The sequence below is a fragment of the Paenibacillus sp. 3LSP genome (assembly GCF_032465655.1).
Lineage (GTDB): Bacteria > Bacillota > Bacilli > Paenibacillales > Paenibacillaceae > Fontibacillus > Fontibacillus barengoltzii.
In genome coordinates, this window is record NZ_JAWDJI010000192.1 from 1 (window position 1) to 45,504 (window position 45,504).

The 45,504-nt window shown below is 52.1% G+C and carries 39 protein-coding genes; 3 read left to right on the forward strand and 36 right to left on the reverse strand.

Annotation, left to right across the window (positions count from 1 at the left end; all coding sequences use genetic code 11):
- Positions 1-112 precede the first annotated feature (112 nt).
- The 14 genes from RW092_RS16325 to RW092_RS16390 all read right to left on the reverse strand — a co-directional run bounded on the left by RW092_RS16325 (position 113) and on the right by RW092_RS16390 (position 16,429).
- A complete protein-coding gene (locus RW092_RS16325) occupies positions 113-1,021 on the reverse strand; it encodes a hypothetical protein (protein WP_316010697.1) in 909 nt (302 codons plus the stop codon).
- Positions 1,022-1,158: 137 nt separating this feature from the next.
- Entirely contained in the window at positions 1,159-1,605 is a 447-nt protein-coding gene (locus RW092_RS16330; RefSeq protein ID WP_028538902.1) for a disulfide oxidoreductase, read from the reverse strand.
- Between the two features lie 44 nt (positions 1,606-1,649).
- The gene (locus RW092_RS16335; RefSeq protein WP_316010698.1) at positions 1,650-2,363 is read right to left on the reverse strand and encodes a DsbA family protein; all 714 of its coding nucleotides are present in this window, start codon (positions 2,361-2,363) and stop codon (positions 1,650-1,652) included.
- Positions 2,364-2,558: 195 nt separating this feature from the next.
- On the reverse strand, positions 2,559-3,197 hold the full coding sequence (locus tag RW092_RS16340; protein ID WP_028538903.1) for a 50S ribosomal protein L25: 639 nt from the start codon (positions 3,195-3,197) through the stop codon (positions 2,559-2,561).
- Positions 3,198-3,570: 373 nt separating this feature from the next.
- On the reverse strand, positions 3,571-5,283 hold the full coding sequence (ptsP, locus tag RW092_RS16345; RefSeq protein WP_028538904.1) for a phosphoenolpyruvate--protein phosphotransferase: 1,713 nt from the start codon (positions 5,281-5,283) through the stop codon (positions 3,571-3,573).
- Entirely contained in the window at positions 5,276-5,551 is a 276-nt protein-coding gene (locus tag RW092_RS16350) for an HPr family phosphocarrier protein (RefSeq protein WP_009224359.1), read from the reverse strand. The genes ptsP and RW092_RS16350 overlap by 8 nt, the downstream gene beginning before the upstream one ends.
- Before the next feature lie 131 nt (positions 5,552-5,682).
- Positions 5,683-7,758 carry a glucose-specific PTS transporter subunit IIBC gene (gene ptsG / locus RW092_RS16355; RefSeq protein ID WP_316010699.1) on the reverse strand — a complete coding sequence of 692 codons (2,076 nt, stop codon included), beginning with the start codon at positions 7,756-7,758 and terminating at the stop codon, positions 5,683-5,685.
- A gap of 235 nt (positions 7,759-7,993) precedes the next feature.
- Positions 7,994-8,839 carry a glucose PTS transporter transcription antiterminator GlcT gene (gene glcT, locus RW092_RS16360; protein WP_016311212.1) on the reverse strand — a complete coding sequence of 282 codons (846 nt, stop codon included), beginning with the start codon at positions 8,837-8,839 and terminating at the stop codon, positions 7,994-7,996.
- Between the two features lie 190 nt (positions 8,840-9,029).
- Positions 9,030-10,616 (reverse strand): flotillin lipid rafts scaffold protein FloT, encoded by a 1,587-nt coding sequence (gene floT, locus RW092_RS16365; RefSeq protein ID WP_316010700.1) that lies wholly within the window; start codon positions 10,614-10,616, stop codon positions 9,030-9,032.
- A complete protein-coding gene (locus RW092_RS16370; RefSeq protein ID WP_316010701.1) occupies positions 10,591-11,172 on the reverse strand; it encodes an NfeD family protein in 582 nt (193 codons plus the stop codon). The genes floT and RW092_RS16370 overlap by 26 nt, the downstream gene beginning before the upstream one ends.
- A gap of 144 nt (positions 11,173-11,316) precedes the next feature.
- Positions 11,317-12,480 carry an iron-containing alcohol dehydrogenase gene (locus RW092_RS16375; RefSeq protein ID WP_016311209.1) on the reverse strand — a complete coding sequence of 388 codons (1,164 nt, stop codon included), beginning with the start codon at positions 12,478-12,480 and terminating at the stop codon, positions 11,317-11,319.
- A 191-nt stretch (positions 12,481-12,671) separates the two neighbouring features.
- Positions 12,672-14,249 (reverse strand): UDP-glucose--hexose-1-phosphate uridylyltransferase, encoded by a 1,578-nt coding sequence (locus tag RW092_RS16380; RefSeq protein ID WP_085170218.1) that lies wholly within the window; start codon positions 14,247-14,249, stop codon positions 12,672-12,674.
- Between the two features lie 12 nt (positions 14,250-14,261).
- On the reverse strand, positions 14,262-15,248 hold the full coding sequence (gene galE / locus RW092_RS16385) for a UDP-glucose 4-epimerase GalE (protein WP_016311207.1): 987 nt from the start codon (positions 15,246-15,248) through the stop codon (positions 14,262-14,264).
- A gap of 5 nt (positions 15,249-15,253) precedes the next feature.
- The gene (locus tag RW092_RS16390) at positions 15,254-16,429 is read right to left on the reverse strand and encodes a galactokinase (protein ID WP_316010702.1); all 1,176 of its coding nucleotides are present in this window, start codon (positions 16,427-16,429) and stop codon (positions 15,254-15,256) included.
- A 177-nt stretch (positions 16,430-16,606) separates the two neighbouring features.
- Between RW092_RS16390 and RW092_RS16395 the strand changes: the two genes are divergently transcribed.
- A complete protein-coding gene (locus tag RW092_RS16395) occupies positions 16,607-17,470 on the forward strand; it encodes an AraC family transcriptional regulator (RefSeq protein ID WP_016311205.1) in 864 nt (287 codons plus the stop codon).
- A gap of 30 nt (positions 17,471-17,500) precedes the next feature.
- Here RW092_RS16395 and RW092_RS16400 read toward each other — a convergent pair whose 3' ends face one another.
- Entirely contained in the window at positions 17,501-18,250 is a 750-nt protein-coding gene (locus RW092_RS16400) for an NAD-dependent protein deacylase (protein WP_085170217.1), read from the reverse strand.
- A gap of 14 nt (positions 18,251-18,264) precedes the next feature.
- Complete coding sequence (locus tag RW092_RS16405; protein ID WP_316010703.1) at positions 18,265-19,047, reverse strand: HAD family hydrolase; 783 nt, start codon at positions 19,045-19,047, stop codon at positions 18,265-18,267.
- Between the two features lie 209 nt (positions 19,048-19,256).
- On the opposite strand from RW092_RS16405, the gene RW092_RS16410 reads away from it, so the two are divergent.
- The gene (locus RW092_RS16410) at positions 19,257-19,523 is read left to right on the forward strand and encodes a KGG domain-containing protein (RefSeq protein ID WP_016311202.1); all 267 of its coding nucleotides are present in this window, start codon (positions 19,257-19,259) and stop codon (positions 19,521-19,523) included.
- A 187-nt stretch (positions 19,524-19,710) separates the two neighbouring features.
- A complete protein-coding gene (gene ilvD, locus RW092_RS16415) occupies positions 19,711-21,396 on the forward strand; it encodes a dihydroxy-acid dehydratase (protein WP_016311201.1) in 1,686 nt (561 codons plus the stop codon).
- 85 nt (positions 21,397-21,481) lie between these two features.
- On the opposite strand, the gene RW092_RS16420 is transcribed toward ilvD, so the two are convergent.
- The 20 genes from RW092_RS16420 to cymR all read right to left on the reverse strand — a co-directional run bounded on the left by RW092_RS16420 (position 21,482) and on the right by cymR (position 45,328).
- Positions 21,482-22,903, reverse strand: coding sequence for a polysaccharide deacetylase family protein (locus RW092_RS16420; protein WP_176222437.1), 1,422 nt, complete (start codon positions 22,901-22,903; stop codon positions 21,482-21,484).
- A gap of 127 nt (positions 22,904-23,030) precedes the next feature.
- Positions 23,031-24,815, reverse strand: a complete 1,785-nt coding sequence (locus RW092_RS16425; protein ID WP_316010704.1) for a peptidoglycan D,D-transpeptidase FtsI family protein — start codon at positions 24,813-24,815, stop codon at positions 23,031-23,033.
- Between the two features lie 388 nt (positions 24,816-25,203).
- Positions 25,204-27,378 carry a methyl-accepting chemotaxis protein gene (locus tag RW092_RS16430; RefSeq protein ID WP_316010705.1) on the reverse strand — a complete coding sequence of 725 codons (2,175 nt, stop codon included), beginning with the start codon at positions 27,376-27,378 and terminating at the stop codon, positions 25,204-25,206.
- Between the two features lie 239 nt (positions 27,379-27,617).
- A complete protein-coding gene (locus RW092_RS16435) occupies positions 27,618-28,952 on the reverse strand; it encodes a peptidase U32 family protein (RefSeq protein ID WP_028539905.1) in 1,335 nt (444 codons plus the stop codon).
- A gap of 79 nt (positions 28,953-29,031) precedes the next feature.
- Positions 29,032-29,967, reverse strand: coding sequence for a peptidase U32 family protein (locus RW092_RS16440; RefSeq protein WP_316010706.1), 936 nt, complete (start codon positions 29,965-29,967; stop codon positions 29,032-29,034).
- Positions 29,968-30,031: 64 nt separating this feature from the next.
- Positions 30,032-31,087, reverse strand: coding sequence for an endolytic transglycosylase MltG (mltG, locus tag RW092_RS16445; RefSeq protein WP_316010707.1), 1,056 nt, complete (start codon positions 31,085-31,087; stop codon positions 30,032-30,034).
- A gap of 87 nt (positions 31,088-31,174) precedes the next feature.
- Positions 31,175-31,474 (reverse strand): DUF1292 domain-containing protein, encoded by a 300-nt coding sequence (locus tag RW092_RS16450; protein ID WP_016311194.1) that lies wholly within the window; start codon positions 31,472-31,474, stop codon positions 31,175-31,177.
- Positions 31,471-31,785: a DUF1292 domain-containing protein gene (locus RW092_RS16455; RefSeq protein ID WP_016311193.1), complete on the reverse strand. Its 315-nt coding sequence runs from the start codon at positions 31,783-31,785 to the stop codon at positions 31,471-31,473. Before RW092_RS16455 ends, RW092_RS16450 begins: the two co-directional genes overlap by 4 nt.
- Before the next feature lie 12 nt (positions 31,786-31,797).
- The gene (gene ruvX / locus RW092_RS16460; protein ID WP_016311192.1) at positions 31,798-32,214 is read right to left on the reverse strand and encodes a Holliday junction resolvase RuvX; all 417 of its coding nucleotides are present in this window, start codon (positions 32,212-32,214) and stop codon (positions 31,798-31,800) included.
- A 60-nt stretch (positions 32,215-32,274) separates the two neighbouring features.
- Positions 32,275-32,535, reverse strand: coding sequence for an IreB family regulatory phosphoprotein (locus RW092_RS16465; RefSeq protein ID WP_016311191.1), 261 nt, complete (start codon positions 32,533-32,535; stop codon positions 32,275-32,277).
- A 134-nt stretch (positions 32,536-32,669) separates the two neighbouring features.
- A complete protein-coding gene (alaS, locus tag RW092_RS16470; protein ID WP_316010708.1) occupies positions 32,670-35,294 on the reverse strand; it encodes an alanine--tRNA ligase in 2,625 nt (874 codons plus the stop codon).
- A gap of 396 nt (positions 35,295-35,690) precedes the next feature.
- Positions 35,691-36,860 (reverse strand): AI-2E family transporter, encoded by a 1,170-nt coding sequence (locus RW092_RS16475; RefSeq protein WP_374700826.1) that lies wholly within the window; start codon positions 36,858-36,860, stop codon positions 35,691-35,693.
- A 411-nt stretch (positions 36,861-37,271) separates the two neighbouring features.
- Positions 37,272-38,426 carry a mannitol-1-phosphate 5-dehydrogenase gene (locus RW092_RS16480; RefSeq protein ID WP_085170339.1) on the reverse strand — a complete coding sequence of 385 codons (1,155 nt, stop codon included), beginning with the start codon at positions 38,424-38,426 and terminating at the stop codon, positions 37,272-37,274.
- Positions 38,423-38,860 carry a PTS mannitol transporter subunit IIA gene (locus RW092_RS16485; RefSeq protein ID WP_085170340.1) on the reverse strand — a complete coding sequence of 146 codons (438 nt, stop codon included), beginning with the start codon at positions 38,858-38,860 and terminating at the stop codon, positions 38,423-38,425. The genes RW092_RS16480 and RW092_RS16485 overlap by 4 nt, the downstream gene beginning before the upstream one ends.
- A gap of 43 nt (positions 38,861-38,903) precedes the next feature.
- Positions 38,904-41,024: a BglG family transcription antiterminator gene (locus RW092_RS16490; protein WP_316010709.1), complete on the reverse strand. Its 2,121-nt coding sequence runs from the start codon at positions 41,022-41,024 to the stop codon at positions 38,904-38,906.
- 81 nt (positions 41,025-41,105) lie between these two features.
- A complete protein-coding gene (locus RW092_RS16495) occupies positions 41,106-42,545 on the reverse strand; it encodes a PTS mannitol transporter subunit IIBC (protein WP_085170342.1) in 1,440 nt (479 codons plus the stop codon).
- A gap of 240 nt (positions 42,546-42,785) precedes the next feature.
- On the reverse strand, positions 42,786-42,995 hold the full coding sequence (locus RW092_RS16500) for a hypothetical protein (protein ID WP_028539913.1): 210 nt from the start codon (positions 42,993-42,995) through the stop codon (positions 42,786-42,788).
- Positions 42,996-43,029: 34 nt separating this feature from the next.
- The gene (locus tag RW092_RS16505) at positions 43,030-43,533 is read right to left on the reverse strand and encodes a PRC-barrel domain-containing protein (protein WP_028539914.1); all 504 of its coding nucleotides are present in this window, start codon (positions 43,531-43,533) and stop codon (positions 43,030-43,032) included.
- A gap of 98 nt (positions 43,534-43,631) precedes the next feature.
- Positions 43,632-44,783: a cysteine desulfurase family protein gene (locus tag RW092_RS16510; RefSeq protein WP_085170343.1), complete on the reverse strand. Its 1,152-nt coding sequence runs from the start codon at positions 44,781-44,783 to the stop codon at positions 43,632-43,634.
- A 125-nt stretch (positions 44,784-44,908) separates the two neighbouring features.
- Positions 44,909-45,328, reverse strand: coding sequence for a cysteine metabolism transcriptional regulator CymR (gene cymR, locus RW092_RS16515; protein WP_016311180.1), 420 nt, complete (start codon positions 45,326-45,328; stop codon positions 44,909-44,911).
- Positions 45,329-45,504 lie beyond the last annotated feature (176 nt).

Sequence of the window (45,504 nt, forward strand, 5' to 3'; positions counted from 1 at the left end):
GTTTGGGTTACCCAGAAACCTAAAAATTCTACTTGACATAGTACGCTGATATCTTAAAAAACAAAAAAACCGCCCATTGCATAAAGCCCAGCGCGGACGGTTTCATTCATAATTAATTTGTTGCCACAACGGTGTTGATCGATGCGAACGCATGCGGACCAAAGCCTTCCGATGCCTCGCCAACCGGTTGATTCAGCAGAAAGGCAAATCCCTGCCCGTCGATGTTCTTGACGATATACTGCTGGGTCAGCCCCTTGCCTTGGGCGATCAAGAACAGCTCCGCATCACGCATCGTTTCGTAGATCTGATCGCCGCTGCGCTGCTCCACGTTACCGATTTTCGACATCTCCCTCTTGGCTGCTTTGGCCAGTTCCTCGATGTTGTAATCGGCAGACAGCTTGGAAATGATCACATGATAATCCGGGTCGTAATTCATCATGAGCTTGTTGGTTTTGGCATCAAAGGAGAAGATGTCGAACATATAAAATGCGTAGCCGTCGCCCTTTTGCAAAGTGGCCGTTTTCGTCTCTTTCATGCCTTCCAGCTCAAGCTCAATCGATTTCTCCGCCGGCAGATCCGATGTTGCACCGGAGTCCGTAGCCTCTTTGGCAGGAGCCGTTTCCAGCTTCATTAAGACGAGTTGCTTCAGCGCAGCATCGCCTTCCACTGCCCGCTCCACATACTCGAATGACACCGGTGTGCCTTGCACCAGACTCTGAGCCGACGCGCTTATAGTTTCATCCATTTGAAAAGCCGTTGGCGTCCCCTCCACCTCAATCTCCGCAGAGTGGTTGTCAATCAAACCAACAAACGTTCCCGTCCCCTGCTTCGTTTCGGCTGCGACGTCATCGGGTGAGTTGTTGCCTGTCTCCGTCTGGTTCTCATTCGTTTCACCGCCAGCATTCATTCCAGGCTCAGCACTGTTCCCGGCACAAGCGGTCAACGAAATCACAAGCAGGATCATTCCCAGCCAGCCGGCGGTCTTCTTCCATCTATGTTTCTTTAAACTCATGTTTGTCATGATAAGCACCCCCACATACACAGACGGCTTAACTCTTTAAAAGGTTGCCATCGCAAGGCAATTTACGCGAACGCTTCGCAAAAGCGCAAAAAAGAGGCAGCCTCCTTAAGACGGAGAGCTTGCCTCTTCCTAATTCCTTACTGTTCCTCAACTTCTTTGCCCTCGCGAGCGGCCAATAAGAACAGGACGATCAGCACGAAGGCAACCAGCGCCATGAACGGAATCGTAATAAATCCGAGCCAGCCTTGCCCAAGATAATCGACGTTGCAAGGAACGCCAATTTTGCAGGGAAGCAGCTTGGCTAACGCCGGGATTTTTTGCTCGCTGTAATGATAAATGGAGATCATGCCGCCAATGATGCTGAGCGGGAGCACATACGGAATGATGTGCCGATCGTTCTTATACGCAGCAATCCCCAGCAAAATGACCTGCGGGTACATGAAGATCCGCTGGAACCAGCACAGCCGGCACGGCTCATAATGCAGCACTTCGCTTAGATACAAGCTGCCCGCCGTCGCGACCATCGCAACCAGCCAGGCGAGGTAGATGCCATAGTCCCTCAAAAACCCCCGCATCGTCCTCATTCCTCCTCTTTACTCCTTTTTCAACCTCGGTTGACTAGAAGGTCTTACTCTCCGGCCAGTTCGTTGTCGATGGTCTTCTTCAGCGTTTCATAATCGCCAAGGTTGCCGGCATACTCGATCCCATTGATGAAGAACGTCGGTGTGCTGTCTACACCCAGCTTGTCTCCTCGAGCCAAATGCGCTGACACCTCGTCCTGATACGTGGCCTCTGCGATATCTTTCTGCAACAGGTCGAAATCGATGGGTAACTCCAGCTCCTTAGCCAGGTTGACCAAAAATTCAGGCGAAGCCCAACCGCTGTTCTCCTCCCCCTGGCGTTCAAAAATCGCATCGAAATATGTCCAGAATGCCTCATTGCTTTGATGATACACCGATTGAGCGGCCAGCGCGGCCGTAAACGAATCGGAACCGATAAACGGCAAATTCATGAAATAAAAAGCAACTTTACCTTGATCTATATAATCCTTCGCCAACTCTGGCTTAATCAGTTCATTAACATGTTTACAAGACGGACATTGATAATCCCCAAACTCCACAATCTTAACAGGGGCATCAGCTTGTCCCAACACAGGCAGCGCAGCATAATCAAATTCGACGGGCTTCGGTTTCGGCTGAATCGTCAAGACAACGATGATCAGAATCAGAAGCAACCCCACGGTCGAAAACCAGATCAGACGTCTCCTCTTTAATTGCTGTTGCTGCTTTTGTTGTTCGGCTTTGCGCTTGGCCAAAGCGTTCTTTGTTGTTTTCGGCGGCATGCGATCCCTTCTTTCCATATAATAGTTCATTTTCAATATACGTTTTATCCTGCAACCATTCTAGTTACAAAAGCAAGATTCGTCAAGTTGAGCCTAGAACTTCGCTGGAACTTTCCCATAATAAAAGGCTGCCCTAACGCCCAAGGCATTAGTAACAGCCCTTCAAAGAAACTCCTATCCAGCGATCGTCTTAGGTTATTCCTTCGCTTCGTCCGCGCCTACCGTTCCTTCAGGTTCGCCGTCAGCCGAGGCTTCCTTCGCCAAATCCGCATCAGCCACCCGTGGCAGCACGATGGAAGCTAGCAATTCCTCTGGCTGAGCATGCATCGTCACGCCTTCCGGCAGCTTCACATCTCCGGCCATCAGCTTGTCCCCCGCATCCAGCGAAGAAATATCGACCTCCAAGGATGCCGGCAAAACATCCGGTAAACCCTCCACTTCCAGCTCCGTCTCCTGAATCTGCAATACACCGCCTACCTTCGCTCCCGCAGCCGTACCTGTGTAATGCAGCGGTATTTTTACGCGAATCGGTTTGTTTTTGGACACTTGTTGAAAATCGACATGCAAAATCTTCCCTTGCTGTTGCTGAACATCTTTAATCAGCGCCGGGACGGTTGGCCCCCCTTCGACATTCAGATCAAAAAACTCCGATCTGCCTGTCCGTACAACCTTCAACAGCTCCTTCTCGTCCACATAAACTGCAAGGTTCTCGGTTTCCGCTCCATACACAACCGCAGGAACACGTCCATGTTGTCTCAGCTTGCGCAGCGTGGAACGATGGAAATCCGTTCTTGGCGTAGCATTTAGTTGAAACGTGTGATGGTTCGTACTCATCTTGCAACAACCTCCTTGAAATTGTGCCTATTGCATCACTGACATGATTGCCATGGCATAAGCTCCATAAACGTATAGTGCCCATTTTTACCACCACTAAACTTCTCAATGTTCTATGCTCTTCTGGCCTCTTTTGCACCATTATCCCTTTGCTTCAGAATTAGAGTTCGATCAAAGGCTGATCCTCCTAGTTCCGAGCTATGCGGTGTTCCCTACACCCCCTGATGCAACGGGATAATCATCGAAAAGAGGGCCAGACACCCCCAACAGTCCGCAAAGGAGCATCACATGAATCGCCTCGCCAAAGGAAAAAACCGGCGCCTTAACGGCACCGGTTCAAGAGGAAACCCTATTATTTATCAATTGGAAAAGATTATGCTTCGATCGAGCGAACCAGCTCTACGACCTGTTCAGCCGTCTGCATTTGCAGCGCCTTCGCTGCCAACTGCTCCATATCTGCTTTGGACAGCTTGGAGATTTGCGAACGAGCCGGCAGGATCGAAGTTGCGCTCATGCTGAATTCATCCAGTCCAAGCCCCAGCAACAACGGAATTGCCGTTGCATCGCCAGCCATCTCGCCGCACATTCCAGCCCATTTGCCTTCTTTGTGCGCTGCATCGATGACCATTTTGACCAAGCGTAAAATCGATGGGTTATATGGCTGATACAAGTAAGATACACGTTCGTTCATGCGATCGGCTGCCATCGTATATTGAATAAGGTCGTTGGTACCAATACTGAAGAAGTCCACTTCTTTGGCGAACTGATCGGCCAAGACCGCAGTCGAAGGAATCTCCACCATAATGCCGAGCTGGATCTCGTCGGAGACTTGAACGCCTTCGGCTTGCAGCTTCTCCTTCTCTTCCAGAAGCAGCGCCTTCGCCGCGCGGAACTCATCTAACGTTGCGATCATCGGGAACATGATGCGCAAGGTGCCGTATACGCTGGCGCGAAGCAAAGCGCGCAGCTGCGTGCGGAACAAATCCTTCTGCTCCAGGCACAGGCGAATCGCACGGAAGCCCAGGAACGGGTTCATTTCCTTCGGCAGATTCAAATAAGGCAGTTCTTTGTCGCCGCCGATATCCAACGTGCGGACAACGACCGGTTTGCCTTCCATTTTTTCCAGCACGGTCTTGTAGGCGTTGAATTGAACTTCCTCTGAAGGCAGCTCTGTGCGTCCCATGTACAGGAATTCTGTCCGGTACAAGCCCACTCCTTCACCGCCGTTCTCCAGCACGCCCGTCACGTCGTTAGGCGTACCGATGTTCGCAGCCAATTCCACGTGAACGCCGTCTTTCGACGTCGTCTGCACCTCGCGCAGCTTCTTCCATTCTTCGATCTGCACCAGGTACTTATCGCGTTTGGCTTTGTACTCGTTCAGAACATCCTCGGTCGGATTGATAATGACACTGCCGTCCAATCCGTCCACGATCACCAGATCGCCGCTGTTTACCTTATCCAGCACCTCTTTGGTACCAACAACCGCCGGGATTTCCAGCGAGCGGGCCATGATTGCCGAGTGCGACGTCCGTCCGCCGATATTCGTTGTAAAGCCTTTAACGTAATTGCGATTCAACTGTGCCGTATCCGACGGCGTCAAGTCTTCCGCAATCACGATGACTTCCTCGTTGATGTCAGCCGGGTTGACGTAGTTCAGTCCGAGCAAATGCGTAAGCACACGCTTGGTAACGTCTCGCATATCTGCTGCGCGTTCCTTGAGGTAGGCGCTTTTCATATTTTCAAACATCGAGATGAATTCATTAGCGGTTTCATTCAGAGCGTACTCCGCACTTACGTTCTCAGCCGTGATTTTATCGCGAACCGGCGTCAACAGCTCAGGGTCGTTCAAAATCAACAAATGGGATTCAAAAATCTCCGCTTTCTTCTCACCAAGCTCTTGAAGCGTGCGCTCTTTGATCGCTTCGAGCTCCTGTTGAGATTTGGCCAGAGCTTCGTCCAGGCGTGCTAATTCCGCAGCGGAATCGGAAGCATCCCGACGATGAATCGTATAGTCGGGATGTTCCAACTTGAAAGCTTTGGCGATGGCCACGCCAGCCGAAGCGGCAATGCCTTCAATCTTAAGCATTCACTTCTCCAAGCCCTTCGTTAACCATCACTTCGGTGAGCGCTTGAAGTGCTGCTTCTGCTTCTTCGCCTTCAACGATCAGCTTCAGCGAATCGCCTTGTTCCAGACCCAAGGACAGTACGCCGAGGATCGATTTCAGCGTTACTTTCTTGCCGCCGGCTTCAGCGAAGGATTCGGCCCCCTTGAATTTGTTAGCAGTGTTCACCAGAGCCGTTGCCGGGCGTGCATGAATTCCGTCTTCATCCGTAATTTTGAACATTCTTTCCATGAGTAATCCTCTCGCTTTCTGAATTATAATTTTAGAAAAAAATATATAATACGCTCCTTACCCTATTGTAAGGGAACGTGAGAACCAATGCCAAATGCACCGCCGCGATCAAACGACAGCGCATTGGAGCTTTACTTAATAGTGACGATGTCGGCTTCGCCTTTGGATAGCTTGCCGGTTTTGTTCAGCTTCACGGACGCGCCTTCCGGCAAGTTCGAGAAGACGATTGGCGAAATAATGGATGGAGCATGTTCTTTCACATAATCCAGATCGACTTCCAGGATCGGTTGTCCAGCAGCGACCAGATCCCCTTCCTTCACCAGTACATTAAAGCCTTGGCCTTTCAGTTTAACGGTATTTACACCGATGTGCACCAGCACTTCCTTCCCGCCGTCCGACATAATGCCGATGGCATGCTTGCTTGGGAAGACGTTAAATACTTTCCCGTAAACCGGGGAACCAATCACCCCGTCGTGCGGAAGCACGGCAAATCCGTCGCCGGTCATTCTTTCCGAGAAGACAGGATCCGGTACATTGGAAATATCCATCAGCTCACCATTTACCGGCATGACGATATCTTCGTTGATAATCGCATCGCCGTCTTGGGCTGCTTGTTGTTCCACTTCAGCAGGTTTAACCTCTTCCGTCTTGACCGCTTCCGATTTCGCCGCAGGCCGCGGCGTCTTGCCGCTCATAATATCGGCAATTTGCGACTTGATCGTGTCGGAACGTGTTCCGAAGATCGCTTGAATATTGTTACCTACTTCAAGCACACCGGATGCGCCCAGTTTCTTGAGCTGATCCTTGCTGACATTTGCTTTATCCTTCACTTCCACCCGCAGCCGAGTGATGCAGGCATCCAAGTGAACGATGTTCTCTTGACCGCCCAGCGCGGACAAGATGTTATGCGGCAAATCGTCTTGCGAAGTTGCTCCACCAGCTCCCGCGCCTTCCTCATCGGAAACTTGATCTTCGCGGCCCGGCGTTTTCAAGTTAAACTTGCGAATCACGTAACGGAAACCGAAGTAGTAAATGACCGCCAGAATCAGACCAACGATGATGACGTTCCACCAAGGCGTCCGGTTTGGAATCACCCCGAAAATCAGGAAGTCGATCAAACCGCCGGAGAAGGTCATCCCGATCTTCGTCCCCAGGATATGCATCGTCATAAAAGACAAACCTGCAAAGATCGTATGAACGGCAAACAACGCCGGTGCAACGAACAGGAACGAGAACTCCAGCGGTTCCGTAATCCCCGTCAAGAAGGAAGTTAATGCTGCCGAGCCCATAATCCCGGCCACATATTTCTTATGCTCTGGACGAGCTTCGTGATAAATTGCCAGCGCAGCGGCAGGCAAACCAAACATCATGAACGGGAATTTACCGGTCATAAATGTACCGGCTGTAAACGGTACACCATCGCGCAGTTGTGCCATGAAGATCGATTGGTCCCCACGCACAAGCTGACCTGCGCTATTGATGTATTCGCCAAATTCGAACCAGAACGGCGAGTAGAAGATATGGTGCAGACCAAACGGAATTAACGCCCGTTCGACTACCCCGAAGATAAACGCGGACAACGTCCGGTTTTGCTCCAGCATAAAGTGGGAAGCCGTGTTCAATCCGGTTTGGATCGGCGGCCAAATGATAACCATCAGCAATCCAAGCAGAACCGAAGTAGCCGCTGTCATAATCGGCACAAACCGTTTCCCGGCGAAGAAGCCAAGGTAAGACGGAAGCTCGATCCGGAAGAACCGGTTATACATTGCGGCAGCTAGGATACCCACGATAATACCGCCGAATACCCCCGTTGCCAACGTTGGGATCCCCAGTACATTGGCATAGGCTGGATCGGTTCCGATCATCGACGGTACTACTCCAATAACCGTTCCCATCGTCACGTTCATGACGAGGTACCCGATAATGGCCGCCAGACCGGCAACCCCCTCGCCCCCAGCCAGACCCACGGCGACGCCTACTGCAAACAGCAAGGCCAGGTTCGTAAAGACGATTTGGCCGGCGTTCATCATGACTGTAGCTACAGCATGAACTCCATGGTTATCCAAAGCTGGAACCAAGTTTAAGAACTCGGGGCTGACCAGCATATTGCCGATCCCGAGCAGCAAGCCTGCCGCCGGAAGAAGAGCTATTGGAAGCATCAGCGCTTTACCTACCCGTTGCAATACCCCAAACAAACGCTTAAACATAAATACCCTCCTGTAATTACTATGGTGGACTAACAAAAACAGGCATGGGCCAATATAGGTCTTTTGTGTTGTACCGTGATCGCTTACGGATATAATGCCCCGTAACCGTCCAATACAATCCAAAAAAACCTCTATCAACTCATGCCTGATCGAATCAGTCACACATTGTGATTATGAAGTTGTTGTTTTAATGCATTAGGAATTATAGCAGACCTTCTTTTTTCGCGCAAGCAAGCTATTGAAGATTTGCCGGCGCCACCCGGTGTAAATGCATGGTTAAATAACTAACCTCTGCCTTATAAACCGGCTGTTTCAGGCGCTGTTCCATAACTTTTGTCAATTTATAGGCAAGCGAATACAAAACAGGATATTCCTCTTTCAGTAGCCGTTCCAGCTTGTGGACTTCCCCCACTTGTTCGCCCCGCCGTATCCGTTCGATCGCAAATCGCAAATGGGTGAGCAGACGCGAATAGTCCAGCGAGTTGCGAAGGATGGAGAAGCGAAGCTCCTTCTCAATGATGCCTACCAAATCTGCGATCAACTGGGCATGTCCGCGGACCTCGCTGATATGACGGTTGGTGATGGCGCTGTTAATATGAAGCGCCACAAAGCCGATTTCGTCTTCACCAAGATCAATCCCCAGCCTGTCCTTAATCAAACGTATGGCGTATTCCGCTAATTCATATTCCAGTGGATAAATTTCCTTTGTTTCGAACAAAAATGGATTATGAAACGCGATGTCCTGCTCCGCCCGCTTAATCGCAAACGCCAAGTGATCTGTCAACGCGATATGAATATGCTCATTCAGTTCGGTTTGGGTTTTTGAGGAAATATACATAATAATTTCGCCGATGATCTCGATCAGTTGCTCATCCACTTGGTGCACGAGTTGCTTGTATTGCTCCTGCTCTTGCTGGTTCGTAAGGATGAACATCTTCTCTACCGCTTCCAGCGAAATGGAATCTCCCGTTTTTCGGTTAAATCCGATGCCTTTGCCGATGACAACGACCTCGCCATGCTCCGGATGATTCGCGATGATGACATTGTTATTCAACACTTTGGCCACGCGCAGGCTGTTCACAACAGTAGCACCTCTTTTCCTATATTCCGAAAACGGTTAAGCCCATTATAATGGATTTTGGGGACGCCGTCAGCCGATTCCCAGGCATTTCAAAGGCGTCCTCACTCTCATGAGGAGCGGGACGCCGAGTTTCTTCATATCCTAGGACAAGATACACGGATGGAGGGCAGTTGTCAAGCCAACTTAGGCCCTACTTTTGGTCTAGGTCCGCCGCCTTTGAGGCCGCAGTTTCCAGTACAACCGAATCTGGAACTTTTGCGCCTGCTGCAGACTTGACGGAAGCCGTCTCGAGCTCCGGTTTTGCAGCGACAACTTTGCCTTTGGTCAGACTTTGGATTAACCGATCGAGCTCGATCCCGGAAACGCTCTTCAGCATATCAGGCGCTGTAGCCATCAGCTCGGTCACGTAATTGCTGACGCGAGCAGCTCCCTCGCCCTTGCCCGTATCGACCACGGTCAGCTTGTCGATGGAGGACAGTGGTGCAGCGATCTTGCTTGCCAGCTCCGGCAGCATTTTCGTTACGATATCGAGAATTGCCGCCTCGCCGAATTTCTGGAACGCTTCGGCCAGCTTCTCCTTCGCTTCGGCCTCTGCCAAGCCGCGCAGACGAATGATTTCGGCCTCTGCCGTCCCTTTCGCCCGTTCGGCATCCGCAATCGCCAGACCTTCTAACCGCTTCTGTTCAGCAGATGCTTTAGCTTGCTTTTCAATCGAGTATTGCAACGCATCAGCTTCCCGCATCTTCCGGGCTTTTTCTGCTTCTGCTGCTTGCTCGACGGCATAGCGGTCCGCCTCAGCCTTTTTCTTCACTTCGGCTTCAAGTTGCTTCTGACGGACGATAATTTCTTTCTCCTGCAGATCGATTTCCCGTTCCTTCCGTACCAGCTCAACCTTCATCTGCTCTTCAACCATTACTTGCTTCGCCCGAGCTTCCTGAATGTTATAAGCTTGGTCGGCTTCGGCTTTGGCAGTATCCTGCTCTTTCTTAAAGGACGCAACCTTCAGCTCCTTCTCCTTCTCTGCCTCGGCGATGTTCGTATCGCGGACCAGCTCAGCCTTCTGCCCAGCTTCCTCCGCCAACGCCTTCTGGATTCGTGCATCCCGTTGAGCTTCCGCCTCAGCAATGTCGGCATCCCGCTTCACTGCAGCGATCCGCGGTTTCCCTAGCGCCTCCAGGTAACCGTGCTTATCTCGAACGTCCTTGATCGTGAACGAGACGATCTGCAGCCCCATTTTCTTCAGATCACGTGCTGCAACGCTTTGCACTTCCTGAGCGAACTTATCGCGGTTACGATACACTTCCTCAACGGTCATCGAACCCAAGATGGAGCGCAAATGACCTTCCAGCACTTCCTGTGCCTCGCCCTTCAACGACTCAATCGGCTTGCCCATAAATTGTTCTGCTGCTGTTGCGACGTCTTCAACCGAGCTGCCTACCTTAATAATGGCCACGCCGTCCGCAGATACCGGGACCCCCTGCTCGGTGTAGACCTCCGGCGTCATCACGTCAAGCTTATGAGACAGCAACGACAGAAACTCGGCTTTCTGAAAGATCGGCCAGATAAACGCCCCGCCGCCGCGCACGATCTTGATTTTGCGGCCGGATTGGTCGTCGGAAATGTTTTTGTTCCCTAGAAAAGACCCCGTCACGATCATTGCTTCATCGGGACCCACCGTTTTGTATCTTGCCCAAAATGCCAGCCCAAGCACGATGATGACTGCAATCACGATCCCGGGGATGAGTAGGAAATCAGCAACACCTTCGAACAATGACATCAGCTCCCTCTTCTTTAATTGGTACTACATCGGGTGGGGGGTAAAGCTCGGAAACCTGGACGGTCCCGTCCTTCGCCGTCTCGATCACGACAACGGCGGTTCCGGCGGGAATCTCCTTCCGATCCCAGCTGGAAGCGATATGCAGCGAATTGCCGCCTGCCTGTTTCACCATCACTTCGCCAAATCCTTGCGCTGGAATAGGCACCGTGACTTCACCAATTTTACCGGGCAGCTCCGATTCGGAGAATCCCGTGGAATTCTCGCTGTTCTCCATCGGCTTCACATAGACGAAATAGACGAGAACAGACAGCAGGACGGCAATCACAATGGCTAACATCACTACAGCAGCTGTGCCAAGCCCGGAATATCGGTCCAGCAAAATGCCGGCTCCGCCAAAGGACGTGATCGCCGAGGCCGTGATGATCGGCTTGAGAAAATCGGCGGACAAGAAATCAAAGATGCCATCCAGCCAGCTTCCAATCAAGTCACCAAGCACAGCGCTGATAACGGCAAACAAAGCACCGCCGATAAAACAACCCCAAAACAGCGCTTCCATCCCGTTCCTCCCTTTACCCAAAATATTGTTGAACTCTACAATTAAATACGTAAATTGGTGAATTATGTTTCAAAAAAAGAAAAACCGGCCCACGACGCAAATCGGAAGACCGGTTATGTGGAGTAACTATTTCGGAAAAGGCGATTACAGCGACATCCGATAAATTTCGAGCACGTCCTGTTTATCCAGCACGGCAAAGTTACCAAATGGACCAAAGCGGACCGCCTTATCGGCCATCACTTCCAACTGGCTGTCGTCAATGTCGTAATCCGCCAAGCGGCTTGGTGCGCCAATGGAGTTCCAGAAGGAACGCAACGCTTCAATCCCCTCAAGCGCCACTGCCTCATCACTCTTGCCCGCAGGGTCAACATGGAAGACGTTGACCGCCAGACGCTTAAAGCGGGTAACATCGTGCTTTAAGTTATATTTCATCCAGTTCGGGAACAGGATCGCCAGACCGCCGCCATGCGGAATATCGTAAACCGCCGACACGGCATGCTCAATGTTGTGAGTCGCCCAATCTCCCGACAAGCCCATGTTCAGCACGCCGTTCAGCGCGAGCGTACCGCACAGCAGGATCGTCTCCCGAAGGTCGTAGTTTTCCAAATCCTGTACCAGCTTCGGTGCCGTTTCAATCACGGTCCGCAGCAGCCCTTCACAGAACTCATCCTGCAGCAACGTGTTTGGCGTCGGATGGAAGTAATGCTCGAATACATGAGACATGATATCCACCATGCCATATACCGTTTGATCTTTCGGCAACGTCACCGTAAACTGCGGATCAAGGATGGAGAATGCCGGATAAGCCAGCTTGCTGCCCCAGCCCAGCTTTTCCTTGGTCACTTCGTTGGAGATCACGGAGTTCCCGTTCATTTCGGAGCCGGTTGCAGCCATGGTCAGCACCGTACCAAGCGGCAGAGCGTCCTTCGGCACAGCTTTGCGCTCTGCGAAGTCCCACATATCCCCGTCGTATTTCGCCCCGACGGCAATTGCCTTCGCGCAGTCCAGCACGCTGCCGCCACCAACGGCAAGAATCAGCTCGATGCCATTGGATTTGCACAGCTCAACCCCGCGATGCACCGTCGACAGACGCGGGTTCGGTTCAACGCCTGCAAGCTCCGTCACTTCGGCGCCAATTTCGCGCAGAATGGACGTTACTTGATCATACAGCCCGCTGCGTTTAATACTGCCGCCGCCGTAGACTAGCAGCACTTTTTTGCCGTAAGCCGGCACCTCGTTCCGAAGCGCCTCCAGCTGGCCTTTACCGAAGATCAGCTTCGTTGGATTATGAAATACGAAATTGTCCATCCTGTAACTCCTCCTTAAATTTAGGTTATATCATTGTAGTGTTTCTACTAAGCAATAGTGTTATTACTAACCTCTTCGAACTCCCAAACTATTATACTTCTAACTGTAACAACAAGCCAAACAGAAAAAGAAAGGATCACCCAAACCTTTACAGCTTGGAATGACCCTTCTCCTTTGTTCCGATCCATGCCTTAACGTTTGCGGTACCCGATCGATTCCACAAAGCGTTCGAACGCCTCATGGCCTTCCGGCGTCGCTTTGAATACGCCGGCATGTCCAAGGATTTCCGCAAACTTCTTGCCCACCTCATCACGCAGCAGCGCTTCGGCCTCTTTACGCCCCAGCGACATGCCCACGCGTGCCACCAGTTCCTTCACCCAGTCCGCATGCACGGCCAAGCGGGCATTCGGTTCCGATACGGTTTGCTGATACAGCGCCTGATCACCGCTCAGAATGTCAGCAACCGCCGCCAGCTCTTCCTTCAACCGGCCCGGCAGGATGGCAACGCCCATGACTTCAATCAGGCCGATGTTCTCCTTCTTGATATGATGCATCTCGCGGTGCGGATGGAAGATGCCTTCGGGATGCTGCTCATTCGTCCGGTTATTGCGCAGGACGATGTCCGCTTCATACCCGCCGTCCGCGCTGCGGCGGACAATCGGCGTCACCGTGTTATGCGGCACGGATTCCCCCTCCTGCTTGGAGAATGCGAGGACGCCAACAGACGGGTCGCTGTAGTGCTTCCATTTCTCGTACAGATGATCTACCGCTTCCAACACGGCTTCCCGGTTCTGACCGTTTACCCGCAGCACCGACATTGGCCACTTCACCCTGCCGACGGTAACACCGGCGAAGTCCGGATGCGCATAGACGACTTCGACTGGTGCTTTTTCCAATGGGAATGTGTGGCGTCCCCCCTGGAAATGATCATGCGTCAGAATCGACCCGCCGACGATCGGCAGATCCGCGTTGGAACCGATGAAGTAATGCGGGAACAACGTCGTGAATTCCAGCAACCGCTTAAACGTATCGCGGGTCAGCTTCATCGGAACATGATCGTGGTGGAACACGATGCAATGCTCATTGTAATAGACGTAAGGCGAGTATTGGAAAAACCACGGCTCTCCGTTTAACGTCAGCGGAATGACTCGCAAGTTCTGGCGGGCGGGATGATTCAACCGTCCAGCATACCCCACGTTCTCGCGGCACAGCTGACATTTTGGATATACCGGAGGGGGCAGCAGCTTCGCCATCGCGATTTCCTTCGGATTTTTCTCCGGTTTGGACAGATTGATCGTGATTTCCATGTCTCCAAACGGTGTGGGCTGCTCCCAATAGATGTTCTGGCGCACCCGGTCCATCCGAATGTAATTGCTGGCTACCGACAGTTTGTAGAAGGCGTCGGTCGCGGCGGCAATTCCCTGCTCGCTTTCTGTTTTGCGAAAGGCAGCGATCGTTTCCGACGGGCGCGGCATGAGCAGGCCCATGATTTTCGCATCCAGCAAATCGCGGTACGTAGCGGTGTTTTCCGGTATCAAACCGATGGCAAGCCCGTAATCGATTAGAATCTCAAGCGGTTCCTGGGGTCCAGTCAGCGCCTCTGTCGCCACTTCACCGGCGTACGGCTCATCGAAGGCGAACAACTCTAGGAGACGATTACGCGAATAGTCCACGTCCCACCAATCGATCAAGCCTTGTTCGAGCGCATAATTCACCAGCCGTTCAATCGCATGAAGCGCGTCTTGACGACTTTTCTCTTCGACTCCCATCCATAACACCCCTTAGTCGTTATAGCCGTTCGGATGGCTGTTATGCCATTGCCATGCACTTTCAATGATGCTGGACAACTTGTTGCGGGTCGGATTCCAGCCCAGCACGCGGCGGGCTTTGTCCGAGGAAGCAATGAGCACCGCCGGATCGCCAGCACGGCGCGGACTGATGACAACCGGGAAGTCACGGCCGGTGACCTGCTTCACGGTTTCGATAACTTCCTTCACCGAGAAACCTTGCCCATTGCCAAGGTTAAATACATCGCTCTCCCCGCCGCTAAGCAAATGATCCACCGCGCGCAGATGGGCATCGGCCAAGTCGCTGACGTGGATATAGTCACGGATGCAGGTACCGTCCCCCGTGTTGTAGTCATCACCAAACACCTGAATGGATGGACGTTGTCCCAATGCCGCTTGAATGATCAATGGGATCAGATGGCTTTCCGGGCGATGGTCCTCGCCGATTTTGCCGCTCTCATGGGCACCAGCGGCGTTGAAGTAACGCAAGGACACGTATTTGATCCCCAGCACCTGATCGAACCAAGCCATCATCCGTTCCATCGTCAGCTTGGTTTCCCCATAGACATTCGTTGGCCGGGTTGGATCACTCTCTTCAATTGGCACCTTTTCAGGTTCACCATAGGTTGCCGCCGTGGAAGAGAACACGATTTTACGTACATTCGCCTGATCCATCGCATCCAGCAAACAAAGCGTCCCGTACACGTTGTTGTCAAAATATTTCACCGGATCCTTCATACTCTCCCCAACCAGAGAGTTCGCGGCAAAATGAATAACCGCTTCAATCTCGTTCTCGGCGAACAACTTGGCCAGCAGCGGCTTATCACGCAGATCTCCTTCGTACAGCTTACCGCCGAGCAACGCCTCGCGATGTCCAGTCTGCAGGTTGTCGATCACCACAACCTCTCTGCCTTGCTCCAGCAACGCTGCTACCGTATGCGAACCGATATAACCGGCTCCTCCCGTTACCAATATCGCCATGCGGATTACTCCCCTTTCATCTCATGCACGCCGTCGCCTACGCCGCACACGTAAAATTCGCCTTCCAGCCCGGTCCGCTCTTGATAAGCCCGGCCAACCTCGGACACGAACTTTTCTACCGAATCTTCATGTACCAGCGATACCGTGCAGCCGCCAAATCCGGCACCGGTCATCCGAGCACCCAAGGTGCCTTCAATCTTACGGGCTTCCTCTACCATCACGTCCAGCTCCAGGCAGCTCACCTCGTACAAATCCCGCAGCGAATCATGCGAGGCATTCATCAGCTCGCCAAAAGCCTTCAGATCGTTGGCGCTCAGCGCATCCACCGATTTCAACACGCGCGCGTTCTCTTCCACTACGTGTTTGGCCCGTTTGTACAGCACTTCGTTCGTAAAATCTCCCCGCCACTGCTCCAACTGCTCCGGTTTCAGATGAGCCAGGAACTGCAAGCCCGGCTCACGCTTCTGCAAAATCTCCAGCGCTGCATCGCATTCCGACCGCCGTTCATTGTATTTCGAGTCAACCAGCCCGCGGCGTTTCTTCGTATTGCCGATGACCAGCTTATACGCACCTGTCCGGAACGGAACCAGCTTGTATTCCAAAGTGTCACACATCAGCAGGATCGCATGGTCCTTCGCCCCGTTCGCCACTGCAAATTGGTCCATAATGCCGCTGTTTACGCCGACGTATTGATTCTCAGCCCGCTGCGATAACCGAGCGATTTCCACCTTATCGAGCTCTTTCCCTTCCATGCTCACAAATGCCAAAGCCGTGACCACTTCAATCGAGGCGGAGGAGGACAGGCCCGAACCGTTCGGAATTTCGCCGTGGAACAAGAGATCATACCCGCTGGTAAGCGAGATCCCCAGCTTTTTCAGCTCCACGTAAACGCCGATCGGATAGTCGATCCATTCTCCGGTTTTGCTTGTGCCCAGCTCTTCCAATGCCAGCTCTGCCGTGTACGGAAGGTTACTGGAAGCAAAAGCGACTTTGCCGTCGGAGCGCTTGCGGACCGCCAGCGTCGTCCCAAATTCTAATGCAGCCGGGAAGACATACCCCCCGTTGTAGTCAATATGCTCACCGATCAAGTTCACCCGTCCCGGGGCGTTAAATACGCGAATCGGCTCAGCGCTTTCCCCGTATTTGGATATAAACAATTGTTCCATTTCCTGCTTTTTCATCAACGTACACCCCATCGTCATGGAATCTTTAATCCTTGTATCCAGTATAATGAAATCGCTTTGCGTTGATAATGCAACTTTGCGAGATCAATATAGATAAATGTGACTTTTCAGAGTAAAATGGGAGCGAAGTCTTATGGGGCGTTACCCGTCCCTTTATCCAAAGGAGACCCTCCCATGCTTAAAGAAACTTACAGCGCGGCCGCCAACCCGGATTTGATCGAGACCGATGAGCTGCATGTTCTGTTCGCCGGCGAAAGTCAAACTCTCCCCGATCACCGATTGGGCCCGAAAATTTATGATTATTACCTCCTGCACTTCGTAGAGCAAGGCAAGGGCACGTTCCGAACCGAATCCGCTTCCTATGAGCTGAGTAAAGGGAATGGCTTCCTGATTCTCCCCGATCAGCTCGTCAGTTATGCTTCCGATGTGACCGAGCCTTGGCGTTACCGTTGGATCGCCTTCACCGGTGTGAAGGCGGCCGAACTCGTGAAACGAGCTGGCTTCACACCGCAGCAGCCAGTGTTCCGGCAAGACGGGGACAGCCCGATCCCTGCCTTGCTCAGCAGCGTGTTACAAGCTTTCCAAGCGAAAAAAAACAGCTCCCATCTGCTATCGCTGGGGCTGCTGCACCAAATTATGGCCGAAGCCCAAGAGACGCTTGGCATGGCCTCGGCGCTGCCGTCAGGTGAATCGGGTGTTCAGCGAATCGTGAAGCAAATGATTCATTATATGGCCAGCCAATACGCGCATCCGGTCTCCATCGAGCAGATGTGCGCATCCTTGGGCTATAATCGAGCTTATCTATCACGGATATTCAAAAAAGAAACGGGCTTCACCCCCGTCACCTACCTGTTGAAGCTGAGAATTGATAAGTCCCGCCAGCTGCTGCGCGAACGTCCCGAGCTGTCGATCGAACAGATTGCCGCTTCGGTCGGCCTTACCGATCCGCTCTACTTCTCACGGCAGTTCCGCCGGTTCCATAACGAATCGCCAAGCGAGTATCGCCGTGCGGTTACGCGGAATCCCGCGAAGGAGTGAGGGCTCGTCGCTTAACTCGCGAGTCCTGTCTCACTCCGATAGGCCCAGCTTCCGGGCAACGGCCCCCAGCACCTCGCCAATCGGCTCGGTGATCAAGAGGTCAGCCCGGTTATCATACGCAGTGGACGAGGCGTTGATCAGCACCGTCCGTTCGCCGCGGAAATAGGTGACCAGATGCGCTGCGGGCTGCACAGTCAGCGAAGTCCCGCCGATCACCAGCAAATCGGCACGGGCAATCGCCGTTACTGTGTCCTGGATGACCTGATCATCCAGGCTCTCTCCATACAGCACCACATCCGGCTTGATGATACCGCCGCAGTTGCAGTACGGCACGACGTCTTCGCTGTCCATGACATCCTTTAACGTATAGGTACGGCCGCACTCCATGCAGGTATTGCGGTGCACCGATCCGTGCAGCTCCAGTACGCGTCGGCTGCCCGCCTGCTGATGGAGCCCGTCGATATTTTGCGTCACCACGGCGCTTAGCTTCCCTGCTCGCTCCAGCTCCGCCAAGCAGCGGTGTGCGGCGTTGGGCTGAGCTTCCGGATGGAGCATTTTCGTCTTATAGAAATCGAAAAATACGTCCGGATGCCGATCGAAGAACCTCCGGCTCAAAATCTCCTCCGGTGGATAAGGCGACGCATTCTCCATCTGATAAATGCCGGCTGCCGAACGAAAGTCAGGAATTCCGCTTTCGGTGGATACTCCAGCCCCTCCGAAGAAGACGATGTTTGAACTCTCCTCCATCCATGCTGCCAACGTGTCGATCTCTTTGCTCATCCGCTTTGAACCTCCTATGGATGTATCGTCAACTCACGATAATTGGATATTATGACGTCCGCGTCCCGTAAATAAACCACTGCATCCTGGGCTTTTTCGCCATACTCCTCCGCCACGCCGATATTCATCACGACGCCCGCACGCTTCCCCATTTGCATATCGGCGTTACTGTCGCCAATAACCACCGCTTCACCGGGCGAAAGCCCCAGCTCACGGCAGGCGAGCAGCGCCATGTCCGGCCCAGGCTTGCCTCGGGCGACGCGATCTCGGCCGACCACACTGGTAAAGGCATCTCGGATGCCAAGCCATTCCAGATGCTCGAGCGCCTCCGAGGTCGAGTCGGAGGTGACCACCGCCAGCTTGACTCCCGCCTCTCGGCAACTCTGGACAAAGTCGCGCAGCCCGGGCAACGGCACCGCTTCCCGCCGCCGCTTAAGCTCCGCCATGGCCGCACTATTTAATTCGCGAACCGCCGTGATCGCTTCATTCCAGGGCAGGCCTGCGGCATACAACGTCGAGGCCAGCAGCGCGATAATCTCTTCTTCCGTCCCCATGGCAACCGGACCAGTTTTGTCGTAACCGATCACCCGGTTCCGCTCATCCGTTTGAAGGCCAAGCAGCGTGGATTTGTTGAACCCGCCCTGAGAGCCCAACTCGGCCAGCTTCCGCTCCATCAGATCGGTTAACACCGCGGCCCAGCTGCCCCATAGCCCCATAAAATTCAACAGCGTTCCATCTTTATCGAATAAAATGGCCTTGCAAGCTGCTTGTTGCCCGCGTACTTCGATCGTGGCCATCCTCGCTCCCCCTTCCGCAACATTGTCCTTATTATACCATTTTCACAGATGTGGGCTGCGTCGACTCTAAAAATACATCTCTTTCATTCCTATGATTTAATAGGGATCTTTTGGTGTTTTCTTAAAATTTTAGATAAATCCGTTTCAACATGGAAATCCGTGGTAAATAAAACATACGTACTCCAAAATAAAATCCAAGGAGGGATTCGATGGCACGAAGCCAAAGCAAGATGACCCGGGAAGAAGCCGGACGTCTGGGAGGACTGGCCACGGCCAAAAACCACGGCAAAGCCTTTTATAAGCAAATCGGGCAAAAAGGCGGCGAAGCGACCTCGAAAACCCACAACCGCGAATTTTATCAGGAAATCGGTCAAAAGGGCGGCGAGGCGACATCCCAGAAGCACGATAAAGGCTTTTACCGGGAAATCGGCCGTAAAGGCGGGATCGCTCGCAGCAAACCTGGAATTCAAGCGTAAGTCATAAGAAATCTCCGGACCCCCCGGAGATTCTCTTTGTTTTCATAGAACCGATCCGCTCCTGTCCCCTTGCTTTTTCCTGTGATCGATAACTAGAAAATCATAACCACTTGTGATAGACTTTAGAGAAAACCTTTAGCGGTGTAAAGCTCCAAAACTATAATGAATTATGGGGGGATCGGAGATCATGCCAGCCAAGAAAATGCGTTCTGATATGATCAAAAAAGGCTTCGACCGTGCGCCGCACCGCAGCTTGCTGCGTGCTGCAGGCGTGAAGGAAGAAGATTTCGGCAAACCGTTTATCGCGGTCTGCAACTCTTATATCGATATCGTGCCTGGGCACGTGCACTTACAAGAGTTCGGTAAAATCGTGAAGGAGGCAATCCGCGAAGCGGGCGGCGTTCCGTTTGAATTCAATACCATTGGCGTAGACGACGGGATCGCGATGGGTCACATCGGGATGCGTTATTCCCTGCCAAGCCGGGAAATCATCGCCGATTCGCTTGAAACCGTGGTTTCGGCTCACTGGTTCGATGGAATGGTCTGCATTCCGAACTGCGACAAAATTACGCCAGGGATGATGATGGGTGCTTTGCGTGTGAATATCCCGACGGTCTTCGTCAGCGGCGGCCCAATGAAAGCCGGCGTCGACAGCAAAGGACGCAGATTGTCCTTGACTTCCGTCTTTGAAGGCGTGGGTGCCCACCAAGCTGGACAAATCAGCGACAAGGACTTGCTCGAACTGGAACAATACGGCTGTCCGACCTGCGGTTCGTGTTCCGGCATGTTCACGGCCAACTCGATGAACTGTCTGGCCGAAGCGCTGGGCTTGGCATTGCCAGGGAACGGCACGATCCTTGCTGTAGCCGAAGAACGCCGTGATTTCGTCCGGAAGTCGGCACAACAGCTGATGAAGCTGATCGAAATGGATCTGAAACCACGTGACATCGTAACAAAAGAGTCGATCGACAACGCCTTTGCGCTCGATATGGCGATGGGCGGCTCCACGAACACCGTTCTCCATACACTGGCTTTGGCTCAAGAAGCAGGGATCGATTACCCGTTGGAACGGATTAATGAAGTGGCAAACCGGGTGCCGCATATTGCGAAGCTGGCTCCGGCCTCCGATATCTTCATCGAGGACGTACATCGGGCTGGCGGCGTCAGCGCTGTGCTCAACGAGCTGTTGAAGAAGCCGGGAGCGATCTTCGGTGATCAAATCACCGTTACCGGCAAGACGCTGGCAGAGAACGTTGCCGGATGCGAAATCCTCGACCATAACGTCATCCGTCCGATCGACAATCCGCATTCCGAGAAAGGCGGTTTGGCTATTCTATATGGTAACCTGGCGCCGGAGGGCTCGGTGATCAAGGTAGGAGCTGTTGACCCTTCGGTTGGCGGATACCATAAAGGTCCGGCCATCTGCTTTGACTCGCAGGAAGAAGCGCTCGAAGGGATCGCAAACGGCAAAGTCAAAGAAGGTTGCGTTGTTGTCATCCGTTATGAAGGACCTAAGGGTGGTCCAGGTATGCCGGAAATGCTGGCTCCAACATCGCAGATCGTCGGCATGGGTCTGGGCGCGAAGGTTGGTCTGATTACCGACGGACGCTTCTCCGGCGCTTCCCGCGGGATCAGTATCGGTCATATCTCACCAGAGGCTGCTGAAGGCGGTCCAATCGCTTTCGTGGAAGACGGCGACATCATCGAGCTTGACTTGAATAACCGCAAAATCGAGCTGCATGTCAGCGATGAAGAGCTTGCACGTCGCAAAGCAAATTGGAAAGGCTTTGAGCCAAAGGTGAAAACCGGTTATTTGGCCCGTTACTCCAAACTGGTCACCAACGCCAGCTCCGGCGGCGTAATGAAAATTTAACGAGCCTAACTCAAAAGGCCGTACCCGAATCATATTCGATTCGGATACGGCCTTTTTTTCTTACTAAAATAATTGATCAGAACGATTAACGCGTAGGCAAGGATACGCTAAGCAAAGACTCCTCTTCCACGGCTTCCGGCTTCTCATCAACCGTATGATTGCTGCGATGCGAGCCGTTCTCGGCGAATCGTTCCAACAGCACATCCATCGGCATCACGATCATCTTCGGTACCAGCTCTTGAGGTTGCTCTTTTAATCTCGAGGTACCGGCAGGGTGAATAACACTCATTAATAATTTCAAATAGATCTTCGTCGAGCTGGCAAACCAGCCCTTCGGCAAATCTGTAATGATAAACCCAAATTGCTCCGGCCCCCGGTTAATCATGCTGACCCCATATAACGCCTTAACTTCTTTTAGCTCAGGATGCTCAATCACATATTTCGCAAAGAGGGGTAACGTCTTCTCCACTTTACGAATCATTTGAATCGCCAAATGCACGCTTGTTCTGGCACGAGTTCCATACTCGAACAATTTTTTGTTGTCAAAATGAAGCTCCATCACCTGATCCCCGGATTGTAAGGTCTTCCCATTGTTCATTTCCACCGGCTCTCCGTGATAGGACCGGACTCGAAAATGAAGGAATGGATCCTCCGGTTCGGGAGTTTTCAATTGAAAAAGGATGTGGAAGATCTTCTCCCATACGAGCCATAAGGCTACGATACATCGCTTAAACCAGGTAATCTTCACTGGCGTTCTCCCCTTCGGCGTTGCAGTTTCAGCCTGTTTGCCTTGAAGCTTGGCCTCTTCCGTCACCTGAATCAGTTCATCAATGCGGATGCTTCGCAATCCGCGACGATCCGCTTCCTTCAACACCCGCTCGAGCGCGATCAGCATTTCCGCCGGCGCTCCGGTGTTCGCTCCTAGGGTAGCACCACAGTCGTGCAGGAGAAAAACCTCGCCGCCTCGCAGCTTCTTCAACATCCGTTCCGTTAACCGATCAGCGCCGACCTTGACCCGCCAATCACCGAACATCGCCGACCACAGCACGATCTGGGTCTTGCCGCGGTTCGCAAAATCAAACAAGTTGACAATGCCCCACGGCGGACGATAGTAATGAGAATTGAAGCCCGTCACGTCGTAGATAATCTGATTCGTCTTCTGAATCTGCTTCTTAACGGCCGACGGCCCCATGAGCCAATTGGTCTTGTGCACATAGTTATGTGACCCGATCAAATGGCCTTCCTCATACATCCGTTTAATCAATTCGGGGTGTTTCTCCGCATTGGAACCAACGAGGAAAAACGTTGCTTTCGCTCCGTGGCGCTTGAGCAGATCAAGCAACTGTGGAGTATATTTCGGATCAGGACCATCGTCGAATGTCAGCGCGAACGCCTTCTCGCTGATCCCGCGCTTGAATACGCGAAAACCGAAAATCCGAGTGATCAATCCGGGTATAAAAGCGTACAGCGTAGAGATATAAAGTAACCATAGCAGCAAAGTCTCCATATGCTTTCCCCACTTTTCTATGATCAATGACTTTGGCATGCTCCGTGAAAAGCATAGCATCTACACTATTTTATCACAGACATCTTCAGATTAGGCGCATTTTTTTGGGGAAAGCATAGGAAATCGGTCAACCTTCCGCAGCCAGAATATCCATCGTTCGCCGGAACATTTCAGCGGCCAGATGCTTGGATCCTTCGGGCCGGTTTTGAACGAGGACGGCGACGGCATACTTGGGTTGATGGATCGGTCCGTAACCGATAAACCATTGATGATTCAACTGCTTCTGATTCTTCAAAACCTCGGCAGTTCCAGACTTTCCAGCCAACGGCCAGTTGGCTTGCTGCATGGTTCGCCCCGTGCCGTCTGTGACTACCAACCTCATCATGGACAACAGTCGTTGGGCCGTTTGCGGCGTAATTTGTCCAGCAGAGGAGGGCGAAGCTTGTACCGGTAATGCGGAGAGCAGCGAACCGTCCTTATAACGGATCTCGCTGACTAAGCGGGGCGCCATCACCTGCCCGCCGTGGAGCAATGTAACAACCAAATTGGCTGCTTGCAACGGGGATACCAGCACGTCCCGTTGGCCAATTGCAGTCTGCGCCCGCACCCCGCCATCCGCCGCAGCCAGATTGCTAAACACCGCACCGGCTTCTTCCTGATCCAACGGTCGCAAGGAATCTCCGCCAAGGAAGGACGGGTCATGCCAGCCCACGGAACGCCCTAGCCCAAGCTTGGCGGCTGTCCGGGCGATTGCCTCCGCGCTCAGCCGTTCGCCCAGGGTGGCGAACACCACGTTACACGAGTGGGCAAAGCCTTCTTCCAACGTAAGATCTCCATGTCCACCTTCCTTCCAGCATGACAAGCCGTATTTTCCGTAATGCCCGCTGCAGTGGAACACCTCCCCAGGTACCGTCACTTTCTCTTCCAGCGCAGCCGCCGCAATGACCGTCTTAAAAATCGAACCCGGCACACTGGACTTAACCGCCTTATTACTCCAGTTGTCTGCTGATGGATTCACGTGGTGCGGATCGTAGAAAGGCAGGGATACCATCGAGACGATATCAGCGGTTTTGGCGTCCAGCACGACCACTGCTCCATCCGTCACGTTCATCTCCTTCGCTAACCCCTCGATCTTTTGCTGGAGGGTGTCATCCACTGTCGTTTGGATTTGCAGCGGATAATACCGGCTAGACTCCGCATTTACCCGCGTCCCCATCCCTGCCAAGGGATCCTTTCGGCCATCAACCGTGTAGGCCGCTCTGACACCGCCAATTCCACGGAGCAAGTTGTCCAGCGTCTTCTCTAACCCCGAAGCTCCAACCTGCAGCGTTAACGCGAAGTTCGGTTGGTGCTTTTCTTCTCGCAGCTTACGAATCACATCCGGCCGTTGCGTCACGAAGCCAAGCCACTGATTCCCTCGTTCCCCCGGCCCGTAGCGCGTCATATACGGCAGCACCTCCAGCCCTTCGAGACGAGGCAAAGTCCGGGCTGTTTCTTCATTGAGCCGAAGTGGCTCTCCAGGCTCACCCCCAGGTTTGGGCCAAACGTAGGGCCGCTCCAGCTGTTCCCACTTTTTTTGGAGTTCAGGAATCGTTGTCCCCAAGGCGGCCGCGAGACCGGTAAGCTGATCAGCTGCGGGTAACTGGCGTATAGGGAACAATATCGGGGTCCAACCGATTTCCCCTGTCAGCATCTTTCCGTTACGATCAAAAATATGACCTCGCCCCGGATCCAACTCAATACTTTCTTCGCGTTGCCGAACTGCAAGTTCGTTGATCGTCTTACCGCTTACGGTCACTGCCTTAAACGCTGAAGCCACTTGAATCCAAGCGATTCGCAGCGCAAATAGGGCCAACACTGCCGCAAAAGACAGTAATAGATAAAAGATCCGTTTTTTGCGCAATAACGACATCGTTCGCCCTCCATTCTGTTCCCATTATTTCCTGGGAAAAGTCGGGCTAAACTAGATAGGCTGTTGCGGCCAATAGAAACCTAATGGACCTGAGAGACGCTATTGGGTCCATTTCCCACAGATTTCCCAACGTAACGGACACAGCGGACGTTATTACAGACTAAATGGAGTCACCGGTGCCGATTTCGCCCAAATAAGGACTTCTCGGTCCGTTACATCTCTCTAGGTCTGACCTCCAGGTTTATAACGCCTCCTAGGTCCGTTAGCGCACCAGCTTACAGCAAAAGCCCGGCCAAACCTGCAATCGCAGATTGGCCGGGCTTTTACCCGTCTCCCGGAACCCTCGGGAAATCGGGTCAATCTTATTTTCAGGCGCTAAGCCTGCCTTCTATACAGTGAATTTCGACAACGACTCTTTCAAGCCGGCCGACACATTCTCCAGTTTGTTCGACAGCTGTACCAATTGATCGCCGACCGTTTGTTGTTCGCTGGAGAGCGAAGCAACCTCTTCGGACGTGGCGGACGATTGCTGAGCGACGGCACTGACATTGCTCATCGCTTCCGACAAGACCGTTTGCGATTCGTTTAACTGGTCGATGGAGGCCGTTACGGAATCCAGATGGCGTACGAAACCTTCCATTTGTTGCTGTACAGATACGAAAATTTGGTTGGTTTCCTGTACCGATGCGATTTGCTCCTGGAAGATCGGGCTCGCCTCGGACAAGGCCTTCACCGTTTCGTTCATCTCTTTTTGAATGTTATCTGTAATTTCACCAACCATAGTGATCGACTGACGTGATTGATCCGCCAATTGGCGAATTTCATCGGCAACGACCATAAATCCACGGCCGGCAGCACCTGCCCGAGCTGCTTCAATCGTCGCATTCAGCGAGAGGATGTTCGTTTGCTGCGTAATGTTCTGCATGACATCAAGCACTTTCAAGACAGAGCCAGTACTTGCTTTGAGCGAATCGACCTTGGCGGTCAAAGCGTTGATCATTTCGACCGTCATGTTGGTTTTCTCCATCAAACCGTTCAAATACTGAGTCCCTTGCTGACTGGACTTCTCTACCTGACGAGCCGACATCTCCATCTCTTTGTTCGATTGAACAACGCGTTCCATTTGCCGGGAAATATTCTCGGTCAGCTCATTACCGCGTTCCGCTTCGTTCGCCAGGCTGGTTGCCCCGTTAGCAATTTCTTCGGTCGCCACAGCGATTTCTTTCGCAGACAATGCCGTTTTGTTCGATGCTTGCGTCAACTCAGCCGCAGTCTCCAATACATCCTGTGCGGAGTTATTGGTTTGCTTCACGAGGGCTGTAATGTTCTCCATCATCTCGTTAAAGCTTACTGCCAATTGACCAATTTCGTCTTTCGATTTCGTGTCCATCCGGACGTTCAGATTCCCTTTGGAGCCTTCTTCCATCAGGTTTCTCAGCTTGCCCAGCGGATAAGCGATCATCCGAACCATCCATACCCCGATCAGAACGGCAATGATCGCAACAACGATCAGCGAGAAGATCGTAAACATCAGAATGCGGTTTGCGCTCTTCGTTAATTCTGCTGTATCCACCGTACCGATCAGCTTCCAGCCTGAATACTGGGTGCTATAGGAAGCGAGGACAGAGTTGCCGTTGGCATCCTTCGTTACGAAAGAACCCGAAGCCTCGGTGGCTTTGGCCAAATCAAATTCGGTTGGGTTCCCTTGATCCCCTTCAAAGGAAGAACCTACAACAACGTTATCCTGGGTAACCATTTGCAGCTTGGAGTTATTCCCCAGTTTGACTTCTTTCAAATAGCTGTCTAGGATATCCAGATTGATATCGGCGATCAGAATAAACCGTTTCATGCTGTTTACGCTCTGAACCGAGCGAGCTAAACGGAAGACTTCCGTGCCCTTCCCTTTCGAAGGTACTTGCAACCACAAAGTTTTGGTGGAGCCGGTCAGGTCTTTAAACCAGGCTTCTTCGCGCACGGTATCTAAGAACGTGACGTCGGCGCTTCCCGAAGTGACTTCGTCCACGATGTTGTCAGCCGACAACATATAAACGGCAGTAACCCCTTTTGTGGAGAAGGTCAGCGTATTTAGACGCGTTCTCATTTTGTTCGTTGCCGTAAACTTGTCATAATCCGAAATGTTCGACAACGAAGCATCCATAATAGCATTTTGCATTTCATCGTCTAGGAACATTTGCTGCAGGTTTTCCTCATACTTCTGCATGACGATATCCAGCTTCTGCGAGGTTTGTACGATGGTCTGCAGGTTTGCTTGTTCTGCATTGTCTTGAATGGTTCCCTTCGCCATTTGGGACGACATAATCCCGATCGTTAGGACGAAGAACATGATTGCGACAAAGAAGATTAGGAACAACCGTACCCCTACTGCTTTCGCAGGGTTCAATTGTTTCGGCAGCTTGTCCAGGAAATTAGCCCATACAGCTTTGGTATCTCCCTTTGATTTTCCTCCTGGCTGAACCGACTTGGATTTCCGCTCTCCCTTTTGTTTCTTATCCTTCTTCTTGCTGTTGGTTTCTTGGTCCTCGTTCTTCGGAACCAGACTCATGTTGATCACCCACCACTCATAATAGTTGCAGACCTCAATTTTTAGGCTTGAGGTCGTACATAATGCTGTTGGTTGCTCACATTTCTCGTCAGCTACTCGAAATATTCGACAATTCCTGACGTTCTCCTCTATAATATCGGTTCAATATGTGGTGGATTTTAAATAATATTAACAAAAGTCACAAAAAAGGGCCTTTCGTCCTAGAAACGAACAGGCCCCAAAGCATATTGATTTTTTGATTACTTTCTTTTACGCATCATATCGAAATAGGAAACCGGTTGATCCACCTTCATTTGGACCCGCTGCAACGGGTGGCGGGCGGCATCCAATTCATTGCCTTCTTCGTCGTAGATGGTCCCCACCTTCTGCTTAAAGAACGTCCCGTTTGGACCAAAGAATTCGACTTCTTGTCCCGGTTTGAAGTGGTTGCGTTGCTGGATCGTTGCCATTCCTGTGGATTCATCATAAGCCATCACCAATCCGGCAAAATCATAAGGTGCTGCCTTCTCTTCCGGCTCGTAAATATGATCCTCATGATCTGGAGTATCGTAGAAAAATCCGGTATTCAGCGGCCGATTCGCCGCTTTGTTGATTTCTTCGATCCATTCCGGCTTCAAGACGTAATTGTCCGGATCCGCCATGTAGGCATCAATCGCTTGGCGATACACATTGACGACCGTCGCCACATAGTGGATCGATTTCATCCGACCTTCGATTTTGAAACTGTCGACTCCAACGTCAATAAGATCGGGAATATGCTCTATCATGCACAAGTCCTTCGACCCCATCGTGAAGGCATGATCGTTCTCCTCAAACATCGGCAGCTGAGTTACGCCCAAACGGAACTTCTCCAGTACTCTGCTATCGCGGGCTTCTTCCTCAGAAATCCATTCACTACCTGAACGGGCGTCCGTGAATAGATCGTATTTCCAACGGCAGGATTGGCAGCATCCCCCGCGGTTGGAGTCACGGTCGGTAAAGTGGTTGGACAGCACGCAGCGTCCCGAGAACGAAGAGCACATCGCTCCATGAATAAACGCCTCGATCTCGATGTCGACATGTCGTTTAATTTCCTCGATTTCCTCAAGGCTGGTTTCCCGTCCCAGAACGACCCGCGGCAAGCCTTGCTCTTTCCAGAATTGCACAGCCTGCCAGTTCACAGTAGATTGCTGGGTGCTCAGATGAACCTCCAGCTCGGGAACAACCCGTTTCGCCGTCTCGATAATCACCGGGTCAGCGACGATGATAGCAGCGATGCCAACCTCGTAAAGGTTCCGCAAATACTCCTCGATGCCGTCCAAATCCTCATTATGAGCATAGATATTCGTAGCGACAAACACCTTAGCGCCATATTTCTTAGCAAATTCCACGCCTTCCCGCATTTCTTCAAAGCTGAAATTATCTGCATTGGAACGAAGGCCATATTGTTGTCCCCCGATATACACGGCATCGGCGCCGTAATGGACAGCAAATTTCAGCTTCTCCAGATTGCCTGCCGGGGCAAGCAGCTCAGGTTTCGCCAGCCGATGACGTTTTCCCGTATATTTCGGGATATGCTTCTCCGCAGTTTGCATCTTCGTTCACCTCTCATCATTTTTTGGGTATTTAAATTTAAAATATAGGTCAAAAAGAAAACCCTACAACGCCTAACTCTTAATAAACTTGTTCCTTATAAAAGAAGCCAAACGACAGTTCGCGCTCCGGATCTTGGACCTCGCGAATCGCCTCAAGCCAGCTCTCATCAAGCTCATAGCCATCCGGATCGCGGGAATAGGCTTCGATCGCGTTACGATACGAAGCAATGATCACTTCGTTATAGGATACCGGCTTCAGCAGCGTCTCAATTTTGAAGCTGTCGATGCCAGCCGCCATTAGCAGATGCAAATCCTCCAAGATGCAAATATCGTCTGAACTCATAATATGCGTTCCGTTCACATCTTCGAAGATTGGAAACTTCTCATCCGGCCGCTCAGCCTCGATCAGAAACAGCCCGCGACTCATTCCCAGGTTGCTGTCCGGATCAACCGGCCGTCCTTGAGATACCATATAGCTATACACCAAGCGTCGTTTCGAGTGATAAATATTGGTCATTCCGTGCACCTGAACTTCCGCTTCGATGTTCAGTTTTGAAGGCATCGCGGTGATCTCGTCCATATTCAGCTCCCGAGCCAGCACAACTCGGGAAGCTCCCTTCGTTCCCCAATAGTTCGCAGTGGCATAGTTGGTGGAGGTCATCTCCGCATTCCAATGCAGCTTCAATTGAGGCGCCACAGTACGCACCGTTTGAAGCACCGCCGGATCGCCGAATTCAACGGCATCGACGCCGCACTCCGCTAACTGTTTTACATACTCAGGTAACCCTTCGAGCATGTCATTTGTCATCAAGTTATTCAAGCTAACATAAATTTTAGCTCCATACTCACGCGCTACCTTCACCGCCTCAGCGATGTCTTGGGGCGTCATATCACCAGGGAGGCGCATCCCATAGCGAGCTTCGCCAACCAGCGCCGCGTCAGCCCCCGCCGCAAAATAGCGCTTCAGTTCTTCCAGCGAACCGGCAGGAACCAACAGTTCCGGTTTTTTACTCATGTTGATACTACCACCTTTAAAAGGTTGTTCAAAACATGATCTACATTTTGAACTTCCACCTTATTCATTGATTGGCCATCGCCTTGCTTGTTTCGATGTTCTTTAAGTGTTCCTTATAGGTTTTGGCGAACAGGTGCTCCCCGCTGCCGTCTTTTTTCGTCACATAGAAAAGATAGTCCGAGGCTTTCGGCTCAAGCGCTGCTTCGATCGATTTGAGGCTTGGCGCCGCGATAGGTCCCGGAGGCAGTCCTTCATACAAATAAGTATTATAAGGGCTGTCCACGCTTCGCAAATCCGCATTGAGCAAGCGTTCCTTTGGTTTATCCAGCACATATTGCACCGTAGCGTCGATTTCCAGCTTCATGCCGTCCTTAAGCCGATTATAGATGACACCGGCCACGAGCGGCCGTTCACGATCCACAACCACTTCCCGCTCAACCAGTGAAGCGATCGTCATCAGCTCATTGAACGTAAGGCTGCGAGCCTGCAGCTTTTGATCCAAATCAGGGATTTTGTCAAGCCGGGTACGGGTTTCCTGCAGCATTCGGGCAATGATGTCCTGCTCGTTGCTGCCTTTCTTCAATTCATAAGTTTCCGGGAACAAATACCCTTCCAGCCGATAGGTCAACCGCTCGTCCGTCGGGATTTGCGATAACAGCTCATCGTTCAGACCTGCGGCATCCTTCGCCAGCTTCAAAAATGTGGCCTGATCCACTAAGCCTTCCTCCGCCAGCTTGTCAGCCATTTGTTTAACGGTGAAGCCTTCAGGAATCGTAAACCGAATCATCTCGGCCTTCACGACGTCGCCGCTGTTCAGCTTAGCGATAATCTCGTCATATGTGATGCCTGGCTGCATTTCATAGGTTCCAGCCTGAAACCGGCTTCCTTCCGACTTCCATTTTAAATAGGAAACGAACAAAAAGGAATTTTTAATTAGTCCCTGGTTTTCCAGCAACTTCGCGATATGCGCCGTTCCCGTTCCCGGTTCGATCGTAATCTTGACCGGCTGTTCCTTCGCTTCAACCGGGAGCATGCTGGTGTACACATAAAATCCGGCCGCCCCTGCCCCGATCATCACGATCAGCAGCAGAACAGCCAGCCATTTCAGCGCTTTCCTCAAACCGCCTTCCCCCTTAACAGCCAAAAAGAGCGGAAATCTCCCGCTCTTCCCGGACTGATCTATCGTGCTCTTGCGACGCCCTTCCCGTTACTCCGGAAAGGTCAATTCATCGTACAGCTCGGAGACGTTCTCCCATTCCTCGTCGTCATCAATCGTCACCAGTTCCAGCTCATCACCGTTCGTCACGATTTTGAAAATCTCCGGCTCTTCATCCTTGGACGCGTCCTCCGGCAATAATACCGCATAGGCCGCTCCGGCGACGTCAAATTCCTCAACGACTTGATAATAGGAGACGTTGCCCGATTCGTCCTCAAGTTCTACGACTGGGCCAAATGTGTCGCGAACCCGCGACGTCATGACTGCTTGGTCTGCTGTAAATTCAGTCATTGCCCATCTTCTCCATCAAACTCGTCGATCAACGTATTAAAGGTCTCCTCGACGATTTCCCATTCTTCGTCGCTTTCAATCGTGTACAGCTTCAGGTCATCGCCGTCTTCCTCGTAACGGAACGCGTATACCTCTTCGCTCTCTTCATCTTCATTCCCATCGGAATCCAAAGGAACGACCATCATATACTTGGCGTCCGAACCGTCGACTTCGAATTTCATAATCACTTCGAACTCTTCTTCATTGCCCTCATCATCGGGGATATAAATAATTTCCGGTTCTTCTTCATTTCCGATACGATCTTTAGACATACGCGATCACCCTCACTTTATACTCTTAGAGTCCAAATAATTTTGCAAAATCAAGCTGGCAGCCATCTTGTCGACGACATCCTTGCGTTTCTTCCGGCTGACATCCGCATCCAGCAACGTACGCTGCGCAGACACGGTAGTCAGCCGTTCATCCCAGAGATGCACGGGCAGATTCAGCTTCGCCCGAAGATCCTCGGCAAACGCCATGCATATTTCTCCACGGGGACCAATCGTACCGTTCATATTCTTGGGCAGCCCCACAACGATTTCTTCCACCTCGTGCTGCTTCACAAGCTCGGCAATGCGCTCAAATTCGCTGCCTTCCTTGCGACGCTCGATGGTTTCGAGCCCTTGGGCGGTCCACCCTAAGCTGTCGCTCACAGCCACTCCGATCCGCCGATCCCCGTAGTCTAGGCCCATGATTTTCATGTATTGCTCCTTTAAAATACGGATTCACCGCTTATCCGTTCTTGAGAAGGTTCGCTGCCATCAACGGTGATTCGCCATGTAAAAGCGCACCAACTCTTCGATCAGCTCGTCGCGTTCCTTCTTGCGAACCAAGCTTCTCGCATTGTTATGACGCGGGATATAGGCCGGGTCCCCCGATAACAGATATCCGACGATCTGGTTTACCGGATTATACTCCTTCTCCTGTAAAGCCTGATAAACCGTAAGAAGAATCTCCTGCGCCGACGCTTCTAGTTCATCGCCTTTGACGTTAAATTTGACGGTTTTATCCATGGAGTCCATGATGACACCTCGCTTCTTCGACATACGCCTTTATGATCGCAGCTATTTTCCTCTTAGCCTAATCATACTATACCATATCATGGGTTCCATAAGGAAATTTTCAGTGATCTGCCCCGTCAAATTCCACCACCTTCTCAGGCTTGGGAAGCAATCCACTCCGCTGCTACTTTTAATGCTTCGTCCAGCTTGCTGGCATCCTTGCCTCCGGCCTGGGCCATATCCGGACGACCGCCGCCTCCGCCGCCGCATACCGCTGCAACTTCCTTAACGAGCTTGCCGGCATGCAATCCGCGAGCCACCTCTTCCTTCGGAACTACAACGACAAAATTCACTTTGTCTTCGTTTGGCGCGCCCAACACCAGCACAGCATCCGGCAATTTCACCTTCAGCTCGTCAGCCAGCGTGCGCAGCGCATCCATGCTTCCGGCCTGCACGCGCGCAGCCAACAGCTTGGTTTGACCAACGCTCACCACTTGGCTCGTCAATTCACCAGCTTCGATCACGCTCAGCTTGCTTTGCAGCGATTCGTTCTCACGGCTCAGTTCCTTAAGCTGCTGGAACAATCCTTCCACCCGTTTCGGCACATCGTTGACGTTGGCTTTCAGTAGACCAGCTGCTTGCTTCAACAGGTCCAGCTGTCCATCCATAAACAGATATGCGCCGCGTCCGGTCACAGCTTCGATCCGGCGCACCCCGGAACCGATGCCGCTTTCGCTGACGATTTTGAACAAGCCGATCTCCGCCGAATTGTTCACGTGACAGCCGCCGCAAAGCTCCAAGCTGTAGTCGCCAACCTTGACAACGCGAACGATGTCCCCGTACTTCTCACCGAACAGCGCCATCGCCCCCATCGCTTTCGCTTCATCGATTGGCTTCAGCGAGGTAGTTACAGGCAGAGCATTCCAAATCTGTTCATTGACGCGGCGTTCGATTTCCGAGAGTTCCTCCGGCGAGATGCTGCCGAGGTGGGAGAAGTCGAAGCGCAGGCGCTGTGGTTCAACGAGGGAACCAGCTTGGTTCACGTGTTCGCCAAGCGTCTCCTTCAACGCTTTATGCAACAGGTGAGTTGCCGTATGGTTCTTCACTGTGTGGCTGCGTTGTTCACGGTCTACGGAAGCGGTAACTTCGGCGCCAACCCGCAGTTCGCCGGTCTTCACCGTGACTTGATGCACATGCTGCCCATGAGGAGCTTTAAACAAGCCCTCCACATCGGCGCTAGCGGAGTCGTTATGAATCGTCCCTTGGTCGCTGACCTGGCCGCCGCTTTCCGCATAGAACGGCGTAGAAGCCAGAATCACTTGACCCGATTGGCCCTCGCTCAAGGAATCCACAAAAGCGTCATCAACCACAATCGCTACAATGCTAGTGGTAACTTCAAGCTCATTATATCCAACGAATTCGGTTTTAGTCGTAAAATCCGCCAAAACGCCGCCCTGCACCTTCATGCTGCCGCTATCGTGGCGGGCTGCCCGGGCGCGTTCACGCTGTTCTTCCATGGCGGCTTCAAAGCCTTCGCGATCTACGCCAAGCCCCTGCTCCGCTGCGAAATCCTCGGTCAAATCCAGCGGAAAGCCGTAAGTATCATACAGCTTAAACGCATCAGCCCCGCTGATCTGCGTGCGGCCTTGCGCTTTCGCTTCAGCACTGATATCGGCCAGAATCGCCAAGCCATCGCTCAATGTTTCATGGAAGCGTTCCTCTTCCGTGCGGATGACTTTCTCGATAAACTCGCGTTTGGTAACTACATCCGGATAGTAGGTGCCCATGATGTCGCCAACCGTCTCTACCAAGCTGAACATAAAAGGTTTGTCCAGTCCGATCAGCTTGCCATAACGTACCGCCCGGCGCAGCAGGCGGCGGATGACATAACCGCGGCCTTCGTTCGAAGGCAGAACGCCGTCAGCTACCGCAAAGGTCACCGTACGGATATGGTCAGCAATTACCTTAAGTGCCACGTCACTGTCCTCAGCAGCGCCGTAAGCTACCCCAGCCAAGCTGGCGGTCTTTTGGATAATCGGTTGGAACAAGTCGGTATCGAAGTTGGAGTTCACGTCCTGCAAAATCGACGCAAACCGCTCAAGTCCGGCCCCGGTATCGATGTTTTTATTCGGAAGCGGCGTATAGCTGCCGTCCTTGTTGTGGTTGAATTGTGAGAACACCAGGTTCCACACTTCCAGGAACCGTTCATTCTCCCCGCCTGGATAACATTCCGGATCCGATAGATCGCCGTAAGCGTCGCCGCGGTCATAGAAAATTTCCGTACAAGGTCCGCAAGGCCCTTCCCCGATATCCCAGAAGTTATCCTCCAGCTTAATGATGCGTTCTGCAGGAATGCCGATTTTTTCATTCCACAGTTTAAATGCTTCTTCATCCTCAGGATATACGGTAACCGACAGGCGATCTGGATCAAAACCGATCCATTTCTTATCCGTCAGGAATTCCCAAGCCCAAGTAATCGCTTCTTCCTTAAAATAGTCCCCAATCGAAAAGTTCCCCAGCATCTCAAAAAACGTATGGTGCCGGCGCGTCTTCCCGACATTTTCGATATCGTTCGTGCGAATACACTTTTGCGAGTTGGCAAGGCGCGGATTTTCCGGCTTGACCCGACCGTCGAAATACGGCTTCAACGGTGCCATCCCAGCATTGATCCACAGGAGCGAAGGATCGTTATGCGGGACGAGCGAAGCGCTAGGTTCGATTTTATGGCCTTTGCTGGCGAAGAACTCCAGCCATTTGGAACGGATTTCACTTGCTTTCATCGTCTCTTGACCTCCTAATTGTTCCTCTAAAAATAAAAACGCCCCTGAAAATCAGGGACGATTCAAATCGCGGTACCACCCTGGTTATCGCTTCCGATTGCGGCTGGACCGTTGTCCGCCGGATTCTAAAGCGATCGCCTCGTTGGTCCGATAACGGGGACCTGCCGGTGAATTTGTAGTCCACACTCCGAAATTAGCTTTCCGTTCGCGCGAGATTTCAGGTTCTCTCAGCCACCGCCTCAGCCCCCATGCGGGACGCCAACTGCAGCGGAACCCTTCTCTGGCAAATCCGCTTGTCGAACGTACTGGATTTCATCAACGTTTTGAAAATTTTCACATAACATTTTAAGTATATAAGGCGAGGAACGCCGTGTCAATGCAACTTGTCCGCCTGAATCACATCGCTTTGCGGCGAACATAGTAGGCATAGAAATGCTGAATAACCACCTTCACCACGGCAAAAAACGGAACCGCCAATATCAGACCGGGCACCCCTGCCAACTCCCCGCCAATAAGAAGCGCCAAAATGATCAGCATGGGGTGCATATGTAAGCTCCGTCCCACCACCTGCGGAGAAATGACGTTGCTTTCGATCGTTTGGCACAACATGTTGACGAGCAGGACCAGCAGGACCATTTTCCAAGAAATCGTCGTCGCCATAACCAAGGCCGGAGCCGCCCCGAGAAATGGCCCCAGGTAAGGGATGATGTTGCATAGAGCAACCACTCCTGCCAGCAACAGCGCAAACGGCATGCCGATGAGCATATAGCCGATGTAGGCGAGCACACCGATAATAACGCATACCAGCAATTGCCCCCGGACATAGTTCCCTAAGGCCATATCGATTTCCTTAAGCAGCGTTAGGATCGACTTGCGCCGGGAGCGCGGCAAGTACTGCAGAATCAGCCGCTCAATCAGCTCGATATCCTTCAGCATGTAGAAGATCAGGAACGGGATAATAAACGCATTAAACACAACGCCAATCGTTGTTCCGATATTGTCCAGGAAACCGGAAATGGCGCTGGCCAACCGGTTTTCAAATTGATAAAACCAATTGTTCATGCCCATGCGGATGCTCCCTGGCAAAATCCCGTTGTCCCATCGATTCATCATTTGCTGGGTATGAAACGTAAGCTCCGGCAAATGCTCGCCCAGCTCCTCCAGTTGTTCAACGAACATCGGAATCACATTCATCAGCACCACGGATAGGCCAGTCAGAAATACCGCATAAATCAGCAGCACGGCCATCGTCCGCGGCACCTTCCGCCCATTAAGCATCCGAACGATCGGATTTAAGACATAAGAAATAATGATGGCGATGACAAACGGGGCGAAAACCGCCTTCATAAATCGATAGACAAGGGCAAACATCGGCCGCAGCTGCCACACAAAAAACAGGATCACCAGCCCCAACAACAGCCAAACGCCATATCGAAACAGCTTGCTTTGGGTGATCGGGATCAGCGCTTGCTTCTGCTCTTCCCGCTCTTGTTGCTCGTTTGGTGCAGTTTGCGTTTGCTCCATCTGCTGCTTGCGTGCTTGCTCCCTCTGTTCATTGGCTCCCATCGATGTTACGCCCCTCCCTGCTTCACACAGCGAAATACTCGTATAGATTAGTATTTGTCAGTGGAGGTAAATTTATGAGGGGAGTTGATCGCGACTGCCGGGTCGCATGCTCCAAAAGGACCTGAGAGGCGTTATTCGGTCATTTCCCGACCATTTCCCGATGTAACGGACCCAGCGGTCGTTATATAGCCAAAAATGCAGCCAACCGGAACAACTTCGCTGGAATAAGGTCATCTCCGTCCGTTAGATATCAAAGGTTCGGTTTTCGCGACCAATAACGCCTCCCGGGTCCGTTAGCCGGGCGTGCAAACCGAAACAGCCCGGACGCATCTAGTACTACAGATGTGCCCGGGCTGCTACAAGCCTTCAAGCAGGGAAATAACGTCAGCGGAGCACCCTACTATTTGCCGCTCAGCGGCCCTTCAACTCCTCATAATGTGCCAGCACCGCTTGATGGATGGGGTGCTCGGCGTCGAGGCCGGTGTATTTGGCCAGGGTCTTGGAAGCACCAACTTCGCGCAGCGACGCTTGCAGCTCTGCGGCTTCCGGATCGTCCGGAACATCGAAACAGAGCGCCATCGCCATCGTCAACGCCAGGTACCCGTATCCAAATTCCCGTTCATACGCCTGCGTTGCCGGGGAGACCAGCCGATCGCCGGCGGACAGCTTGCGGATCGGTGAACGGCCAACCCGCGAAACCTCGTCCGTCAACGCCGGATTGGCGAAGCGCTCCAGAATCGTATCGATATATGCCTGATGCTCGGCTGGCGAAAATCCATGTTTCGCCACAAGCACCGCCCCGGTCTCCGAGAGGACGGCGCGCACATGCTGGACGACTTTTTGATCATTCATCGCTTCCTGAATCGTCGCATGGCCTTGCAAATATCCCATATAAGCGGCCGAGCAATGGCCGGTATTTACAGTAAACAACTTGCGTTCGATATACGGCTCCAATCGGTCAACATAGTGGACGCCTTCGACCCGATGGAAGCCTTCAAACATTTGCGATTGGTCAACCGCCCATTCATAAAATGGCTCGACCACAACCTGCAGCGGATCCTCATGCTGCTGCAACGGAACGATCCGGTCAACCGCCGCATCCGGGAACGCCACATGATCGTCCGCCCACTGCCGCGTAGCTTCATCTAATTGGGCGTAAACATGCTCTTTGAGTTGGGAGCTGCCGCCGATGGCGTTCTCGCAGGCAATGATATGCAGCGGGGCGGCTGCGGCGCCATCTTTCCGCAGGGTGAGCCCTTGGGCGATTGTACCGGCGATATGCTTCAAGATGTTTACACCCACCGCCGTCGTCACCAAATCAGCCTCCGCAATCGCCTGAGCAGCCGCAGCGGGATCGCTCATGCTGTTAATCGCCGTTACGCCTCTAACCATCACAGTCTCTTGCTGATCGCTGGCCAAGGTAACAGGGTATTCCTTACGCTGGGCCAGCTCCGAAACTAGCTTCTCGTTCACATCAACAAAGCATACCTCGTAACCGGAACGAGACAACAGCAACCCGATAAATCCTCTGCCGATATTCCCTGCGCCAAAATGGACCGCCTTCATCCTTCCATGCCCCCTTCGAGGATTTCCGCGATTTCTTCTTCCGTCTTTGCATTCATAATTCGTTCCAGATTAGACTCGTCTGTGAACACCATCGCAACATTCGTCAGGACCTCCATGTGATCCCCGCCGGCTGCAGCGATACCAATCACGATAAAGGCTGGCTCATCCCCGCCAAAATCAACACCTTCCGGGAAGCGGACAACCGACAGGCCGGTTGAGGAAATCATGCCTTTGGCTTCTTTCGTCCCGTGCGGGATCGCCAGACCTCCACCCATATAAGTGGAGACGATCTCTTCGCGCTCGATCATTTTGTCCACATATTCTTCCGTCACGTGACCTGCGTCGACCAGCAGCTTTCCTGCCATACGAATGGCTTCATATTTATCGTTTGCCTTGCCGTTCAAAATAATTTTCTCTTTAGACAGTATTTTCATGATTGTTCTCTCCCTTTCCACGGATTATCCTATCTTCTTTTAGTTACAAATTCTCAAAATAAACCAGCAGCTCGGTCGCCAAAAAATTTCGGATCTCCTGACGTTCTCCGGTTTCCAGCAGCTCTACCAACTCCGGCTTAAGCAGCAAGGCGCTGATTTCGCTGAGCACTTCCAAGCTCTCGCGAGACAACTCTCGCGGCGCGAGCATAAATAGCAATGCGCTAACTTCTGTATCCCCGTCCAGCACCACAGGTTCTTCTAAACGGAACAACGCCAGTGAACGGTAATTCACAAACCGGGTTCGTGTATGAAACAGCGCCAGCGACGTGCCCGGAATGACCTGACTGGCCATCTTCTCCCGTTCCAACAAACGGTCGGTTACGGCCTGCACATCGGATATAGCGTGCTTCAGCTGCCACTCCTTCGGCTCAAGTCTAGCGGGACCGGACGGCGGGACGAATCGTTGATTCATTTCCTCCAAAGCCGTCGAAACCGTCTCCCGTAAGGAGAGCCCTCGATTATTTAAATCACGGACGTCAAATTGCTCCAGAAGACTGACAACCTCGTTCAGTGACACCGACAAGGACCGTACCTTGTCAAATGCCCTGGTTTTCGTGGACTCCGGCTCAGGTGTCACCTTACGAGATTTTAATACGGTACGCTGGACGTATTCGAGCAATCGCTCAGTGTCCTCATCTGTTAATAACGGACTTAGCTTTACGTAACGATCCTCTGGAAGAGGCAAATCAATCGTCGAGATGATTAAGTCGTAATCCGATTCAGGAAGCCGCTTCGCCTCGTACCAAGATACATTGCCCAGCACTTCGATTTGCGGCATTTCTTTGGCAAGCCGCGTGGCCAGCAGCTTGGAGGAGCTTAGCCCGCTGGAGCAGACGAGAATCGCCCGCATGTTAAGGCCAAGCTGGTTCAGACGCTCCATAGAGGCTCCGAAATGCATCACCAAGAAGCCAATCTCTTCGTCCGGAACCTCCAGGCCAGCCACACTTTCGTTCATCGCCTCACGTACGATGCCAAACAACTCATCGTAATCTTTGCGAATGGCGCCCAGCAATGGGTTGCGGATGCGGGAGCCTTCGCGGATGCGTTTGAAAGCCGGGCCCATATGCTCCAGCAGACCGTTCCGGAGCAGTCGATCTTCCTGAAACGGAATGCCGGTGCGCTTCACGACGTTCTCAGTCAACCGATATACCGTCTCAACCAACTCGATATCCGCTTGGACGAGCTCAGGGGAAGCTTCTTTCGCCCGGCTGAACAAGCTATTCATATAAGCCAGTTCCTCCGGCGGATACGTAAGCTCCAGCTTCTTGGCCAAACGGGAAGCAAAGCGAGCCGTTTCGGTTTCATCCTGCTCCCCGCCCCCAGCGGTAGACTTGTTATTTTTACCTGAGCATTGGACTAACCTTCCTGCCTTCATCCGATTCACTGAAACGGAGAGACGAATAAGCAGCTGGGTATAGGCATTCTCGGACAAATGCTCCGTCCAGCTCCAATTCATCGCCCACAACGTGTTTTCGATCGTCATGAGGTGATCCGTCCCAACGACCTCAAGCAATCTGGCGGTGGCGGAGGAGACCTGGTTTTCCGGCGTGCCTCCAATCAAGTCAGAGTAATCCAAGTGCTCGACCGCCAGTTGGCATAATGCCGCGCGTTTCTGCTGTTCCTCGCCAAGCAACTCCACGCCGTAACCGCGGCGCCGAACCAGTTCCAGTCCAAAGCGGGTGAACCAGGGCTCCAGTTCATCCAAATCGCTGCTGACCGTTGCTACCGTTACCTTTAAGCCATGGGCCAGCGTAAACAGCTTACACGGCTCCTGCTCCTCAAGCAAACGGCAGATCAGCAAAAGATGTCGCTCTTCAATGGAATAGTCGCTGGCATTATCAACCAGCAGCAATCGCTTGGCCTCTTGCAGCTTCTCGCCCTCCTCGCTATCTTCGGGGTTGCTCCAGACCGAGATTCCGGTGCCGGATTTCCGGTGCAGGACTAAGTCGAAATAGGCTAATATTTTTTCAATCTCGTCCAGTTCCCGGTGAACCGTTCTGACGCTGACGTTGATTTCCGCAGCGATTTCCGCAGCGGTCATCCCGTGCTTGCGTCCAAGGAGGAGAACGAGGATTTGCTTTTGTCGTGCGGTCATTTTCCGCATATCAAGTCTCTCCTAATATAGACGCAAAACACCGGCGACAAAATCGCCAGTGTTCTGCCCCCGCATCGTAACTGGCGTTGCTTAGCCTTTCAAACGCTCAACCAGTTCATCGTATTTGGGACTTTTCAGGAAATTATCAATGGAGATATGTTCGGCGTCCGGTTTGTTGGCGATCGCGCGATCCGTCAGCGTTTTTTGCGTAATAACGATGTCGGCATCGCTTGGGATTTCGCTGACTGCCGAGTTCACAACCGTCACCTTCACGCCGGCGTCCTGCATTTTCTTTCTCAGAACGGAGGCACCCATCGCACTGGACCCCATACCGGCGTCACAAGCGAACACGATTTTGTTCACCACTTGCTTCTTCACTCCGCCTGCTGCAGCAGGAGCTGCCGCGTCGGATTTTGCACCTGCAGCTTTCATTTCTTTCATTTTCGCTGAAGCTTCAGCCAGATCCATTTCCTCATCCGTTTGTTTACCCGTTTTGAGCAGCAGCGACGCAACGAGGAACGAAACGACTGCCGCAACAATGACGCCGCTTAACATTGGAATGTAACCGCCTTTTGGCGTCATCAGGAAGTAAGCAAAAATACTACCCGGAGAAGGAGAACCTACAAGACCTGCACCGGTCAATTGGAACGTAAACGTACCAGCCACGCCGCCAGCCATTGCAGCCAACACCAGAATCGGTTTCATCAAGATATACGGGAAGTAAATCTCATGAATCCCGCCCAGGAAGTGAATGACAACCGCACCTGGAGCCGATTGTTTCGCCATGCCGCGACCAAAGATCCAGTAAGCCAGCAGGATCCCAAGACCTGGGCCCGGGTTCGATTCGAGCATAAACAGCATCGATTTGCCTACTCGAAGTGCTTCTTCCGCAGCAATTGGCGTAATGACACCGTGGTTGATCGCATTGTTCAAGAACAAGACTTTACCTGGTTCAATAATCAGGTTGACCAGAGGCAGCAATTTGGCGTCCACCAGGAAGTCAACACCCGAAGACAACGCTTTACTGATGGCGGTTACGACTGGGCCAACGCCAGCGTATGCCCCGAGTGCCATCGCACCGCCTAGAATCCCAATCGAGAAGTTGTTGACCAGCATTTCGAAGCCGGACTTAATTTTCCCCTCGACCAGTTTGTCGAACTGCTTAATAACCCAAGCAGACAATGGGCCAACGATCATGGCGCCAAGGAACATCGGAATGTCGCTGCCGACGATAACGCCCATTGTCACAATCGCTGCCGTCACTGCCCCCCGTTTGCCGTGGATCATTTGCCCACCGGTGTAGCCGATGAGGAGTGGCAGCAAATATTTGATCATAGGATCGACGAGTTGGCCGAGATATTCGTTCGGAATCCAACCGGTCGGGATAAATAATGCGGTAATGAGCCCCCATGCGATAAACGCGCCGATATTCGGCATTACCATACCGCTGAGCGCACGGCCGAACTGCTGAACCTTCACTCGGGCTCCGCCGGTTCCTGCAGACGGCTGTTTGGATTGTGCTGTAGCCATAAAGAGTAACCCCCTTATAAAGATGCACGGATGAACAACAATTTGCTTGTTGGCTTACCGTGTTTCTACCCTCATCCTAATTCAAAGCGCTTTCTAACTCAATCAAATCAAAACACGGTTTCGTCATGATTATTGTTGTCAACATTTGAAGAGTGATTCCCTCCAAAAATAAAAAGGCTGCCCCCTTCGGTCTTAAAAGGGACAGCTTGTGCATCTTTACAGCCTCACCGGAATATATTTTTACGAGGAAGCGTGCATTTCCGAGAAATCCTGTACCATTTCCTCGCCGAAGAACAGATCATCCAGAGAACTGAGCGTTCCGTCTTCTTCTACTTGGTATACGGACATTTTGTCGCCGTTTACCGTTAATTCGATAAAGCAACCCCAGCAATAGAACTGGTGGGAGCCGATCTTCCCAATATCCTTGGAATTGCAATTTGGACATTTCATCATAGAACCATCACCTATCCATCCACATAAAAATTCACGGCTTTTCAAGCAGCTGTTCGCTGCCCAGGGGCACCATGATCGCGTTTTCCCCTCGGGTCATTTCCGGCATAAATGGCAGCAGCTTGCGCCCTTCCATCAGATCGGTGAAAAACCCGTCGCTAATTTCAATTCCAGTAATTGTATTTCCCAATTCGTGTTCAAAATAAACATCCGTTACATGGCCTAGACGTATTCCGTCTTCAGTCAGGACAGGCAGTTCTTTTAATTTTCCATTTCCCGTTAAGAAGGTATTCTGTATATTCTCGGCTCTCCACTTGCGGACAGCCTGTTGATTGCAGATCATCACGGCATCTTCACCGTAAGCCACGATATCTTCCCATCGCACGGCCTTGACACTGGAATTCCAAAACAATCGATTCTCCAGTTGGATGCCGACGATCGACCAATTAAGGTCCAGGAGGATGTCAACGACTTTCCCGACCTTCTTGCCATGCTCCACATCATAGACGGTCAGGCCGATCATTTCTTGCATTCTCATGTTGGAATGGACACTCCCTGTTTGGGCATCTCATGTGAATCCCGAAAAAAACGATCCTCCCCTCCGCAAAAGCTAAATTGAGCCCAAAAATATGCCCATTATTTTCTTCTACGGAGACGTTCCAGGATGGTTCCAATTTTTTCGGCGATTTCGTAAATTTCTTCCCTAGTATTACCCATTCCGACGCTAAATCGAATCGCAGAACGCAAAAAACTTTCCGGAAGATGCATCGCTTCCAGCACATGAGACGGCTCCAACGACCCCGAAGTGCATGCAGAACCGCTGGAGGCAGCAATGCCCTCCATATCCAAATTCATCAGCATCGTCTCCGAATCTACCTCCGGGAAGCTGATGTTGATGATATGCGGCAGCCGATGCGCCGGATGGCCGTTGACATGGAACGCCTCGCGAGTAATCCGCTGCGCCAGTGCGGACAGCAACTCTCGGATCAACTCCTCATCGTGGGCGACGCGCGCCTCCCGCTCCGCCGCAGCCAATTCCACGGCTTTGGCAAAACCTGCGATGCCGGCCATATTTTCCGTGCCTGCCCGGCGCTTGCGCTCCTGCAACCCGCCGTGTTGCATCGGCTCCAGCACCAGATCCTTCCGTACATACAAAGCCCCAACGCCTTGCGGTCCGTTGATTTTATGCGACGAGAAGCTCATCAAGTCGACCGGCAGATCCCGACAGGAGATCGGCAATGCGCCGAGCGCTTGCACAGCATCGACATGAAACACAATTCCCCGCTCCCGTGCAATCTCACCGATTTCAGCAATCGGCTGAATCGTGCCTACCTCATTATTACCATACATCACACTAATCAAGATCGTATCGGGGCGGATAGCCTCCCGCACTTGCTCCGGATGCACCTGTCCATAACGATCCACAGGCAAATAGGTCACTTCAAACCCATCCTTCTCCAAACGCTCGCAGGAGTGAAGTACCGCATGATGCTCGATCGAGGTCGTAATGATATGGCTTCCTTCTGCTTTCCGAGCGTACGCCGTGCCAAACAACGCCAAGTTATCGCTCTCCGTTCCGCCGCCCGTAAACACCAGCTCATCCGGACGGCAGCCGATGTGCTTAGCAACTGTATCTCGCGCCCCGTTCACCAAGCGTTTGGCCTCTCGACCGTAATAATGAACGCTGGAGGCGTTGCCAAATTGCTCTCGCATCACCTTCAGCATCGTTTCCGCAACCTCCGGATGGATCGGCGTGGAAGCGGCATGATCTATGTAAATGTGCTTCATGGCTCTCACCTTGTCTCAGAACTTTTTTTGATAAAACGTAAATGACCGCCCCGGAGTCGGGACGGTTACCGAATTGTTCGTTGATTGTATCTTATCTCATTGTTGATGGCAAGTCGGTTTACAAATTAAATGTAGAACATGTAATTTTCTTTGGTTCCTTGTTCCTCGAAGTTCACCAGATTCTCCAGCGTTGTCGAATCTAGCACTTCAGCGATGCTGTCGCGGATACGCAGCCACAAATCGCGTTTGGCCGGATCGTCTTCCTCGGTGAAATCCACCGGAGAAATCGGCCCTTCCAATACGCGAATGATGTCTCCCGCCGTAATTTCACTAGCTTCTTTGGATAGAATATAACCGCCGTAAGCACCGCGTACGCTCTTCACCAGACCTGCGTTACGCAGCGGCGCGATTAATTGCTCCAGATAATGCTCGGATAATTGGTTTTTCTCGGCGATGCTTTTCAGAGAAGTCGGCCCTTCGCCGTATTTAGCGGCCAGCTCCATCATAATCGTCAATCCGTAACGTCCTTTTGTCGAAATTTTCAAAGAAGGCACCTCTTTCAATTTTCAAATAAACTTTATATAATTGATCCTTGATCCTTAAAAGAACAGTATCAGGCCATTCGCCGCGTTCTTCTGCGACAATTGCGCCCAAATCCCCCAAATCCCACTAGCCTTGCACCAAACCTGACATGAGAAATTACAGAAAAATTGTTTGTAAA

Coding starts and splice junctions, on each gene's coding strand:
- RW092_RS16325 (WP_316010697.1), bottom strand. CDS start 1,021: ATGACAAACATGAGTTTAAAGAAACATAGATGGAAGAAGACCGCCGGC.
- RW092_RS16330 (WP_028538902.1), bottom strand. CDS start 1,605: ATGAGGACGATGCGGGGGTTTTTGAGGGACTATGGCATCTACCTCGCC.
- RW092_RS16335 (WP_316010698.1), bottom strand. CDS start 2,363: ATGCCGCCGAAAACAACAAAGAACGCTTTGGCCAAGCGCAAAGCCGAA.
- RW092_RS16340 (WP_028538903.1), bottom strand. CDS start 3,197: ATGAGTACGAACCATCACACGTTTCAACTAAATGCTACGCCAAGAACG.
- ptsP (WP_028538904.1), bottom strand. CDS start 5,283: ATGCTTAAGATTGAAGGCATTGCCGCTTCGGCTGGCGTGGCCATCGCC.
- RW092_RS16350 (WP_009224359.1), bottom strand. CDS start 5,551: ATGGAAAGAATGTTCAAAATTACGGATGAAGACGGAATTCATGCACGC.
- ptsG (WP_316010699.1), bottom strand. CDS start 7,758: ATGTTTAAGCGTTTGTTTGGGGTATTGCAACGGGTAGGTAAAGCGCTG.
- floT (WP_316010700.1), bottom strand. CDS start 10,616: ATGTCATTGTTCGAAGGTGTTGCTGATTTCCTACTCATCCCCGGGATC.
- RW092_RS16370 (WP_316010701.1), bottom strand. CDS start 11,172: ATGGAAGCGCTGTTTTGGGGTTGTTTTATCGGCGGTGCTTTGTTTGCC.
- RW092_RS16375 (WP_016311209.1), bottom strand. CDS start 12,480: ATGGACAATTTCGTATTTCATAATCCAACGAAGCTGATCTTCGGTAAA.
- RW092_RS16380 (WP_085170218.1), bottom strand. CDS start 14,249: ATGGGAGTCGAAGAGAAAAGTCGTCAAGACGCGCTTCATGCGATTGAA.
- galE (WP_016311207.1), bottom strand. CDS start 15,248: ATGGCGATATTGGTAACGGGAGGAGCCGGTTATATCGGTTCGCATACG.
- RW092_RS16390 (WP_316010702.1), bottom strand. CDS start 16,429: ATGAAAAAGCAGGAAATGGAACAATTGTTTATATCCAAATACGGGGAA.
- RW092_RS16395 (WP_016311205.1), top strand. CDS start 16,607: ATGCTTAAAGAAACTTACAGCGCGGCCGCCAACCCGGATTTGATCGAG.
- RW092_RS16400 (WP_085170217.1), bottom strand. CDS start 18,250: ATGAGCAAAGAGATCGACACGTTGGCAGCATGGATGGAGGAGAGTTCA.
- RW092_RS16405 (WP_316010703.1), bottom strand. CDS start 19,047: ATGGCCACGATCGAAGTACGCGGGCAACAAGCAGCTTGCAAGGCCATT.
- RW092_RS16410 (WP_016311202.1), top strand. CDS start 19,257: ATGGCACGAAGCCAAAGCAAGATGACCCGGGAAGAAGCCGGACGTCTG.
- ilvD (WP_016311201.1), top strand. CDS start 19,711: ATGCCAGCCAAGAAAATGCGTTCTGATATGATCAAAAAAGGCTTCGAC.
- RW092_RS16420 (WP_176222437.1), bottom strand. CDS start 22,903: ATGGAGACTTTGCTGCTATGGTTACTTTATATCTCTACGCTGTACGCT.
- RW092_RS16425 (WP_316010704.1), bottom strand. CDS start 24,815: ATGTCGTTATTGCGCAAAAAACGGATCTTTTATCTATTACTGTCTTTT.
- RW092_RS16430 (WP_316010705.1), bottom strand. CDS start 27,378: ATGAGTCTGGTTCCGAAGAACGAGGACCAAGAAACCAACAGCAAGAAG.
- RW092_RS16435 (WP_028539905.1), bottom strand. CDS start 28,952: ATGCAAACTGCGGAGAAGCATATCCCGAAATATACGGGAAAACGTCAT.
- RW092_RS16440 (WP_316010706.1), bottom strand. CDS start 29,967: ATGAGTAAAAAACCGGAACTGTTGGTTCCTGCCGGTTCGCTGGAAGAA.
- RW092_RS16450 (WP_016311194.1), bottom strand. CDS start 31,474: ATGACTGAATTTACAGCAGACCAAGCAGTCATGACGTCGCGGGTTCGC.
- RW092_RS16455 (WP_016311193.1), bottom strand. CDS start 31,785: ATGTCTAAAGATCGTATCGGAAATGAAGAAGAACCGGAAATTATTTAT.
- ruvX (WP_016311192.1), bottom strand. CDS start 32,214: ATGAAAATCATGGGCCTAGACTACGGGGATCGGCGGATCGGAGTGGCT.
- RW092_RS16465 (WP_016311191.1), bottom strand. CDS start 32,535: ATGGACTCCATGGATAAAACCGTCAAATTTAACGTCAAAGGCGATGAA.
- alaS (WP_316010708.1), bottom strand. CDS start 35,294: ATGAAAGCAAGTGAAATCCGTTCCAAATGGCTGGAGTTCTTCGCCAGC.
- RW092_RS16475 (WP_374700826.1), bottom strand. CDS start 36,860: ATGGGAGCCAATGAACAGAGGGAGCAAGCACGCAAGCAGCAGATGGAG.
- RW092_RS16480 (WP_085170339.1), bottom strand. CDS start 38,426: ATGAAGGCGGTCCATTTTGGCGCAGGGAATATCGGCAGAGGATTTATC.
- RW092_RS16485 (WP_085170340.1), bottom strand. CDS start 38,860: ATGAAAATACTGTCTAAAGAGAAAATTATTTTGAACGGCAAGGCAAAC.
- RW092_RS16490 (WP_316010709.1), bottom strand. CDS start 41,024: ATGCGGAAAATGACCGCACGACAAAAGCAAATCCTCGTTCTCCTCCTT.
- RW092_RS16495 (WP_085170342.1), bottom strand. CDS start 42,545: ATGGCTACAGCACAATCCAAACAGCCGTCTGCAGGAACCGGCGGAGCC.
- RW092_RS16500 (WP_028539913.1), bottom strand. CDS start 42,995: ATGAAATGTCCAAATTGCAATTCCAAGGATATTGGGAAGATCGGCTCC.
- RW092_RS16505 (WP_028539914.1), bottom strand. CDS start 43,533: ATGAGAATGCAAGAAATGATCGGCCTGACCGTCTATGATGTGGAGCAT.
- RW092_RS16510 (WP_085170343.1), bottom strand. CDS start 44,783: ATGAAGCACATTTACATAGATCATGCCGCTTCCACGCCGATCCATCCG.